Origin of the sequence: Pectobacterium artocarpous (genome assembly GCF_046159765.1) — a bacterium.
Taxonomy (GTDB): Bacteria; Pseudomonadota; Gammaproteobacteria; order Enterobacterales; family Enterobacteriaceae; genus Pectobacterium.
This window is the reverse complement of the sequence record NZ_JBJXVK010000018.1, coordinates 57672-108454: the sequence shown is the minus strand read 5'-3', so window position 1 is coordinate 108454 and position 50783 is coordinate 57672. Positions and strand designations below refer to the sequence as shown.

Here is a 50783-nt window from a genome sequence, read left to right as displayed (position 1 = left end):
TGCGTGATCTGATCCTGAGATTGAGCAAAAGTTCGATTTATTCAACAAAGCCCTTGTCTTCCTCAAAGAACGGAAAATCTGATAGCTTTTCGCATCAAGAATTACCACATTAATGGTTGTTAATATAATGTAGACTGCGGTTAATACGTGAAGGTGCTATCCATCTGAGGCTGGATAGTCTATAGATATTGGTCATCAAACATTAGCGGTACTGTGTAACTGCGCTTTCAATTGGTCATATTCCTGAACAACGTAATTCTCAGCCCATTGCTGATCGCTGATCTGTTCAAGCTTAACAGCACAGTGCTTGTACTCGGGTGTCCCCGCAATGGGATCCAAATGATCCAGCGTCAGCTCATTGCAGGCACCAACCCACCACTGGTAGGTCATGTATACTGCCCCACGGTTGATTCTGCTACTGAGCTGTGCACGGCTGATAATTCTACCACGACGCGAACTGATCCATACCAGTTGCCCCTCTTCAATTCCCAAAGCTAAAGCATCATCATTATTTATTTGTACACGTCCCGGCTCATCAGCTAATGTCTGTAATGCACTACAGTTACCGGTCATAGATCGACAGCTATAATGCCCGACTTCACGTACGGTACAGAGCCTCATAGGATAATGTTCGTCCGTCTGCTCCTGCGGTGGTCGCCAGTCACAGGCAAACAACAAGCCTTTCCCGCCTGGACGGGAAAAAACACTATCTTTATAGAGATAGGGAGTACCCAGATGAGATTCATCGGGACAAGGCCACTGGACATATCCTAATCCCGCCATCTTGTCATAAGTCACCCCTTTATAGAGCGGGCACAGGCCACGCAGTTCATCCCAAATTTCCTGCGTGTTGTTATAGTGCATGGGGTAGCCCATTGATGCCGAAATACGGCTGATAATCTGCCAATCAGGCAAAACATCCCCTTGTGGCTCAACGGCTTTTGCAAAGCGCTGAAAACCGCGATCTGCGCTGGTATACACACCTTCATGCTCCCCCCAGGACGTAGCCGGTAGGATAACATCTGCCATCGCAGCCGTTTTGGTCATGAAGATATCCTGAACAATTATCAGTTCTAGCTTTTCAAACGCCTGCCGTATCAGGGACAGATCCGGTTCCGTCTGTAACGGATCCTCACCCATAATGTAGAATGCTTTCAATTTGCCTTCCAGCACACGATGGGGTACTTCGGTAATGGCATAGCCTGGTTTACCGGACAGTTTTTTAACTCCCCATGCCTGGGCAAACTTGTTCCGTGTTAAACGATCAGTGACGGATTGATAGCCAGGAAAAACGTTAGGCAATGCTCCCATATCGCAGGCGCCCTGGACATTATTCTGCCCGCGCACCGGTCCAACCCCAACAGCGGGGCGACCCAAATTTCCCGTCAGCAAAGCCAGACCAGAAAGGCCTTTAACAACGTCCACGCCTTGTCCCCACTGGGTAACCCCCATCCCCCACAGAATGGTCGCGTTCCCCGCGTCGGCAAACAGTCGCATGGCATCGCGAACCAACTGGGGCCTGAGGCCGGTTATGACTTCAACAGATTCAGGGGTATATTTGCTGACAACCTGCCGGTATTCTTCGAACCCCTCCGTATGTCGCGCCACATATTGCTGGTCATAAAGTCCTTCTTCAATCAATACGTTGGCAAAGGCGTTTACCAGCGCCATATTGCTGCCATTCTTCAATGGGAGCCACAGATCAGCCTGTCGTGCGCTTTCTATAAAGCGAGGGTCACAGACGATTATTTTAGCCCCGTTCTCACGGGCTTTCAGGATCCGACGCGCGACGATAGGATGAGAGTCTGCGGCGTTGTAGCCAAAAATAAGAAGGCAATCGCTATGTTCAATATCGCCTATCGAATTACTCATCGCACCATTGCCCAGAGTAACCTGCAGTCCTGCAACAGATGGTCCATGGCACACGCGCGCGCAGCAGTCGATATTGTTGCTGCCAAGAACCGCGCGAACAAATTTTTGCATCACATAGTTAGTCTCATTACCCGGACCACGGGAAGAGCCCGTGACCATTATCGATTCGGAGCCGTGCTGCTCTTTAATCTCGCCAAGACGGGTGCTAACAAACTGAATAACGTCTTCCCATTTCACAGCCTTAAAAGGGCCGCTACGCTGGAGCCTTATCATCGGTTGGGTAAGACGGGGCGTTAACAGACGGGTGTCATTGAGAAAGTCCCAGCCATAATGCCCTTTCAGGCACAGTTTTCCTTGGTTGGTCACGCCGTTGGCTCCCTCGGCGCCGATGACCTTCCCGTGTTCCACCAACAAATTCAGTTTGCATCCTGAACCACAGTAGGGACAAACAGTCAGTACTTTTTCCATATTAAGGCTCCTGTAGCCAGCATGGATTAAAATAAATGAATATCTGCGTTATTACAGGCGGTATCCTGCTGTTTTTGGATTATTTGCTGGCTGATAGCATCCATACTGATCAGCTTGAGTGCATGAGTTGGACAGACCTCCACACATGCTGGACCATTGGCTCGACGAATACAGAGATCGCATTTATGCGCCTCGCTGTAATAGGTATTTTCCAGGGTCTTTCCGCTAGTCTGTGGGATAACCATCACTTCGATAGCACCAAAAGGGCAGGCGACAGAACAACTTTTACAACCGATGCACAATGCCTGATTGACCTGTACGCCATTGCCGCTGTTCACAACGGCGTGGGTAGGGCATGCGCTGGCACAGGGCGCATTTTCACACTGACGACAGATAACCGGTACAGTGACCTGAGAAGTTTTGATCACGTTCAACCGCGGGAAAAAATGCTGTGCACATAGCGTTCTGGTATTCTCTGCGTTATGCGCAATCGCGCAGGCAATTTCGCAGGTACGGCAACCAATACAGCGGTCAGCATCAGCAAGTATGAATGGATTCATCGCCCCCTCCGTTTCTGCTCTGAACAAACTGCTGGTTCTGCACACTGATGCCCAACGAGTCGATAATACCCAGAGCGGCTTTACGCCCATCAGCCATTGCCGTTACAACTAAGTCCGCACCGCGTACAACATCACCTCCGGCAAAAATTTTTGAATGGCTGGTTTGATACGGATAGCGGCTTCTGGCTGAAGCTTTAATTAACCCCCAGTCGTTGAGTTGAATATCCGCCTCATCAAGCCATGGCATAGCATGCGCACTAAAACCAAAAGCCATAATGACTGCATCCGCTTCCAGCAAAAATTCTGACCCAGGAACAGGGCGGGGTCTGCGGCGGCCACTGCCGTCGGGTTCCCCCAGCACGGTACGGATCAGGCTGATCCCGGTAACATATCCCTGAGGGTTAAGCTGGATATGCTGTGGCTGAACGTTAAACATAAAATCTGCGCCTTCTTCCCGAGAATTTTTCACTTCCTTTTTAGAGCCCGGCATGTTTTCCTCATCGCGCCGATAGGCGCAGGTGACTTTGGCTGCCCCCTGGCGTAATGAAGTGCGCAGACAGTCCATTGCGGTATCCCCACCGCCAAGCACCACTACGCGCTTACCTTTCATATTGATGTATGGTTCGTCTGGCAGTTCTGGCAGTCCCATCTCATGTTTGGTATTGGCAATAAGGAAAGGCAGGGCATCAAAAACACCGGGCGCATCTTCATTCTTCAGACCGGCTTTCATGGATGTGTAAGTACCGACACCGATAAAAATGGCATCAAATTCATCAAGCAGCTGATGTAGTGCGATATCCTTACCTACTTCGGTATTCAGGCGAAATTCAATGCCCATCAGGGTAAACAGTCTGCGACGCGTAATGAGAACATCTTTATCCAGTTTAAAAGCAGGAATACCAAAGGTCAGCAGTCCACCGATTTCAGGATGGCGATCGAATACCACAGTCTGGACGCCATGGCGTGCCAGAATATCTGCGCAACCTAATCCCGCAGGACCGGCACCGATCACCGCCACCCGTTTTCCGCTGGAAATCACATGGGATAGATCCGGCACCCAGCCCATTTCAATCGCCGTATCCGTAATATAGCGTTCGATATTACCTACAGTGACCGAACCATATTTACCGTTCAGTGTACAGGAACCTTCGCACAATCGGTCCTGTGGACAAACGCGTCCACACACTTCAGGCAACGAACTGGTGCGATGGGAAAGCTCTACCGCCTCCAGGATCCGTCCTGTTTTCGCCAATCGCAATAACTCTGGAATATTGTTATGTAGCGGACAGGTCCATTCACAGACGGCATGCTTGCTACAGGACAGGCAGCGATCGGCCTGCATCGTCATCTGCTCGGTTGAAACTGGTCGATAGGTTTCCATAAAGGTGGTTTTGCGTAATTCAAGCGCCGTTTTCTCAGCGTCAACACGCGGCCGTCGAGGGAGCGTCTCCAGTAAGGACGTGACGCGGTTTACCGCACTCGGGGATGGCGCAACCGGTTCAGTCCCCCGTGATGCAGTAGTACGCCGCTTGTCATCGATGCTTGTGGTGAGCGTCTTTGAATTGAACAGATGCAGCGCCTGAGTTGGACAAGCGTTGACGCAGGCCTGACCCTCGTCATGGCCTGAACAGAGATCGCATTTACTGGCAAAAACTCGCGTAAATGCGTTATACGGCACACTTTCGCTAACGATGTCCATGGCACCGAACGGACAGGCTAGAGCACAGCTCTTGCATCCTATGCAACGTTCTTTGATCAATTGAATACTGTCATCTCGCCTGATCAGAGCATGAGTCGGGCACACCCTCGCACAAGGCGCATCTTCACACTGACGACAGAGCACTGCTGTGGTATGCTCTATTCCTTTGACAACTTTTATTCTTGGATGAAAATCTTCTGCTTTGTCCGGATAACTACTCATATTATGGGACATAACACAGGCGACCTCACATGCACGACATCCAATACAATCACGGGCATTGGCGATAATAAACCGGTTCATAATGTTTTCCTGTGGTTTATACGCTTATCTTCCAATTTGACACCAATCAGCCTCTACCTTTCGTCATTAATCTTAACAGCATAATCAATAACGCTTGTTGACAATTCTGTCAGGCGATCAGGTATAAAGGAAATAAATGTCAAAATTAATAGATTATTATCATGAATAAAAATTAAGATAACCGTGCTGATATTCAAGAACATCGCATTAAAGACCAGCACGAATTTTATTATTTTTAGATAAAAACCGTCTTATAATAATTTCAGAATACTATCAACGCTTTCTTTGGCATCACCAAATAGAAGCTGGGTATTCTCTTTAAAGAACAGCGGATTTTGCACGCCAGCATAGCCGGTATTCATTGACCGTTTAAATACGATAACATTTTGCGATTTCCACACTTCCAGCACTGGCATTCCGGCGATAGGACTATGAGGATCATCTTGCGCAGCAGGGTTTACCGTATCGTTTGCGCCAATAACTAACACAACATCCGTACCCTCAAAATCATCATTGATTTCATCCATTTCCAGTACAATATCATAAGGAACTTTTGCTTCAGCCAATAATACATTCATATGTCCAGGCAGTCTTCCCGCAACAGGGTGTATACCAAAACGCACCTTTATTCCCCGTTTTTTCAACGTTTCCGTGATTTCCGCTACCGGATACTGCGCTTGAGCCACTGCCATGCCATAACCTGGCGTAATAATGACGGAACTGGCATTTTTCAGTAATTCAGCGGTGTCTTCTGCAGTGACTTCATGATATTCACCCAGAGTTTCTTCTTTATTGACCGGACCACCGTTGGTGCCAAATCCTCCAGCGATCACGCTAATAAACGAACGATTCATCGCCTTACACATAATATAAGACAGAATAGCACCTGACGATCCCACCAGTGCACCGGTAATAATCAACAGATCGTTACTTAACATGAAACCCGCCGCCGCCGCCGCCCAACCGGAATAAGAGTTCAGCATTGAAACAACCACCGGCATATCGGCACCGCCAATAGATGCAACGAGATGCCAGCCAAATGCTAACGCAATGATCGTCATCAGTGCCAGAGCAATAACCTGCTGCATGGCATTTTCTGTCTGGACGAAAACGACCAGTAGAACAAATGTGATCACCAGCGCGAGCAGGTTTAACTTATGCCGGTGCGGTAACATTAGCGGTCTTGATGACATTTTACCGTGTAGTTTAGCGAATGCGACAACAGACCCGGTAAAGGTTACTGCGCCAATAAATATACCGAGAAAGACTTCCGTTAAATGAATATTATTCAGAACGGGAGTGATTTCATCCGGCGAATGATGCAAATAACTATTAAAACCAACTAATACAGCCGCAAGTCCAACAAAACTATGTAACACAGCCACCAGTTCCGGCATTTCCGTCATCTCGACTTTAATTGCCAGATAGATCCCGATGGCCCCCCCGAACACCATTGCGCCAATAATCCAACTTATCTGCCCAGAATATGGCCCCAAAATTGTCGCAATAAGTGCAAGGGCCATCCCCACGATACCAAATAGATTGCCCTGTTTGGATGTCTCATGTTTAGATAAACCGGCCAAACTAAAAATAAATAGCAACGCGGCAGCAATATAGGCTGCAATAACTACGCCTGCAGACATAGGTTATTCCTCAGTTTTTTCTAAACATTTTCAGCATTCGCTGAGTGACGGTAAAACCACCGAAGATATTGATGCTGGCAATAAGAATAGCGATCGTACTTAATATACTTATCCAACCTCCATCGTAAATTTGCAGCAGCGCGCCAACAACGATAATCCCAGAAATAGCATTGGTGACCGACATTAACGGTGTATGCAACGCATGGCTGACATTCCAAACGACGTAGTACCCTACAACACAGGCAAGCGAAAAAACCGTAAAATGTCCGAGAAACTCTTTTGGCGCCACATCAGCCAGCAACCCGAATAACAAAACGGCCAGTAGCATAAAGACATATTTACGCCACGGTGCGACAACAGGGACCACTTTTTTGTCAGCCACAGTGGTTGATTTCTCTGCCACAGGCTGAGATTGTGCAGAAACTTTAATCGGTGGAGCAGGCCAGGTAATTTCACCGTCACGAACAACAGTAACTCCTCGCACGACGACATCATCAAAATCAATCGTGATAGCGCCATTTTTTTCTTTGCACAACAGTTTCAGCAAATTGACGATATTAGTTGCATACAACTGAGATGACTGCGTCGGCAGGCGCCCAGGCAAATCGGTATAGCCGATAATTTTTACGCCATGCGGTGTTGCAATGATTTCATTCGCCACTGTGTATTCACAGTTACCGCCGTTCTGAGCGGCCAGATCAACAATAACACTGCCGGGTTTCATACTGTCGACCATATCTCTGGTGATCAATTTAGGTGCCGGTTTTCCCGGAATGAGTGCAGTGGTAATGATAATATCCACATCCTTCGCCTGCTCCGCGAACAGCGCCATTTCCGCCTTAATGAAGGCCTCGGACATCACTTTTGCATAGCCATCGCCTCTGCCGCTTTCTTCCTGAACATCAAGTTCCAGAAATTCGGCGCCCATGCTTTGCACCTGTTCTTTCACTTCTGGCCGGGTATCAAACGCACGTACGATTGCCCCAAGGCTATTCGCCGCGCCGATAGCGGCCAGCCCGGCCACGCCTGCACCAATGACCATCACCTTGGCTGGCGGTATTTTTCCCGCAGCCGTTATTTGCCCGGTGAAAAAACGGCCGAATTGGTGCGCGGCTTCAACCACCGCACGATAACCAGCAATATTAGCCATTGAACTCAACGCATCCAACGATTGCGCACGAGAAATCCTCGGAACTGTATCCATAGCCATGACAGTAATATCGCGTTCAGCGAGCTTCTCTATCAGTTCAGGGTGCTGCATCGGCCAAATAAAGCTGATCAATAATGTCTGTGGTCTTAATAGAATGATTTCATCATGCGACGGCGCATTCACTTTAAAAATAATATCAGATAGCCAAACTTCATCAGTGTCAACGATACTTGCGCCGACAGAAATAAATGCCTGATCATCAAAACTGGAACGTTTTCCCGCATCGTATTCAACCGCGACATCAAACCCCATTTTTAATAACTGCTCTACGGTTTTTGGCGTAGCGGCGATACGGTTTTCATTCATTAATCGTTCTTTAGGTATACCGATTCGCATAGCTTTTCCTTCTACTTATATGCAGAATTATAATTTATAGAAAATTAAAATATAATCATGATTCTAGATGGAATACTTTCCCCGTTAGATAATCCGGCCAGTTCTTTTCAAAGAAAATAGCATTCAAATTATCTATTAATCGCAGCTCCCTTTCCTCTATAATGAACTCTTCGTTCAGCCAGCGAACCTGTAACTGCATTTTTCTATCTTGCTGCTGTTCAGCAATAAAACGGAAATCTGTCAGTTCGCCTTCACGGCCATAGGGTACATACTCTCCTTGGGCAGAGCATAGTACTCTGGCACCTCTACTTCCACCGCCACGTTTAATATAGGTATCCAACGCAAATAATAATGCTTCAGATGCTAACGCCATATGCCGCCATTGAAAACTCTGCGCCGTTTTATTGGGATGGGGAATAAATATACCGGTTTTCTTTATTTGTTGATTCAATGCATGTGCGGCCTGCAATGCCCCTTCAACTTGCTGTACATTACAAATAAAACCAGCATTATCGCTCATTCTTTGCTGAATTTCGGCCTTAATGCTCTCAATCGACCGCGATTGGGTTATTTCACTATTGCGCTGAATCTGAGCAATAATATCCAGAAGTTCAGATTGAAAATATCCGGTAATAGCGTTTCTGTCTGTTGCAGCAATATGCTTGGCACAGCGAATGCCAAATACCTGACCTGCATTTAATGCCGCGCCACCGGGACGGGTAACGCCGTGTGTTCCTGCTGCTTCGCCGATAGCATAACAGCCAGAAAGGGATGAATGGCCCCACGTATCAACGGCAATTCCACCGTTCATATGCTGATGATTGACGTTAAATGACAATGGGGCTTTAGTAATGTCATAACCATGCGACTTATAAAGCTCAATGGCCAGGGGATTCATTTTGCGTAACCGCTCGATCGGCTGCGCTAAACAAGCATCATTATTTTGTAAATAACGCTGAACGTCCTCATCAAGATCTTGTAGTGAGAACGGCGCATCACCCGTTACAGGCAAAGGGTTACGATTAAAATCCATATAAATTTTTCGTCCGGCCTGCGACTCGACGAAAATAGCGAGATCAACCAGACTGGAGCCAAAATCCAGCAGTCGGGAGGCATGAACCGGCCACTGGTAGCCCTTACGGAAAATGTTAGAAGCCAACTCGCGAGTGGTCCGGTAATACTGCGCAAGAAAGTTGTGCTCTTTCCCCGACGCGTCAACGGAATAAATATACGGCATACTCTGAACATAGGTTCCGGATAGATTCCAAGGAAAATCATCCCGACGCGTGCCTATACCAAACTGGTGTTCTGTCAGATTGACGGTGGCGATCCCTGCTTCAAGTGCTAATCCTAACGCACCAAAACAACGTTTCGGATAAACGCTATCACGAAATAATTCACCGGGGCCGCCAGCCGCCAGAACAACAGACGGACTCAGCATCAGACATAATCCCCAAGGATTATCGGTGCTCACGGCACCTTTTACCACCGCGACTACGCCAGCGACTCGTTTCTGTTCCCCTTCACCGTCCATCAGTAAACGGATCGCCGTAGCATGATCGACAAAAGGTACGCCCAAGAGAGCGGCTTCTTCGGCAAGAACTTTGACCATTAAGCGAGATGTACGTGGCCCACAGCTCGTGGCACGACCAGCTTCATCATGATCGGTTTGATAACGTAATACCGCACCGTAGCGATCCTCAGGTAACGGCAACCCGATGGTTTTCAGACCGATAAACGCCTCGATAGACCCTACAGCTTCAACATAGGCAGTATCGGCATCCATTGAACCGCCCGCGCCAATTGCCGATGCTAGCCGGGTAAAGTCATCCCCCCGGTTGCTCGTCGAGGCGGTATGCAATGTTTGCTTATCAGAACCAGAACACGCCGATGTTCCCCAGAATAATGTCTGGGTTGCAACCATCACGTCGACATGTTGTCGACGCAGTTCCACCGCAGCTCGTAAACCAGCTGCACCACTGCCTATCACCAGCGCCTGACTCCGGTACACAGGCAGTTGCCACTGGTCAATGGAAAGCACCTGTTCAGCCTCTGCCACAGGCATGTGACGCGGCATGGTGACATTCGTCAGATTGTCAAGGATAGATTGTGCGATCTCCGTCGTCATTGCGTACCTCTGGAATTTATTGGCAGCACGAATGCTATGCGTGCCGCGATAATCGATAAAGCGTTCTGGGTTATGAATAATGAACACAGAGCCTGTTCCGCACCTGTGTTCATTTATTTTATTCCTGCATGCGCGGCCCTAAGGTATGCCGGGCGTCTGAACGCCGCAGATTCGGATTTAACAGCAATCCAGATGACGCTGTTTGCAAGTCATCAATACGTCGTCAGGATCGCGCTGCCACCAGTCGTGCTGCGAAAAGATTTCAACCTCATGTAATCCTTCGTACCCTAATTTCTCCACTGCAATACGTGCTGCGCGAATATCAATCACGCCATCCCCCATCATGCCGCGATCAAGCAGCAGGTCTCTGGTAGGAACCAGCCAGTCACAGATATGGAAAGCCAGAATCCGTTTCTTCCCGGCTCGTTCCAACTGGGGGAAAAACTCGGGATCCCACCACGTATGGTACAAATCAACGGCCAATCCCAGCCCATCGTTGCCAAGTTCATCGCACAAGTCATTCGCCTGGCGCATCGTGTTGACACACGCCCGATCAGCCGCATACATCGGGTGCAATGGCTCAATCGCGAGCGGCATCGACATACGCCGGGCATAGTCCAGTAGATTTGCCAGACCATCCCTGACCTGATTACGCGCCCCCTGTAAGTCTTTCGAGTCGCCGGGCAAGCCACCTACGACCAGCACCAGACAAGATGAACCTACCTCCAGCGCTTCATCTACCGCACGCCGGTTGTCGTCATCCGCTTTCTTGCGCGCCGCTTCATCTTGTCCAGTAAACATGCCACCACGACAATACCCTGTTACCGTCAGGCCATTATCTCGAATACGGCGGGCCGTTTCTTTCAGGCCTAATTCCTGAACCTGATCTCGCCACGGCGAAATACCCCGAATTTCATGGCGTGCACAGCCATCAATGATTTGGTCCAATTTCCATTGTTGGCGCACAGTTGCCGTATTGATTGACAGCTGTTCACTCTTGGGTTGTTTGTCCATGACGGTTACCCTTACTCTGCCAGCGAGGGGACATCGACCCAGCGGCGTTCACGCCAGCTTTGCAACGCAAGTTCTACCAATTGAACGCCTTTGGCACCGGCCAACAAGTTCCAGCGGAAATCGCCTTCTCCCCAAACATGACGTAGGAAGAGCTCCCACTGAACTTTGAAAGCGTTGTCATAGTGCTCGGTATCCGGTACGGATGCCCAGTCCTGATAAAAATCATGTGTTTGGCGAACATCAGGATTCCAGGTTGGCTTAGGTGTATTAACTCTGGACTGTGTAAGGCAGTCGGTCAGGCCGGCAACAGCTGAACCATTGGTGCCATCAACCTGGAACGTGACCAGATCATCACGGCGTACGCGAACACACCATGAACTGTTAATTTGCACGATTACGCCATTATGTAATTCGAAAGTGGCATAGGCCGCGTCATCCGCCGTTGCCTCGTATGGCTTACCCTGCTCATCAATACGCTCAGGAATATGTGTGGCACCAACACAGCTCAGGCTTTTAATCTCACCAAACAGATTATCGATGACATAACGCCAGTGGCAGATCATATCGAGAATAATGCCGCCGCCATCTTCTTTGCGGTAGTTCCAAGATGGTCTCTGAGCAGGTTGCAGGTCACCTTCAAACACCCAGTAGCCAAATTCACCGCGCACCGATAGGACTTTGCCGAAGAAACCGGAGCGATCGAGCATTTGCAATTTTTGCAGTCCTGGCAGCCACAGCTTGTCCTGCACAACACCATGGCGAACACCTTTTTGTTCTGCAAAATGGTAAAGATCCATTGCTTCCACCAGACTAATAGCAATCGGTTTTTCACAGTAAACATGTTTTCCGGCCGCTATTGCTTTTTTCAATAGTGCAGGCCTTGCCTGTGTGGTTGCGGCATCAAAGAAAATAGTATCTGTCGGATTCGCCAATGCCGCATCAAGATCGGTACCCCAGCGAGTAATATTAAATTGCTTTGCCAGTGCCTCCATTTTTTCCGCATTACGACCAATAATAATCGGATCCGGTAATAGCTTATCGCCATTGGAAAGCTCTACGCCTCCTTGTTCCCGAATCGCAATAATAGATCGAATGAGATGTTGATTTTTTCCCATTCGACCGGTGACGCCATGCATAATAATACCAACAGGAATCGTTGCCATAATCTTCTCCTTAGAAATGAAGTTTGCTTAAACCGCCATCTACATCAATAATTTGACCTACAGTAAAAGGGATATTTCCGAGCGCCAACGTATAAACCGCTTTAGCAATATCCTGTGGGTGCCCCCACCGTTTCATTGGGACCAACCCTTCACCAATTAATTGGTCATATTTAGGTTTTACGGCCTGAGTCATATCAGTTTCAATAATCCCAGGACGAATTTCATAAACGCCGATGCCCTCTTCAGCAAGTCGCATAGCAAACAATTGAGTCACCATGCTGGCTGCCGCTTTGGAAACGCAGTATTCCGCCCGTGAAACAGATAAAATATGAGCGCTGCAAGATGTAATATTAATAATGGAGCGGTGCTGGTTATTTATTTCACCTTGCTGAATCATGAGGCGCGCCGCTTTCTGGCAGAAAAAAAACATGGAACGAGTATTTACAACCTGACAATATTCATAATTATCCGGTGTAATATCCAGCATATCCCCACGTACTTTTGCCGCCGTACCCGCGTTATTGACCAGACAATCTAGTCGTCCCCAACGCGCCTTCACGTTATCCAGCATAATTTGCTGCTGTGCAAGATCGGCAACGTCACCGGGACATGCCAGTGCATCAACACCATAAGATTGCAACTCTTCAACCAATTCTTGCTGTCTGGCGATTCCTTCGGTGGTATCACGTCCATTAATCGCTACATGGAATCCCGCGCGCGCCAGTTGAATCGCGCATTGCCTACCAATACCGCGTGTAGATCCTGTCACCAGGGCAACCGGAGAGTGAGACTGAACCATTTTCCCCTTCCTTCTATTGTTAAAACTCAATATCAACCATTTAGTTGAATGATGATTAAAGTATATATATCTGTGAGGAAGAAAAAATGATCCACATCTCAAATCAACCAAATGGTTAAATTTTGTAGGGAAGAGGTTATTCTCTAGAAATTCTGATAGGATAAATATTATTTTTCATTGGGATAGGAAGATTAATGATTAAGACAACGAAACGCCGCCACGATCCAAGTCTAACGCAGAGCTTGATCTTGCAGGCGGCCCGTAAGGAATTTGCCTCAAAAGGTTATGATGGCGCTCGCGTTGATCAAATTGCAAAAGTAGCAAAAGTAAATAAGCAATTGATTTATTATTACTTTAGTAACAAGGATACACTGTTTACTTTTGTTCTTGAGGCTGCCTATCGGGACATTCGAGAGAAGGAAGCAGCGCTAAAGCTCGATCATCTGCCAGCAATACAAGGTATTCTTACTCTGGTGGATTTCACTTGGCATTATTATCTGGAAAACCCTGAATTTATTCAGCTACTGAATAGTGAAAACCAGCTAAAAGCCAGGCACCTGAAAACATCCGAAAGCATTGTACCCTTGAACCACAGTTGGATTGATATCACGCAAAAACTCATTGAGCGCGGGCAGCAAGAAGGAGAAATTCGTGAGAATATCGATCCAATGCAGCTTAATATCACTATCTCGGCACTAGGTTTTTTTTATCTTATAAATCAAGCCACTCTCTCGATCCTTTATCAAACTGATCTCTTGGCCCCGCAAGCGCTAGAAAAACGGCTTGAGGCGATGAAAGAAACCATTGCCTGTTGGTTAAAACCCAGGTCATAGATGAATGGGCAAACAAGCTCACATCCTGCTTTACGATAATCCGTGATGGTATGCCGCCAAGTACAGGAAGTTTTCAATACTAGAATCAACCAAGATAGTTGGATTGAGTTTGGCAAAAGAAATGGATGAGCACATTATGTTGCATTAACTCCTGGTGTACCTGAATCGTAATCCTTTGAGTGTTTCCATTGCCTTATCAAGTGTACTCAATGTAAGCCCAGTCAGAGCGTCCGATAGCCTGCTTTCAGATATCGCCCTGCAATAAGCACCGGTGTATACGAGCGTTATCAGGTATTGGTTGATTTTATTACGTGCAGAGACAAGATTATGTAGCCATTCATAAGCCTGGACCAGGCGACAGACATTCAGTACCTGATACATCGTCATGACACCCCATATATCATATATATAGTGCAGTGGTCGTTGATCAATCGGTATTTTAATCGAACTCCCTTACAAAACACTACGCGGCTTTTGCTGGCAGACAGAGATAATCCGGTCAGATGCCAGACACAGCATTGAGACAGGTCTGTTACTCGGCACATCAGCACTACGACTTTCCCTCGCTTCTGGCCTGTCGTCAATACTTTCGACCCAGTGCTGCCTAAAGAGCCTCCTTGTCCAGCATAGTTTCAGCAAGTAACTTCTTGAGCCTGCCATTCTCATCTTCAAGAGACTTAAATCGCTTAACGTCCGCAATCTCCATGCTGCCGAACTTCTTACGCTCTGTGTAAACGTGACATCGGAAATCCCTGGCTTGCTCAGACTTCCGGCACAGGAGTACCCAGTTCAGCCGGCTTGAAGGCAAAAACAATCTGCGCTTCGATGAATCGCAACTTTTCATCCGCATAACCTACGTTCAAGGGAGTTGCTATCATGCCGGAATTCAGTTTCTGAATGGCGCAGGATTTTGGGTCGGGGTTTAGGAATAAACTCAGATCTGGCTCTAGGCCTGCAAATTTTAAGTTTCCCCTATAAATAGATATGTCACCTTTACGTCATTTTTCGATGTTATAACATCACAACAAGAACATGTGATGAAGAAAATTACCTATCTGATTGATTTTATTAAATTATATACCGTAACCCCGTCATGCACCGTATTGTATATAGCTTATTCCTTATTCATTGACAGGTAAATTAAGGTGGAACTCCATGAACAGTAAACATAGACTGACAAACGCATTATCCAAGATAACCATTCTTTCATTTGCACTCTTTGGCCTGTACGCTAATAGCACTCTGGCAGCAACCACATCAAGTGATGTGGTAAAAAACACCTAGGTCGAAAACACGTTATTGCATAGAACAGATTCCATTCAGAAATTAGAATCTGATAGTCTAAAAATAAAAAAAATTGACGTAGCGGAGATTGAAAAAAGTAATCAGCCCAATCGAATCACCTCTACGTTAAAAAAAAATACAGATACCAGTAGATCATTTCATTGGTTCACGTCTGATGCAATGCACAATCCAGTAGTATTGATTTCTACAAGTGCTGATATGAGAAACGCATTGGTGTTTCCAGCCCAAAAACGTGAAGTCAATAGTCATTATCTGCAACGAGATGCTGAAGGGTATTTTATTTATAAAAAGGTAAAAAAAGTAAATAATAAAGATGAAGTGATCGGCTATTTTACCGACAAAGATAAAAAAGAGATAAAATGGGAACCGGAAGATGAAGCTAAGAATAACGATGAAAAAATCGGTATTGATGTCACTGTCGTAAAAGAGACTATTTATGATGCGGATGCCGTTGGTTTAAAACCAGGCATGGCCTATTACTATCAGGTCGGTGAAAAGAATGGTGCATTGAGCGAGGTTGGGAAATTTAATACCGCTCAGGGTACTGATAAAACGGTAACGTTCATCCAATACACTGATACACAAAATGCCTATTGGAACGAACACAAAAGAAATGAAGCACAATTCGGTGCCGATACGCTTTATCAGGCGCAAAAGATAGTGCCAAACGCTGATTTTATCTTACATACCGGCGATTTCGTCGAAATAGCCGAGGTTGAAGATGAATGGCGTGACCTGATGAATCAGTCGCAAAAAGGCTTTTTGCAGATGAGTCTGGCTGTTGTTCCTGGCAATCATGATGAATACGGCTTGAATGCGAAAGAATTATTTCCTCAAAAATTCAATGAACATTTCAATTTGGATAATGCCGGTCCCATTGACGGTGGTTCCTATTATTCTTTCGACTACAATAATGCACATTTCATCGTGCTAAATACCAATGACTATAAGAACAAAGATAAAAAGGCATTGGGTGAACAACAGCTAAAATGGTTGAGATCCGACGTACAAACAGCAAGAGAGAAAGGTGCTAAATGGATCATTCTTACTTATCATAAGCCGTTATTTTCAAAATCATACCATTCTCTGGAAGATGCTGACGTTCAAAACGTACGGGATGATTTTATGAAAGCGATCGATGATCTCGATATCGATCTTGCTTTACAAGGGCACGACCATGTTTTTTCCAGAACTAAATCACTATTGTACGCGCCTAAAGCAGAGAGTTTCGTGAACGCTAGAATCGATCATGCGGATTTTAGCTATGACGAGAATAACCATAAAATACTAAAATCGCCCAAGGGTACTACATTCGTCATCCCCAATACGGGGGGAACGAAGGCCTATGATTCGCTCTTTAATGAATCATTGGAGCATATTCATAGCGTGCGTCCCAAGCTCAAATGGCTCACACAACCGCAGGTGGAGCATTATAACAATTTATTTGAAATCGGCTACCAGCCGCAGCGTTCCGAAAGATTTAAGACCAAGCACGAAAATTATCGTGACAGTTCTGAACAGAATTTCGCGGTATACAAAATAAGCGGCGATACGTTAACCGGTGAGATCTATCAGGTTTCCGGCGATTTATCTAAAGGAGAAGATAGACGCGTATTTTTAGTTGATAAATTCAGTATCGAAAAGAATAATCTTTAAAATTAAAATTATCCCCTAGTGAGTCATACTAAAGGTCAAAAGGAGAGCCTCTGCTCTCCTTAGACCTGGTTACTCTTGGCGGCTTAAATTCAGTCGTTACCCATATTCTTGATGTATTTCAATTAGTGATTCACAGCTCCGGTAAAAAGACCATCAAAGCGGCAAGCGGCGACGGAAAGGGGGGAACATTTGTCGGCCAACTTATGCTATCCGGCAAATATCCGCAAGGTGATTTACCCCCCAACACCATCGAATTGGTGCATCATCAGTTCAGGACGTTGACGAAAGCAAAAGGCGTATTCTCTAATGAGAACAATCTGTTGAATCTGCTTTATCTGGGACTGATGAATGCAAGGGAAAAAGGGGCAATGCCAATCCAGAACTGGAACTTGACCTCGTAGAATAGCGTTCCGTCTAATTTAGTAAGAGCCCGAACAATGAAAGCACTGCCGACTGAGAAATGAATCCTGCATAGTCTATTCAAATGGCTTCAAACTTCGTATCGTTGAGCGGGCTCCCAAGTCAACGCTGCAAGAATAGTGCGAGAAAACAGTGTTGCCCATAACTTTATTTTTAAGTGGCTTCGATTTTGGCAAAGTTAAGGATGTGTATCAGGCAGTCTGCTGGCAACTATCTGCCATCCAGCCCGCTATTGTTACCTGTTGAGCTCGTGCGGTAAGCAGCACCATCAGACACAGATATGCGATAGTATCATCATGAAACAACGTAGCAGACGAGAAGCTCTGGTCGATGCCTGCCATAACCTCCCCAAGTCGATGGAAGTAATGGCGGGTTACTGACATCAACAGTGTGAACCTTGTCGTCGTTTCTGTTGTCTTTACCTACGTAGGCATCTGACTTCAATGGATGCCCTCGAGAGCGTGCAGTATACGTCTGCGTCCTGTAGATGCCTTCTCGGTGATAAGGACCGGGATCCAAGAATAACGTTAAATAACAGAGTGTTATTCACATTCACTTAAAATCCCCCCCTCTTTCAGATGAGATTTAAGATGAAAAAACAAAAATTCGGCGATGTGCTGCGATGCCAGCCCCAATTAAAATCGTTTAATCCTTGGCGACCACGCGGCCTCAAAACGTCTTCGCTTATTCTATTGTTTTGCCTGGGTGTTGCAGGCTGTGCACCCGGCCCCGCTCCGGCTCCCGTACCGCCACCAGCACCGATACCAGCCCCAGCCCCAGTACCGCTAGCCCCAGTACCGCTCCCCCGATAAGGATATTTATCATAGCCTGGTGAGCGTAGTACCGCGCCCCAGGCACAAATCAGGCTACAGCTATATGACGGGAATACTCGCCGCTCATGACGTGAATACGATCTCCTCATTCAGCCTCTCCCCTCTTCAAACTTGAGAGATTAGGAAGCGAAAATCATACGTCCTCGGGGTCTTTAAGGCACGACTTGCAAGGCTCGGAATGAGCTAGCTTATGCAGAAAAGCCCTAGCACTAGCAAAAGCTAAACGCTGCTGCCTCCATGTGTTTGCTCTGCTCATTAAGTCAGTCCCAAACGCTGAAAGCCTTAGCAGATGGGGGAATACAATACTTACTGAGGGTTCACAAGAATATATCTGCATTTCGGCAGAAACAGCTTTAATCATATTCATGTCATTTACTCACCTGGTCAGCGCAGTCAATGTAAAAGTATGGTACTGGCTGCTTCAGGAAGATAGGACATCACATCACTACAGGTACGTTCTCTAAACCTTCCCCCCATTGCTTAACTCTCTCGCTGACTTGACCGTGCAAGGCGCTATCGTTCAAGCGCTCCGAGCACCTCGGCCAGCGTATTCAGCGCATCCTCCTGCATCGAAGCATGAGCGATATTGAACCGCATGTGTGAAGCATACGCCCGATCCATTGAGAACACGCCTCCAGGCGCGGTCAGGATGCCGCGCGAGGCCAGTTGCTGAGCGACCTCCTTCGCATCCACGCCATCGCCAAGCGATGCCCATAGGAACATGCCGGATGACGCCGAATTTATCTTACAGCCCATTGATAAAAGTGTCTCCCGAACCCTGTTACGACGAGTATCAAGCTGCGAACGCAACATTTCACAGTGCTGCCGATAGCTGTCTTGGGCCAGAAAGTGATGCATGAACAGATCGGTCAGCACAGGCCCGTGGACGGCGCCCACAGCCCGATACATCAGAATGCGTTCGATCTGTTCGGGACTGGCCGCCAGGAACCCCGAGCGCAAACTGGGGGAAATCGTTTTGGAGAAGCTGCCGATGTGAATGACACGCTCCAACTGGTCCAGCGCGGCCAGTCGCGCCACGTTGCCGGAAGCAGCGGGCGGCAACAGATCTCCGTAGGAGTCATCATCGACGATCAGCATGTCAAAGGCCTCCGCGATCTTGAGAATCTGATGGGCCTTATAGGGCGACATACTGGTCGAACTGGGATTCTGTAACACCGAGCTACAAAATAACGCCCGTGGCCTGTATTTCTCGCAAGCCGCCAGCAACGCCTCAATGTCTGGCCCATCCGACTGTCGGGGAATTCTGACAATCTCGAGTCCGCTGGCCATCATGCGATCGATATGGATGAATGGCCCTGGCGCTTCAGCGATCACATAGTCGCCGGGATAGAAATTGGCCCAGACGGCTAAATGCAGCGCATCGGCCGCCCCAGAGGTGGTAATGATCTGGGAAGCATGTGTCTGGATGCCCTGTTCAAGCAGTTTCAGCCGCAATTGCTGGCGCAACTGTTCATACCCGCGTGGATCGGCCTGACCAGTAAGGGGTACCGACGATACCTCCCGCAAAGCCAGCCCAATGGCTTCATGCGGCAGCCATAGATCGGGCAATGAACCGCCGCCGAGGTCTGCATGACAACCTTCATTGAAGAGCAGTTGTTGCTTGATCTGGCTCACATCCGGGATACCGGATATGGAAGGATGGCGCTTCTTCGCAGCGGGTTGTTTGCTCACGACGAAAAAGCCGGCCCCGCGGCGCGCTTCCAGATACCCCAGCGCCACCAGCTTGTCATAGACACGCAGCACAGTCTCATTGCTGACGCCGCGTTCCTGGGCATAGCGGCGCACGGAGGGCAGACGTGCGCCGACCGCCAGGGTGCCGTCATGAATGCGGCGTACCACATCCCCAGAAAGCTGGCCTACGAGCGTATGGGTGCGCGAGGTACTTTGACTGCGGTCAATCGTCGCCGCTGCGGTGGCGTTTTTTTTCGGAGTGCGAGTCATAATTCTCTATTTAACATGGCAATAAGTTGTCAGGAATGGGTCATGCCGGATTTTCGCACCGTAGCAGACGGGCGGCCATCTGCGCAACGGCAATTCGCCAACTGTCCCAGCCGGGACCGAATGCACCGTTATGATGCAAAGCAAGCACCAATAAAGGGAAAGTCTGCCGAACGCGGTTACTATGACATAGTAATATCATCATATTGCAACAAACACTTTTCCAAAAAAGCTCTGTATCAGATAAATATCCCCCACTTATTTAGTGAGGGTAAAATCCATTTAAATCAACAACAAAATCGAAAGTCCTGTTTTTTTTCATGCTATTAAAGTAGAAATAAATTGCATAAACAAATACTGGAATGGTATTTGCTAATACATACCAGCAGCGGCAAACTGTACCAAACAATTTAAAAAGATGACCGTAAGAACAGCACAACATTAAAAGAGAGGATCATAAGTGTTCAGAACAGAATCTCGCGAAAACAGCGGAGCCGCGCGATCCGCCTCCCCCATTCTGCGTAAGACCGCTTTGTGCGTGGCTCTCGGGCTTATTCTGGCAGAGATTCCATTCGCACAGGCTCAGGAACCGGCCCCCGTTGCGGTGGACGCCGTGATCGACTACGCCATTCCCGCCGGACCGCTGGCCTCCACGCTGCGGGAAATTTCCCGGGTGAGCGGCCAGGGTATCCGTTTTGAGACCCGAGACGTGCAGGATCACCAGGCACCGGCCGTGCAGGGGCATCGTAACGTCGTGGCCGCCGTTCAGGAGGCAATCTCGCTCAGCGGACTGACCATGACGGTACTGGCTAACGGCAACGTGGCCGTATTCATGCCCGAGTTGGATAAAGTAACCGTGACCGCCGAGCGCAGCGAGGCTGAAACGGGTTTCAAAGCCTCACGTTCCGAGACCGCAACACGCAGTGGTGCCGACCTGCTGGACGTGCCTCAGGCCGTCACAGTCGTCACTGCCAAAGTTATTGAAACCCAACAGGCCAAGAGCGTGCAAGAGGTCCTGAAGAACGTCGCGGGCGTGGTGACACGAGAGAGCGCACAGGGTCTACCCAGTTACAGCATTCGTGGCTTTACTCAGACCAGTACCCTCTCTAACGGGATAACCGATCCGTACTCCAGTTTTACCAACATCGCCGGCATCGATCGGGTCGAAGTGCTCAAAGGTCCGCAGGCGATCCTTTCCGGGAGCGATTCACTGGGCGGAGCCGTTAATATTGTCACCAAAAAACCAACCGCCGAGACGGTGCGCGATGTCACCCTGTCATACGGCTCGCATCAGGATCGCAGCGGCACGCTGGATCTGGCCGGGGCGCTGACCGACGACAAAAAGCTCAGCTACCGTCTGATCGGATCGCTGGCGAAGGCCAGTTACAACGAAGGCGGATACAAAGGCCGCGATGATAAATACCTGCTGTCGCAGTTGCGCTGGAAGGACGAGGCGACCGACATCACAGTGGGCGCCTCTTACGGCGAACAGTTCTCGCCCCAAGGGCGCTATACCTTCGCGCTTAACGGTGGCATCCAGCCGACGCCCACTATGCGGTTTGGCAGCAAAGACAGCGGCGTCAACCTGAGGGGCAGAACGTTTTTCTATAGTCTGGAACACGCTTTCTCTCCTCACGTCACTTTTGTCAGCCACTTACAGCGCTCGCTGACCATGCAGGATCTCAACGTTTTCCTGCCGCTATATCCGGTTAATGAGGCTGACACGATCCTGAGATATTCAAACACCAATACTGTCACCAACATTCGGACCACCAGCGGCGACCATTACCTGCGTTTCGATTTTGACACCGGCCCGCTTTCGCACACGCTATCGACCGGTATCAACCACACGAACACCCACACGAGCCTCGACACTTACTCCGGGAACAGTTTCTCGGTATCCGCGTATGATAATGCGCAGTACAATTTCATCCCTCTGACGCGTGACGACAACTCCCTGTTCTCGCGCTATTCCGGTAACGAGCAGCAATACGCCCTGTTTGCTCAGGAACTGCTCCGTTACGGTGACTGGAGCGTTCTGGTCGGATTGCGCAGAACTAAATACGAAAGCGGCCCCTACTCAACTGACTATACACAGAGCAACACTTCCAGCGATACGTCGAAAGACTCCATGAGCAAGACGACGCCTAATCTTGGGCTGGTCTATAACGTCACAGCGAATACCTCGGTGTACACGAGCTACTCCGAAGGTTTCTCGCCACAATTCACTTCAACCGCCCGTTGCGGCGGCGGAACGAATTACGATCCGATGGAGACGGTGAACAAAGAATTAGGATTCAAGCACAATTCCTCAGATGGTGCCTTCGCCCTAAGCTCAGCAGTGTTCCAACTGGATCAGAACAATCGGCTGGAATATGACAATGCCGGCAGTTGCTACTACCAGCGCGGCGCGAAACGCGTGCGGGGTTTTGAATTCGAATCCTCCGGCCGCCTGACTGAAGGCTGGAACCTGATCTTCAACTACACCTATGCCCAGTCCAAGGATCGGGAGAAGGCCACCGAAGTGGCCGGCGCGGAGCCGCGCCATCAGGCTAGCCTGTGGACGACCTATGATTTCCAGTCCGGTGCCTTGAGTGGTTTCGGGCTCTCTGGCGGGATCTCGGCTTACAGCAAATCACGTCTCGGCACGACGGGAAGCTCTCCGATGGTACCTGGAGGCGCACGAGTCGATGTCGGTGCTTCCTATGCGCGCGATGACTGGTCGCTGCGGCTGGGCGTGCAGAACCTGTTCGATAGCGACCTGTACGGCTACTCCGTCACGACGCTCTACGTACCGGTTAAGCAGGGACGTACCGCCACCCTAACCTTCACCAAGAGCTTTTAACGACGATGCGGTCATCTGTGCAAGTAGACGGGGCGTCACAGCCCCTCATCCCTCCTGCGGACGGACGCCCTGGCGTCCTGCAAATCCTATTGCCCTACTGGAAGTCGCGCGAAAGCTGGAAGGGCTGGATCCTCCTTGCTGTATTGCTGGTGCTGATGTTTGGCGGTATCTACGTCATGGTGTGGGCTAACCAGCTTGACGGCCAGGTCGTCGACGCCATGGTCGCCCGCCAGTGGGATGGGCTATGGCAGGTTCTCCTGCTGGCGCTCGGGGCCGGCATACTAACGGTGGTGCTCAAGCTGCTCTCGGGTTATCTCGGACACGAGATGCTCAAATACCAATGGCGTAGCTGGATGACCGAGTGGTATTTGTCGGCCTGGACGCGGCACCGCGCCTATTACGGTATCGAGCGCGACGGCAGTCTGGATAACGCCGACCAGCGCATCGCGCAGGATATCGAGGAGTTTATCCAGCTCTCCCTGACGCTGTCACTCAGCACTATAAATGCCGTGGTGACGAGCGTGACCTTCACCGTTGTGTTGTGGAAACTGTCGGGCACGCTGGAGTTCAGCCTGGGCGGGCATGAGTTCGCTATCCCGGGCTACATGGTCTATCTGGCTTATGCCTACGTGCTGGGCAGCCTGCTCGTTTCGCACTACGTCGGTCGTCCTCTCATCGGGCTGTTCAACCGCAAACAGACGGTCGAGGCCGATTTCCGCTACCGCGGCATGCAACTGCGCGAGAATGCCGAGCAAATCGCGTTCTACGATGGCGGCGAACGCGAGCGTCAGCGTCTGCTCGCTGCTTTTGGAAACGTCAAGGATAACTGGCGCGACATCATGATCTGCACCTGCAAAATGATGTTTGCGCGCGATGTGTACGTACAGATCGGCTCGATCGTACCCACCCTCGGCGCGCTACCACGCTACCTGTCGGGCGCGATTACCTTAGGCGACGTAACCCGGCTTACTGGCGCGTTCAACACGCTCAATGCCAACCTGTCGTTTTTCACCCAGGCCTACGTCGGTTTCGCGCAGTGGCGCGCGGTGTCCAATCGCCTGCGCGACTTGTCGGCCGCCATCCACCGAATCGAGCGGATGCCCGAGAACATCACGGTGGAGCGCCATGACGAATCGTTCATTTGCAGCACCGGGCTGACGCTAACGCGGCCCGACGGCGAGACTATCTCCACCATTCCCGCATTGCGGATCGGTACTGGCGAACGCTGGCTGATTCGAGGCGTGTCCGGCGCGGGCAAGAGCACCCTGCTGCGCGCAATCGCTGGCATGTGGCCCTACGGTAGCGGCCGCGTCGCAATGCCGGGAAACGCGCATCTCATGTTTCTGCCTCAGCGTAGCTACATCCCCTACGGCACGCTGAAGGCGGCGTTGTGCTACCCCGGCGAAGTCTGTCAATTCGACGATCAGGCCTGCCGCAACGTGCTGACCGCAGTCAGACTGGGAGCGATCGTTGAACGGCTCGGCGATGAAGACCGCTGGCAGCACAAACTGTCCGGTGGTGAGCAGCAGCGCCTGGCAATCGCGCGCGCGCTGCTGCACTCCCCGGATTTCCTGTTCCTGGACGAGGCGACCAGCGCGCTTGATCCCGAAACAGAAAGCTTGCTTTACAACATGTTGCTGGAGCGGCTGCCACTCGCCACGCTAGTCAGCGTGGCACACCGGGAATCGCTGCGGGATTTTCACGACCATGTATTTGACATCGGGGCATCAGGTCAGGATGTCGCGGGCGGCGAATCTCACGCCGGCCAGAACCCGACGTTATCCACCTAACAAAAATAAGGAATTAACCATGTCATCCTCTTCCATCGCGCATCTCACGACCGAGTCATTTGATGACACCATTCAGGCCGGCGGCGCAATACTGCTCGACTGCTGGGCCGATTGGTGCGCGCCGTGTCGGGCGCTGTCGCCGCTCCTGGAGAAGCTGGCCGACGAATACGCCGACACCTTGCGCGTGGCCAAACTTAACGTCGAAGAGCACAAGGAACCATCCCGCCGTCTGGCGGTACGCAATCTGCCTACGTTGTTGCTATTCCGAGATGGCCAGGAACTGGCCCGCCGTAGCGGCCTGCTGACGCTGCCGCAATTGCGCGAATGGCTGGCCCGCTTCGACATAACCCCCTCCGCCGTCGTCAGTACCAGCGACAATGCGGCGGGGCCGCTGTCGCCGGGAGGCGCCTTCTACGGCGACACCGAGCTGAAGGAATTTCTGGTACAGCGCCTACAGCGCCATGCCGCCGCAGGTGAAGTGACCATTTCGCGGTTTCCCTACTGGCACGAAGGCAAGGGCACGGTGACGGGCGCATTGGTGCACCATCAGAATGGCCGGATATTTGAACGCATAACCGGCCTGCCGTTTTCGCTAGGCTGCGCGCTGCACTTCACCGATGTGACCACCAGGGAAGGGATCGAGCAGGTGTTTGGCGCAATCCGTCCCGGCAGTAACCTGGACGGCGTTGCGCCGGCGCTGCTCGAGTCCTGGCTGAACGACGAGACTGTTGACTGGCCGAAGCTGCTGGAACACGATCCGACGCTGGTGAACCTACGCGAACAGTGGCTGCGCCTGCTGCGCGCCGAACGCGCTGGCGAGAACGTGTCACCGTCGCAGTGGCACGCGCTGCGTCAGACAGCGACGGAGCAGGACTATAAGCAGGAGCCACGCAAAACGATCCAGCACACCTTTGCCAGTCTGATCGCGCAGATGAGTCCGCTGCCTGCCCCAGACGACGAGGCCGCATGGAGCAGCGTGTTCATGATGCAGGGGGGACAACTGACGTTCGCCATCCTGCAGAGCGCCCAAGGCTGGAGCAGCGAGGATATCGCCATGGACGCGATGCGTTTCCATTGGCTCAGAGAACGCGCCAAGCCCGATGCCGAAGGCAATCTGGACGAGGAGCAACTGCGGCAACTCCGCGCCGAGTGGGAAGGCGAACACGCCGACTGGATGCGCTTGAACGAGACGTTTTTCAGCCAGTACGAAGCGCTACTTGCGCCGTACAAAGCGCGTCTACGTGTCAAGCTGGCTATCTTGCTGCAAGCTGCGCCGACGGCATAACGCCGGCCTCATAGAGAATGGAGGGCGGGGTTCCGCCCTACGTAACAACCAGAAACTGCAATATGAAACATCAGGAGAATTACGTGCCCAATTCCGTTTCCCCCGCCGCGGGCTCATCAGCCTGGCAAACCAGCGGTCCGACGCCGACTGAAGGAAAGGTGCCGCCGTTGATACCGCGCGCACATCTGTTCGCCAATCCGGCGCGCGCTGGCATCAGCATCAGCCCTGACGGGCACTGGCTGGCCTGGCTGGCCGACGACTGTGGGGTGATGAATATTTGGGCCGCGCCACGCGACAACCCTGACGCCGCGCGCCAACTCACCTTCGACCACCACCGCGGCATCAGTGGGTTCAGTTGGAGTTATGTGCCGAACCTGCTGCTGTTTTCTCAGGATCGAGACGGCGACGAGAACTGGCGTCTGTTCGGCGTGGACATCGCCAACGCGCAGGTGAGTGAACTGGTTCCGGTCAAGCCCGGCGCTCGCATAGGCGTGTTCGCGCTCAGTCGGATCCACCGCAACGAGATACTGGTTAACGTCAACGAGCGCGATCCGCGCTACGCAGACCTGTATCGGCTGGATCTGCGCAGCGGAAAACTGACCTTGGTGGAGGAGAATCCAGGCTTCGCCGCCTATCTGGCCGACGACGATTATCGGGTACGCCTGGCGATGCGCAACACCGCCGACGGCGGCAGAGAACTGCTACGGCGCGACGCTGACGGTCGGTGGCAACCGTGGCTCCACTTCCCTGCCGAGGATGCGAACAGTTCCGGGCCTACCCATTTCAGCGCTGACGGCCGCACGCTGTATTTCCGCGACAGCCGTGGCCGCGACACCGCCGCGCTGGTCGCATTCGACCTGGCAAGCGAAACGTGGACGGTACTCGCTGAGGATCCGCGCGCCGACATCGGCGGCACCATCGGCGATCGCCGCGACTACCGTCCGCTGGCCTACGGCGTGACCTACGAGCGTTACCGCCTGCATGTGCTGGACGAGTCGATCCGCGCCGATGTCGAATTTCTCAACGCGCAGAGCATTGGCGAATGGGGCCTGGCCGGTCGCACTGAGAACGATAATCTGTGGTTGATCGCCGCGTCTTCCGATGTGCACCCCAGCGCGTCGTACCTGTATGACCGTCGGGCACGCTCGTTGACCAAACTGCTGGATGTGCGCCCGCAACTGGTCGACGCGCAGTTAGCGCGCATGCAGTCTACCGTAATCACGGCGCGAGACGGACTGAAGCTGGTTTCCTATCTGACCGTGCCGGCGGAGGCCGACATCGGCGAATTGCACGCAAGCCGACCGCTGCCGCTAGTGCTGCTGGTGCACGGCGGTCCCTGGTCGCGCGACAGCTTCGGCTATAACGCGATGCACCAGTGGCTGGCCAACCGCGGCTATGCGGTACTGTCGGTCAACTTCCGCGCCTCCACCGGTTTCGGCAAGGCCTTCCTCGACGCAGGCAACGGCGAATGGGGACGCAGGATGGACGAGGATCTGGAGGACGCAGTGGAGTGGGCCATCGGCCGTGGCATCGCCGATCCTGCGCGGCTGGCGATCTTCGGCGGCAGCTATGGCGGTTACGCCGTGCTCTCGGCACTGACGCGTTATCCGGGGCGCTACGCCTGCGGCATTGATGTAGTCGGTCCGTCCAATCTGGAAACACTGCTGGCCGCCATCCCGCCATACTGGGAGGCAATGCGGGCAATGCAATACCGCGCCATCGGCAATCCGGAAACTGCGGAAGGCCGTGCACTGCTGCATGAACGTTCGCCGCTGCATCGGGCGGCGGCGATCCGAGCGCCGCTGCTGATCGCCCAGGGAGCCAATGACCCGCGCGTGCGTCAGGCCGAATCCGAGCAGATGGTTGCGGCGCTGAAAGACAACGGCATCCCCGTGACCTATGCGCTGTACCCGGACGAGGGACACGGTTTCGTGCGCGAGGCCAACCGGATGTCATTCAACGCATTGGTGGAGGGCTTCCTCGCCCGTCATCTTGGCGGCCGCGCCGAACCCTGGACGATAGAAGATTTTCCCGGTACTTCGCTGCGCATCGTCGAGAACGATGTGCCGCCGGGCGGCCACGCTAACCGTAAGAGCTCAGATTTACCATGATCCGTCAATTACCCCGTAAAAACCTCCGGCAGCGTCTGCCTGGCATTATTGTCGTGGTGTTGCTGCATATTGTCGTCGGATACCTGCTGCTCAACGGTCTGGCGCGCAAGGTGGTCGAGAAGGTGATCGAACAGCCGCTGGTCGTCAGTCTGATCGAAACGCCCAAATCCGTTCCCACATCTCCGCCAGCGCCACAGCCGGAGCCGCCGAGACCCGATCCAAAACCGGAACCGGAACCGGAACCGCCGAAGCCTGAACCGCCGAAGCCTGAACCAAAACCGGAACCGCCGAAACCAAAACCGAAACCGCGCCCGCAGCAACCCGCTCCGACGCCTGTCTCTCCGACACCACCGGTGGAGACGACACAGCCCGTATCCGCTCCCGCGCCAGTTACCGCGCCGAGCGCCCCCGCAGCGCTGCCGGTTACCTCTATCGCCGTGGTTTGTTCCAATCACGCCAGCGTCCGGAACAGCGTGCCTTACCCGAGCATGGCGAAACGCCGCAACGTGCAGGGAACGGTGGTGGCCGAGTTCACGGTGTCCTCGCGTGGACAGGTGGAAAACGTGCGTATCGTCAGCTCAAGCAACGCCGTTTTTGACGACGCCGTCCTCGAAGCGGTACAGCGTTTCAGATGCAGCGGTCAGAGCGCGCCAGTGCGCATCCGAGTGCCTTTCGAGTTCAGTCTACGATGACCGAACGATGCTTATAAACTTGTTGTTTCGTTATTTATCAGGAGAAACCATGTTCCACGCCTATTCTGCTCCGCGCACCCCGCGCCGTTTCTTATTCGGCATCCTGCTCGCAGGGCTGTCGCTGCTCGCCATTGTGCCGGGCGGTCGTGCCATCGCGCAACCGTCTGTTAACACGCCGGATGTCAGTGCCACGATGGCCGCCACGCCAATTCAGAACGAGACCGTTGCCTCTCAGGGAACTGATGCCATGGCGCAGCCCGTAGTTGATGGTGCGACGCACCATAATGCGGTTCCCGTCGCACCGGGCGGCAGTACCGTAGCGCAGAGCGCGGTCAGTGCGCCCGCGGTTACGGCGACTGACGCGCAGAAGCCGGTCGTCGAGATTGAAAATCCTTATGGCGTCAAAGCCATGTGGGAACAGGGCGATTTTGTCTCCAAAAGCACGCTCATCATTCTGATTATCATGTCCGGCGCGAGCTGGTACATCCTGCTGAACAAACTGGTGGAACAACGCAACATGCGCCGTCAGGTTCTGTTGGTGCAGCGCGATTTTTGGCGTCAAGCGGATCAGTCGAACCTGGACGTGGCCAGCCGGGATCTGCCCGAAACCAGCGTATTCCGCTATGTCGCCCGTTCCGGTATGGTGGCGCAACGCCAATACGAAGGCGCGCTGGCGCAGCAGATCGATCTTAATACCTGGTTGAGCCAGTCCATCAGTCAGGCGATCGATATTGTGGGCGACCGTCTACAAGGCGGTCTGTCGGTGCTGGCCACTGTGGGGTCGACGGCGCCGTTCATCGGGTTGTTCGGAACCGTCTGGGGGATCTATCACGCCCTCACCGCCATCGGCATCGCTGGACAGGCCAGTATCGACAAAGTCGCTGGCCCGGTGGGGGAATCCTTGATTATGACGGCTTTCGGTCTCGCGGTAGCGGTACCTGCTGTGCTGGGCTACAACTGGCTGATCCGCCTCAACAAGGGCGTGCTTGATGAAGTCCGCACTTTTGGCGGCGAACTGCATACGGTACTACTAGGTGGCAAAGCCACCTCCGTTTTGGGAGATTGACGCATGGCGATGAATGTCGGCCACGACAGCGGCGATGAACTGCTTTCCGCCATCAATACCACGCCGCTGGTGGATGTGATGCTGGTGCTGCTGATCATTTTTCTGATCACTATCCCCGTCGCAACGCATACGGTCCCGGTGTCGCTGCCCAAGCAGAATAACCACCCCCGAGAGTCTCTGGCGCAAGATATCAACATCTCCGTCACGAGCAATGGCACAGTGTTCTGGGATGCACAGCCACTGACCGAGACGGCGCTGGCCGATCGTCTCGCCAGCGTCGCGCAAAAGCAGCCTCAGCCGGTCATCCATATCCACGGCGATGCGCGGGCCGCCTATGAGCCGATCGGTAGGGTGGTGCTGGCGGCGCAGCGGGCTGGCATCGAAAAACTGGGTTTCGTCACCGAGCCTCGTCCCCGCCACTGACGGGAGGATTCATCATGGCCCTGAAAACAATCAAAAAACGGCAGGAACCGCAAGTGATGATAGAGATCAACACCACGCCACTGATCGACGTGATGCTGGTGCTGCTGATCATGCTCATCATCACCATTCCGGTGCAACTGCACTCGGTCAAGTTAGATCTGCCGATAGCAACGGACACACCGCCGCCGCAGGAAAAACCCCAGGTAGTCAGCATCCGTATCGAACCAGACAGCACCATCCTTTGGGACAGACAACCTGTCGCACTGGAGCAGTTGGAAACCCGACTGGAGGCCATTGCGCGCCTTGCCGATACGCCCGAATTGCATATCCGGCCCGATCGCGCCGCCAACTATGGCACGGTGGTGGCGGTGATGGCGGCGATCCAACGCCATGGACTCGAGAAGATCGGTCTGGAGGGGGCAGAGCAGTTCGAACCCTGATCGCGCTTAGGCTTCCCGCACTTTATTGAGCTATTTATCCAGGAGCAAACATGAGAAAGACAAGACACTGCCGGTTGCTGATTTTCGGCTCCGGCCCCTCGGGCTAGGCGGCCGCCATTTATGCTGTGCGCGCCAATCTTCAGCCCGTGGTTATCGCTGTTTTGCAACATGGTGGCCAGTTGACCACCACCACCGAAGTCGACAACTGGCCCGGCGCTCCCGCAGGGTGTAATAGGTCAGGAACTGATGTCGCGCATGCGCAGCGCTTCAACACGGAAGTGGTGGACAACCATATCCAGAAGACCGAGCTGTCGCGGTGCCCGTTTTGCCTGAACGGCAACGAACGGGAATACACCTGCGACGTGCTGCTCATCGCCATCGGTGCCACCGCAAGGTACCTCGGACGTCCTTCGGAAGTGGATTTCATTGGACGCCGCATATCGCCCTGCGCCATGTGTGACGGCGCTTTCTACGAAGATCAGGGTGTCGTGGTGTTCGGCACCGGCAATACGGCGGTGGAAGAGGCGCTGTACCTGACCAATATCGCCCGCAAGGTTTATCTGGTGCACCACCGCGATACCCTGCGTACGGAGAAAATTATGCAGGACAAGCTGTTCGCGAAGATCGCGTCCAGGACGACCAGAGCGGGGGACGGGCGTGCGGCTGCTCTCGATACTTTGGGATCTCGCTTTTGGCTTCGAGTAAATCCCACGCATGCTGCTCGTTGTTATCGGGGTTTCTGGTACGTGGCCACTGATACAAGCTGTGTGCGGCCCCCTAGCCGGTCGGAAATTCCGGTAAAGAAATAACCCCGTTCCGTGATCTGACTGACAGCTTCTTCTTCAAATTCAGGTGTAAATAGTGGTGTGTCCACGCGCTCCTCCTATGCCTAAATTTTAGGGCTGGATCGTCTACCGGCACAGGGGCATCCATGTCTCCTTTACACGGTCATGATAATCCTCTTCAGTCGTCGGCAATAAATATCAAAACCAACGATAATCGTTTAATTCATCGCTGAAAACCGGAGAATGGCACAAAATAACAACAATTTATAAACCCAGACTCAAGGTACCTTCTACTGCTTTCTGGAAAACTGAATAGTTCAAGGTCACAACCTCTTCTTCTGACAACCCCGAGCCTCGGAAGATGAATACGGTTAACGTCCAGAATGAAATTCTGAAACCCAGCAGGCCTTCCGTTATAGTGAAATTTCAGATAACCGCCCGCAGGGATTGTAATTTCCATCTCATTTTTACAGCGGCAAGCATCTTTTTCCTCTTCCATAGATGTAATATAACGAATATCCACGATTCTGGGGGTGTTTGGGCTTGAATGAAATTCAGTTACTCCCCAGGCCTGTTGAGGGAGGAAATAATTGTCACGTAAATGCCGGCGAAAAAAACGGTATCTGACGTCCATGTTGAAAAGCTCGAATTTGTCCAGATCACAGGAAAATTTGTTAAGCGTCCCAGAGAGGACGCGACAAGGCATGAATACGACTTCCGGTTTTCTAACTGGGTATACGGTCTTATGGTAAGGCGGGAAAAGTTGCGAACAGTCCCACTCACTTATCCTGCGATAACGTCCCGGAGGCTGCCCGAAATGCCCCCTGAATGCACGGGTGAACGTCTGTTGTGATGAAAAACCATATTTTATCGCAACATCAATGATATCTGACCCGGTGAATCTGAGTTCTGCCGCTGCGCAGGATAACTGCCGACGGCGTATATATTCACCCAGCGTCATTCCGGTTGACTTCAGATAAGTCCGTTGCAGATGCCATTTGGAATACCCTGACTTTGACGCAACCTCATCGATGGTGAGCCTGGTACTAAGCTGCGTCTCAATCCACGCAACAAGTTCCGATATCACGTCATGATTCATCACTCATCCCCCTTTCTTTCAAGGACCATATCAAACACAAGATTCAGTGCATCCGTGCCTTTGCGTAACGGAAGGATATTTTCCGGCATCAGCGTCCCGGTTCTGAGTGCACCAATAAAAACATAGAAAATCAGCGGTGTCAGTGTTTCTGCCTCGGTATCAGCTTTCACTTCTCCGCAGGCCTTCCCCCTCAGAACAGCAACGTGGATCAGGCCCAGTAGTCTGCCCGCACTGTTTTCACCCAGCAGATCTTCGGGACATTCGCTGCCAAAAACAGCCAGCTCGATTGCATTTCTCAGATGTCTGTTCTTCTGAACTTCCTTCAGCCCTCTGAGCATGCAATACCGCAGGTTGGAGACAGGCTTCGTGCTACGGCTGACGGCCTCCGCTTCTGTAAAAAAGACAAAAGGTACCCGTTCAATAACTTCTCTGAGCAGATCGTGTTTTTCACTGAAATGCCAGTAAATAGCGCCTCGGGTGCATCCGGCTCTCGCAGCAATCATCTGTAAGGTTGTACGCGTTATCCCTTTTTCCCGGAAGCACTCCTCTGCCGCATCAAGTATCTGCCGCCGGGTTTGTTCTGCTTCCAGTCTGGTTCTTCGCATATCGGGTTCCCCACTGTTAACCTGGTGTCAGCAATGTAAGGCGCTTTAACAACCAGAGACATTGCAACGGCCCACCAGCATCCAGGGCTGTGGGCCGTCTTGTATCAGTGCTCCGCATCTTCCCTGACATTAAGAGAATCAGCTTTTTGTTTTTTACTGAAAAAACCGGCAACAAGAACGTAGAAAAGCGGGATATAGAATATCGCCAGTGCCGTTGCCGTCAGCATGCCGCCAACGACGCCAGTCCCAATAGCATGCTTACTGCCTGAGCTGGCGCCGGATGCAATGGCAAGAGGAATAACACCGACGATAAATGCCAGTGACGTCATGATAATCGGGCGCAGACGCACGCGTGCCGCCTCAATCGCCGCTTCGCCAAGGGGCATCCCATGCTTTTCGTGAAGCTCTCTGGCGAACTCGACTATCAGTATGGCGTTCTTGGCCGACAGTCCGATGGTGGTCAGTAAACCGACCTGGAAAAATACATCGTTGCCCAGCCCCCTCAGAAGCGTCGCCCCCACAGCCCCAATAACGCCCAAAGGAATGACCAGCATCACGGAGAACGGAATGCTCCAGCTCTCATAAAGCCCCGCCAGACAGAGAAAAACAATGATCAAGGAAAGGGCGTACAGGGCTGGTGCCTGCGAGCCGGATAGACGTTCTTCAAAGGAGAGCCCTGTCCAGGCGACATTCACGCCAGAAGGCAGCTTGGCCGCGATCTCTTCAACCGCCTTCATCGCATCACCTGAACTGTATCCCGTCGCGGGCTGCCCAAGGATCTCAACCGCAGGTATGCCGTTATAACGCTCCAGTTTGGGGGAGCCGTAAATCCACTTTCCGGTTGCAAAGGAGGCAAATGAGACCATTTCACCGTCACTGTTACGCACGTACCATTTGTTAAAGTCCTCCGGAGAAATACGCGAGCCGGCATCCCCTTGTATGTAGACTTTCTTCACGCGGCCGCGATCATTGAAGTCGTTAACATAGGTTGAACCCCATGCCGCTGACAGGGTGTCGTTAACGTCACTCAGACTCAATTTCAGTGCCTGAACCTTTTCATCATCAATCAGAATCTGGTACTGGGGTTCATCGTTCATCCCGTTGGGACGCACCATTTGCAGCGCAGGGTTTTGCGCCGCCATTCCCAGAAACATATTGCGGGCTTCCATGAGTTTGGCATGTCCTCCCCCACTGTTATCCTGAAGGAAGAGGTTAAACCCGGTGGCGTTACCCAGTTCCATTACCGCCGGTGGGGCAAAAGAAATCACCGTCCCTTCTTTAATGGTGGAGAAATACCCCATCGACCGGCCGGCCAGTTCAAACACACTGCCCTTACGTTCACCCCAGGGCTTGAGTCCAACAAACACCATCGCTGACCCCTGGCCCCGGCCGGCAAAGTTAAACCCGTTAATCAGCATGGTGGTGGAAACCATGTCTTTTTCCTGCTCCAGAAAATAATCTGAAATTTTCGTCAGGACTTTCTGAGTCTGCTCAGCACTGCTGTTGGGCGGCATCTGTACTTGCACAAACAGATTTCCCTGGTCCTCATCAGGCAGGAAGGAGGTCGGTATCTGCGGGAACAAAGCAACCAGCAGCGCAATGATGGCCAGAAAGAAGAGCATGGCTCTTTTCCTAGCCCTGAGGGTGCGCTCAACGCCATTACGGTAGAGTGCCGTTCCACTTTCGAACTTGCGGTTAAACCAGCCAAAAAAACCTTTCTTGGTTTGCCCGTGCCCGGACGGTTTAAGAATGGTTGCACACAGGGCAGGCGTGAAAATCAGTGCAACAATCACCGACAGCGCCATTGCAGAAACTATCGTGATGGAAAACTGACGGTAAATAACGCCGGTAGACCCGCCAAAGAAGGCCATTGGCAGGAAGACGGCTGACAGAACCAGGCCGATACCTACCAGCGCACCGGAGATTTGCTCCATGGATTTGCGGGTGGCGTCCAGCGGGGAAAGCTTCTCCTCCTCCATAAGCCGTTCCACGTTCTCAACAACAACAATGGCATCATCCACGAGAAGACCAATCGCCAGCACCAGGCCAAACATGGTCAGGATGTTTATGGTAAAGCCAAAAGCCGCCATCATGCCAAAAGTGCCCAGCAGGACAACCGGGATTGCCAGGGTGGGGATAAGCGTTGCCCGCCAGTTTTGCAGGAACAGCAGCATGACGATAAAGACCAGTACGATGGCCTCGATAAGCGTATGGACAACCCCCTCAATCGAGGCGCTGATAACCGGCGACGTGTCGTACGGGTAGATAATCTCCACGCCTTCCGGCAGCCCTGGCTCCAGTTCTTTCAGTTTTGCCTTCACGGCATTAATGGTATCAAGTGCATTCGCTCCCGTTGCCAGACGTAATGCGATGGCGGTACTGGGAAGGTCTTTGCCGTATTTAGACTGTATGGAAAAACTCTCAGAACCCAGGCTGACTCTCGCGACATCCTTCAGTAAAACACGTGAGCCGTCAGGCTGGACTTTCAGCAGGATATTCTCGAACTGTTCGGGTTTCGTGAACCTTGTTTTTCCAATGACGGTTGCACTCAGCTCAAGATTATTCTTCGCTGGCAGACCACCCAGCTGGCCCGCGGAGACCTGTACGTTCTGTGCCTGTATGGCTGAGCTGATATCTGTCGGCGTCAGTTTATAGCCGTTGAGTTTGTCAGGATCCATCCAGATACGCATGGCATACTGGGAACCCATCATGGTGAAGTCCCCCACCCCAGACACACGGGTCAGCGGATCCTGCATATTTGAAACCAGGTAGTCACCCAGGTCGAAACTGCTCATGCGCCCGTCAGTAGAAACCAGGCCTGCAAGCATCAGGAAATTGACCTGATATTTCGCCACACGGATACCCTGCTGCTGCACTTCATCAGGGATCAACGGCGTCGCCAGAGATAGCTTATTCTGCACCTGAACCTGTGCGATATCGGAGTCTGTTCCCTGATTAAAGGTCACGGTGATCGTGAATGACCCGTCAGAATTACTTTCTGATTTGAGGTAACGTAAGTTATCCAGCCCGTTGAGCTGCTGTTCGATTACCTGGACAACGGTATCCTGAACAGTATCAGCAGACGCGCCGGGATAAGAGCCTGACACCGCAATCGCGGGTGCGGCAATGTTCGGATACTGGTTGATGGGCAGATTGATAATGGATAATGCCCCCGCGAGCATGATCACGATGGCGACAACCCATGCAAGCACCGGCCGGTCAATAAAAAAGCGTGACATCGGAGCTCCTTAATGAGGCTGAGAAATTTCTTGCTTCTGCATTTCCGGGGATGCTATCCGGACTTCACTGCCGGGGCGGGCATTCTGCGTACCGTCAACAATGACGCGGTCGCCACTCTCCAGCCCCTCACTGATTAACCACTGGTTACCTACCACGCGTTCAGTTATGACCAGCTTACGAATGACTTTATTATCCTCTCCGACTGTCAGAGCTGACGCCTGTCCGGTCGGGTCTCGCGTGATTCCCCTTTGTGGAACAAGCAATGCATTTTCCCGTATCCCTTCCTGTAACGTCGCCCGAACGAACATACCTGGCAGTAATCTTCCCTCCGGGTTTGGAAACTCAGCCCGGATAATGACCGAGTCGGTGCTCTCATCGACGGTAACTTCCGACAGTCTAATACGGCCTGGGTACGGATATTCCCTGCCATTGTCCAGCATCAGCCTGACCTCTGCCTGCTGCTGGTCATCTTTCTTCAGATGGCCTGCTGCAAATTCATCCTGAAGTTTTAAGAGCGATGTGGATGACTGCGGGATATCAACGTAAATGGGATCAAGCTGCTGTATCGTTGCCAGTGCATCAGTCTGATTAGCGGTCAGCAAAGCCCCCTGGGTGACCGACGAACGACCAATACGGCCTGAAATCGGTGCAGTAATGTTTGTATAGCCAAGGTCGATCCGCGCTGAATCCACCTCCGCTTTAGCCTGTAACCAGCTCGAGCGGGCGTCATCCCGATCCTGCTGGCTGATGGCACTGGTTTTCACCAGTCTTTCATATCGCTGCGCCAGCAGTCTGGCAGACTCGAGGCTCGCTTCAGCTTTGGCCAATGTGGCACGGTAGGGCGCCGGATCAATCTGGTACAATACCTGCCCGGCCTGAACCATACTCCCCTCCTCAAACAGACGTTTCTGGAGGATGCCACCCACCTGTGGCCTCACTTCTGCCACTCGGTAAGAAGTGGTACGGCCTGGAAGTTCGCTAGTCAGCGGGACGTTTGTCGTGGCGAGTGTTACGATCCCGACCTCTGGAGTTGAAGGTTGTGGTGGAGCCGGTGGCTGGTCACAACTGGCGAGCGTGACCACAGTTAACATTGCCAGCAGAGGCCTGGCGGGACGGAAATGCACTGACATGATGAAAGTTCCCTTGATGGGTTGAATATTCATTCTAGTATATTCATACTAAAATAAAACTTGCAATAGCGTTGAGATAGGAAAAGAAGATGAGTGATTTGCCTGACCTGGAAACGGGCGTTAAAAATAAAGAACGAAGAAAGCAGGTGCTTGATGCAGCAGCAAAATGTTTCCGTGAACTCGGCTTTCATGGATGTAGCATTGCAAAAATTTCCAAAGCCGCCGGCATGAGCCCCGGACATATCTACTATCACTTCGCCAATAAGGAAGCGATTGTTGAAGCCCTGGTGGCACTTCAGGAAAGTACGCTGAACGAGCTCATTAATGAAATCGCGGCATCTCCACCAGATGAAAGAATTGCCGTCAGTTTAAAACGACATACAGAGAGAATGGTGGAAGTCCATACCTCACCGGATTTTAATGGGCTATGGCTTGAAATTGCGGCGGAAGCGGCCCGGAATCCGGGCGTGGCGGAGGTCCTCCAGATCTCCCACGATGCGATTAACGCCAGATTTCACGAAGAACTGTTTAAAAGATCCCGGACGGATTCTGACGCGGATATACAGAAAATCCGGACAGGAATGGACATCATAGCCTCGGTATTCAGCGGGTTATCACAGCATACTGCGACAAGGGCTCTTGGTCAGGAATGGGATAAACAGTTACTGATAAATATGGTCAATGAGATTATTGAATGCTTTTTTGGAGAATACTGAGGCCAGCTATGTCGCCATTCATCTGACTATAAACCAGCAAAGTCATGGGGTTGACTCAGTCTGTAAATAATGTACGCCGTTCCCGGGCATGGCCCTTGCATTTTCCAGAATGGCTGGGGTCAGAGCACTGACTCATCAAAACCTGCCATCACACCCTGCGGCAGGACAAATCGTCTAAGAGTTCGCTTCGACTGACAGACCACGACATCCGGGTTTCCCGGAACCTCTTAACGGATATCGATCAACGTTTTGGTTAAGGAAAGGACTTAAGAAATGGCTAAAGCATCCACGGCATCAGAATTAAACGGGAAGATGATTATTTCAATACTGGCATTGCTGTCAGTCTTTGCCCCCCTATCGACTGACATGTATCTGTCGGCTTTTTCTGATATTCAGTCCTATCTCCGTGCGGAAGACGGCACGCTGGAGTTGTCTCTGTCCGTTTTTTTTCTCGGGCTGTGTACTGGTCAGTTGTTGTTTGGTCCGCTGATTGATCGCTATGGCCGGCGGGTTCCGCTTTTAACGGGCATCGTCATTTTCTGCGGGGCCACGGTGATGCTGCTGCTGACATCATCGGCCGCCCTCTTTATCGTTCTGCGATTTATTCAGGCAATCGGGGCCTGTGGAGGTATGGTGGTTGGCCGGGCAGTCGTGTCCGATCTGTACAGGGGTGTACGGGCCGCCAGAACGATGACAATACTGGTCATGCTCATGGCACTGGGTCCCGTACTTTCCCCCCTGCTTGGCGGCATCCTGATCTCATATTTAGGCTGGAAGTCGATTTTTATGACGATGCTGGTCATCGGAATGCTGGCGTTTTTACTGTCGGCGTTATTTTTGCCAGAAACGCTGCCGGTACATGCCCGTTCAACGCAATCTTTAATAAAATCGTTTGCCTCATACAGAAAGCTGCTTATTTCCCGTAACTTTATTATGTTGTCTCTTGTCAGTGCTTTCGTGCAGGCGGCGATGTTTACCTTTATTACAGCATCCTCCAGCGTCTTTCAGGGTGTCTTTGGACTCAGCAATATCGAATACGGTCTAGCCTTTGCACTGGTCTCTTTAAGTCTGGTTCTGTCCTCCTGGATTAATAACAGGCTTCTGATGCTCTTTTCTGTTGAGAAAATCATCAGCACTGCGCTGACGGTATTTTTACTGACCGGCCTGATTTTAATCTCTGTCTCAGATACAGAAAAACTCTGGATATTCATTACTCCACTTTGCGTGGCAATCGCAATGGTCGGTTTGCTGGGTGCAAATACGACTTCTCTTGCAATGGAAGCGGCTCGCGGCCAGTCCGGTGTCGGATCGGCATTTATAGGGTCCCTGCAGTTTGGTGTTGCCTTTGCCTGCTCAGCAGCTATCGCAGTGTTTATATCGGAAAGCGCCTTTCCACTTGCGATGGGAATTACAATCCCGGCTGTAATAGCACTCTTACTGTGGTTGTTTTATTCCTTCTCAGCTAAACATGAGGTGCACTGGCAATAGCGCACAGCATTGCAGTAAACAATTAAGACGTATACCGTGAGCAGAGATGCAACTCATAATAATAAAAGAGGCGCTATAAAAATTTCATCTGCTCTACGGCTACTGCGAAAAACGTGGCTGAACGCATTCATTCGCTCCATGATGTTTGTGACCGCGCAGACAATCCTCCTTTGTGCGCTATTGCATTGCCCCAGGCCACTTCCCCCGCTTTTCGTATTTGCCCAGCGCCACGCTCCACATATCCTGCTGCTGCCAAGTGACTAAGACAGCGTCAAGCAGCGACGTCTGGCGCGACATGCCCTGTGCTAGCACACCGCCAGCATTTCACGGGTGCCGCCCCACTCATAGCGGGCCAGAGTTGACCGGCAGAACAGACATTTCGTGGCACGAACAGAAGAATGTCGCTCACACATTTTGCACGACCTCTCAGGAATAAAAAAGAGCAACGTAAGGCCGTCCATACAAGGAACTAGCGATGTTAAAGCAGTCGGATATCTGGCTTTAAAAATTCACTGGGACCATCCTCCCCCCAGGACTTTATAAAGGGTGATCATGCCAGACTGCTGGGCTTGCCCGGCCTGAATCAGAGACTGTTGCGCCGCATAGAGTGTACGCTGGGCATCCAGTACCTCAAGATAACTGGCGGTGTCATTTTCATACTGTAGTCGTACCAGCGTATAGGCTGCCTGCGCCGCATCAGTACGCCTGCGCTGTGCCGCCAGTTGTTCCCCGACCACATGATGGTCGGCCAGCGCATCCGCCACTTCTTTGAATGCCGTCTGAATCGATTTTTCGTATTCTGCAACCGCAATCTCCCGCTCAACTTTCGAACTCTCAAGTTGCGCAAGCAGGCGACCGCCGCTAAACAGAGGAAGGGTAATCTGCGGCGAGAAGTTCCAACTGCGCCCTCCCGAGTCAAACAGGCCGGATAATTCGTTGCTGGCTCGTCCAAGAGAAGCAGTCAAACTGATCGTCGGGAAAAAAGCTGCCCGCGCGGCGCCGATATCGGCGTTCGCGCCGAGCAGATCATGTTCGGCCGCCTGGATATCTGGGCGGTTGCGCAGCAGGTCCGAGGGCAAACCGGGCGGGAGGTCATTGACCCCCAGCAGGCCACCGACGGCACCGGGGGACGGTAGCAATGCCTCAGGCAAGGGCGTCCCCGCCAGCAATTCCAGCGCATTACGGTCAATCTCGACCTGTTTATCGGCGCTCAGGGCCTGGTCCCGTGCATTTTCCAGCTCGCCTTCCGACTGACGGAGTTCGAGTTGAGAGGATTTACCGACCGCATGCAGATTACGCTGTAAATCATATGCTTTCTGCCGACTGCGCAGAGTTTCATGCGCCAGATGTTGCAGATCCTGATCCGCCGCCAGCGCCAGATAACTGCCAGCAACCTCGGAAATCAGGCTGATATGCGTGGCACGCCGGGTCGCATCGGCAGATAGATAGGATTGCAGCGCCTCCTCTTTCAGGCTTCTTATCCGGCCAAACAGATCCAGTTCGTATGAACTGATGCCAACATCTAGGTTGTAGGACCGTGTGACGCCGCCAACCCCGGTATAGGATACCGAAGCCGGGGTACGCTGCGCAGACGACGAACCGTTCACATTGACGCTAGGAAGCAGGTCAGCCCGCTGGATACGGTACTGCGCCTGAGCTTTTTCGATGTTCAGCGCGGCGATACGGAGATCCCGATTATGACTCAGCGCCAGTTGTATCACCTGACGCAGTTTCGGGTCTGCAAACATTTCCTGCCAGCCGATGTCGACCGCCGCCTTACCGGCTTGCGCACCGTTCGTACTTGACTGTGTCGGCCATTGTTTACTGACAGGCGCCTCCGGTCGCTGGTAGTCAGGCGCCATCGTACACCCTGTCAGTAAGGCTACCAGGCACAGCGTAAGGAGCGACTGCCCACCGCCTCCGAACGGCGGGACGGAAAAATAGCGGGCATGACGATTCATAAACGTAAGATCCGGACGTGTAATGTGAGGTCGGCGGATGGGTTCGCCGACAGATAAAGTCAGTCTGCTCATTCTTGCTCCGCCTCATGCGGTATCCTGAACCAGGCGACATAGAGCGCCGGAAGGAACAACAGCGTCAGCATTGTCCCGACAATAATGCCGCCCATCATGGCGTAGGCCATCGGTCCCCAGAATATTTCCCGGGAAATGGGTATCAGCGCCAGGGTCGCGGCGGCGGCAGTCAGCATAATCGGCCGCATACGGTGTTCCGTTGCTTCCACCACGGCTTTCCAGGGAGAGACACCCTGTTCCCGCAAGGTTTCAATATGCACAATGAGAATGACAGAGTTACGTATCAGAATCCCGATCAAGGCCAGCACCCCCAGTACGGCGACAAATCCCAGTGGCGCATTGCTCAGGAGTAACGCGGCCACCACGCCGATCAGGGCAAGCGGGGCGACGGAAAAGACGAGGAACAGGCGATGGAAACTCTGCAACTGAATCATCAGAACCGTCGCCATAATGAACAGCATCACCGGAACGACACTGATAATGGGCCCCTGTGAAGTATTGCTTTCTTCCACGGAACCGCCAATCTGTACAGAGTACCCGACCGGCAGCGTTTTCATGAACGCATCCACCTGCGGGGCAAGCGCCTTAACAATCGTGGCGGCCTGGGTGTCATCGCTGATCCCGGCCTTAAGCGTAATGGTCGGCGTGCGGTCCCGCCGCCATATCATGGGCTGTTCCAGTTCATAGCTGAACGTGGCCACCGACGACAAGGGCACGGACTGGCCGCTACTGCTGGTCAGTTGCAAATCAGACAGTGCATCGACAGAGCCGCGATCCTGCGCCGCGCCACGCCAGAGGACATCCACCAGATAAATATCGTCCCTGACCTGGGTCACGCTATCCCCTTCGACGACCCCATTTAGCGCCTGCGCAATTGCCTGCGATGAGACCCCCAACTGACGGGCTTTATCCTGCAACACATTGACTTTCACCACCCGAGCCGGTTCGTTCCAGTCGAAAGAGATATTACGCAGCGAAGGATGGCCGCCGACGATAGCCGCCAGCTTATGTGCCTGCTCACGCACGACCTGAATATTCGGGCCAGCCACCCGATATTGCACCGGCTTGCCGACCGGCGGACCAATGTCGAGCAGTTTGACGTAAGCATCCGTCCCTGGGAATGTCTTCGCAAGATAGCTGTGGAAATCTTCCAGCAGCCGGTTTCGTTCTTCAATGCCTTTGGTCACGATGACCATTTGACCAAACGAAACCGATGATGGCTGAACATCGAAAGCGAGTATGAAACGGGGCGCGCCGGAACCGACGTATGTCGACCAGTGCGCCACATCCGGGTTATTTTTCAGCTTCTCGCGTTCAAACTTCGCCATTTGCTCACTGGTCTCCTGGATCGAGCTGTTTTGCGGCAGATTCCAGTCGATTATCAACTCCGGGCGATCGGAACTGGGGAAAAATTGCTGTTGTACCAGTGACATACCTCCAATCGACAGTGCAAAAGCGACGCCCGTCGCAAGCAGAGTCAGCCAGCGATGATACAGACACCATTGCAGCATGCGCGAAAAAAGTTTGCTGAAGCGGCTTTTTTGGTCAGCGTGCTTCTTCATGGTCGCCGGAAGAATGGTGACGCCGAGTAACGGCGTCACCAGCACCGCCACAATCCATGACACGATCAGTGAGACACCGATCACTACAAACAGCGTAAAGGTAAATTCACCCGCGCTGCTGGCGTTGAACCCCACGGGAATAAAGCTTGCTACCGTAACCAGCGTCCCTGTCAGCATGGGGAACGCGGTCGAGGTGTACACATGCGTGGCCGCTTTCGACAGACTGTCGCCTTCCTCCAGACGAGCGACCATCATTTCGGTCGCGATCATGGCGTCATCGACCAGCAGTCCCAGCGCAATAATTAATGCCCCCAGCGAGATACGCTGCAGGGAAATGCCGGAGTAGTACATCACCACAAAGGTAATGGCCAGCACTAGCGGAATCGTGATCGCCACCACCAGCCCGGCACGTATCCCCAAGCTGATAAAGCTGATAATTAACACAATGGCGACGGCTTCGACCAGCGCACGGATAAAACCGGAAACGGCGTCATCCACGACAGACGGTTGATCGGATACGCGATCCACCGAGACACCGACCGGCAGATTATTCAGAATGCTGCCCATCTTAATATCGAGCGCCTTCCCAAATTCGAGCAGGTTGCTGCCCGGTTTAATTCCCACGGCCAGGGCGATTGCCGGTTTACCATTGTAGCGAAACAGCGAGGTCGGCGGGTCGACATAACCCCGGGTGATGGTCACCACATCGCTCAGGGGAAGGAAACGGTCGTTTACCCGCAGGTTAATATTGCGCAAGCTCTCTTCTGAAATAAAATCACCGCCCACGCGTAGCGCAATACGTTCCGAACCTGTCTCAATAAATCCGGACGCGGTCACAGCGTTTTGTGCCTGTAATGCGTTCATAATGGCGGAACGGTCAATACCGAGCGCCGCACTCCGGCGCGTCGAAAGTTCAAGGTATATCACCTCATCCTGTGCGCCGAGAATGTCGACTTTCCCGACGTTCGGGATTGTCAGCACCTGTTTACGCGCATCTTCGACCATATCGCGTAGCTGCCGATGTCCGATGCCATCGCCGCTGAAGGCATAAATATTGCCAAACACATCATCAAAGCGGTCATTAAAAAAGGGACCGACAATGCCGGAAGGAAAATCGCCCTGGATATCCGCGATCATGTTACGCACGCGCTGCCAGATCTGCCGTACATTTTTTGATGGCGTATCATCCTTGAGGTCGACAAAAATGATAGTCTGACCCGCTGTCGTCTGGCTACGGGTATGTTTAAGAGTATCAAGTTCCTGTAGCTTTTTTTCGATACGGTCAGTCACCTGTTTCGTGACCTCTTCTGCAGAAGCCCCCGGCCACTGCGCCTGAATGATCATGGTCTTGATGGTGAAGGAGGGGTCTTCCTCGCGGCCCAGCTCAAGATAGGAAAACAGCCCCGTCAAGGCAGAAACGATAACGAAATACCAGACCAGAGAACGATGGCTCAGCGCCCAGTCAGACAGATTAAATTTTTTCACAGATTCGTCGTCCTCTCGATTCGCACTTTTTGTCCTGGCATCAGCACGTTAACACCGGCAATCGCCACCTCTTCGCCTTCATGAAGCCCGTCCACCACGCGTACCTGTGAAGCCCCGCCCGATACCGTTTCGGTCTTAACGGCTCTCAGCGAAACCGTATGATCTGACGGGGCGATCACCCAAACAAAATGTTGCTTATTCCGCACATGGATAGCGGTAGCGGGCAGCAGTACCGTGTTCGCCGAAGACGGCGCTTCCATCGGCATAACGGTCACCACCGTCCCCAGTCGAAACACATCGGGTGCACCGTTGATACTGATTTTCAGCCTGCGGGTACGGGTGCTAGCATCCGCCTGCGGCGAGATTTCACGCAGTTCGCCCGAGGTTTTCATGGTTTCGTCTATCTGCAGCAGAACAGAGAAACGGCTACCAGGCCGTAATGTCGTCGCCTGCTCTCCCGGCATGTCGACAATCACATCGCGCGCTTCCGGACGCGCCAGCCGTATTGCCGTCTGTCCGGCAGGGACAATCTGCCCTTTTTCCACGGACACGCCAGTGATGATGCCATCGAAACGCGCCGTCAGTTTCGCATACCCTGACTGCTCCCGCACCTTCACCAGTCTGGCCTCGGCCTGTGCAACGGCTGCCCGCGCAGAGCTGGCCGCTTCTTCCGCGATGTCCAGATTCTCCTGACTCATGGCATCCACCGCTGCGAGGGCGCGTCTTCGCTTTTCAGTCAGCAACGCATTGTCCAGTCGGGCGCGGGCATTGCGCAGGTCGGCCTCAGCACTGGCCACCGCCAGTTGCAGGGTGAGCGGATCCAATTCAGCCAGCACCTCCCCTTTATGGACACTGTCCCCGACCTCCACCTTGCGTGAAATCACTCTGCCGAGTGTCTGAAAAGACAACCCGGACTCCACTCTTGCCTCAACAGTTCCGGCCAGCCGTGGCGGTTCTGTCCGCTCCTCTTTGACCGTCATGGACAACACGGGACGAACCGACTCGTTTGTGTGCGAGGGTTCATCGCAACCAATCAGCAGGAAAAGTGCGGACATCGCCCCCAAAAGAATACGTCGATTATCAGGCATCTCAGTTAACCTCCCAACGTACGGCCTGCCCTTCACTCAGAAACTTACCGCCCTCTGAGACGATCAATTCCTGCGGTTTAACGCCCTGGGTCACAATAAAATCATCTGTCCGGTAGCGTGAGACGCTGACCTGACGCAGTGAAACGGTCTTTTTTTGGGCGTCTACCACCCAAACGGCGGGGTGCCCCCTGCGCGACGTTATGGCGCTGGCGGGGAGGATACTGCCCTCGCGTGACGGTGAACGGAAGTTACCGACGACGGGCGTGCCAAGCGGCCAGGACAGATTTTCCGGCAGGGTCGCCTTAACCCGTACGGTCCCGGCGCCCTCCGTCAGTACAGGAGCAATCTCCCGCAACGTCGCCTGTATGTTGTGCGTACGGTCGGCCACCCGGCTCACGTCAATATTTTTCAGCGGTTGTCCGTTGAGAAAATAGGCTTCAAACACCTGGAACACCGCATCGCGGTGACCGTCCTGAGCTAGCGTAAATGCCGTCTGGGCTGAAGAAACCACCTGTCCCACCTCAATACTGCGCGAGGTGATAACACCGTCAGCATCTGCACGCAGCTCAGTAAAGGAGAGTGAATCCAGCGCGGTATCCAGAGACGCCCGAGCCACCGCTACGGAAGATTCAGCGGAGGTCAGTTCCTCGCGTGAGTTGTCCCAGTCAGCTTGCGAAATCGCGCCGGAAGAACGTAATTTCTGATTACGCGCAAAGATGTTTTTCTTCAGTTTCAGCGTGCTCTGAGCAGCGCGCAGCTCCGCGCGGGCAATGCTCACATCAGCGCGTTTTTCTGTGGCATCCAACCGAGCCAGCAGCTCACCTTTGTGCACAACTGAACCGACATCAGCCAGACGTTCAATGACTCTTCCGTCGGTACGGAACGCCAAATCAGCCTGAAACCGTGCACGAACCTCACCAGTAATTTCCGCGGCGGGCTGAATCTCTGTGACGGGAACTGAGACAACTTTCACAAACGTCCTGGATATAGCCGGTTTCTGCTCAGAATAGTCACATCCGGTAGACAACACGCAGGCCAGAGCAAGGGATACCCTTAAAAACGATCGCATTACATTTCCGCCATTGCAGTCTGGAAAAAGATAGCGCATATTAGTCACTGACTTGTCAGTCAGTCAACAAAATACACTAGTTTGTCGATTGAGAAACACACTAAACGGAAATTCCTGTAGCGGTAAACGAGTTAAATGGAGACGTAAATAAAAATGCGCGGCGTTGCTCATCTGACATTCGGTGAAGTGTCGCGGTAACACAATGAGTTATATTAACTTTCAGAGAACGAGAGTGATGCACTTTGTGTTATTTTGCCTCCAGTTTTACGCGCATTCCTACATAATCGGGAGCAATGATTAATGCCAAACAGAAAGTCCAGGGCTGAGCAAAAAGCGCTGCGCCCAAACGAAATCCTTGATGCGGCTTTTGAGGAGTTCAGTGAAAAAGGCTACAGCGCGACGCGCCTTGAGGATATCGGCAAACGGGTAGGTATCACGAAAGGCACTATCTATCTGTACTTTCCGACAAAAGAGGCGCTGTTTGAAGCCGTCGCACAACACACATCCAAACCCTTTGCGGAGGTGCTGTCATCACTTACCGAACTTGAAGGGAATTACTCCGAAAAGTTAAGAACATTACTGCTGATGGCTTATCAAAAAATATCTGAAGACAAAAGGATTCAGAAAATGTTACGCCTGTCGCTGACAGAAGGTATGCGCTTTCCTGAGATAGTTGACCGTCACTATGATGAGTATATCGCACCGCTCTCACATGCTGTAGGGACTCTATTGTATCAAGGCGTTCAGGCAGGAGAGTTCCGGGAGGGAGCGGCGGCAGCTATGCCTGATGTGGTAATGAGTTCTGTCCTGCATATCACAGTATGGCGCCTGCTTGCATCCGAGAAACTTCAGATTGACGAATATTCATTTATTGAAGCTCACATAGATTTGACAATGAATGGCCTGTTGAACAGGAATTAGACTGAGGAATGAACTTATCGTGAGATATCTGCATCAGATAGCTTTTAAAAATTAGGGCTATATCAAAAATTATTTTTATTAATATAATAGTGAGCATCCCATGAATCCCTGATTCGTCTGACACTGAAGAATGCTGTTTTATGGCTTAACGACGAAATTTCTCAAAGAGATCGTGGAACTAAAAACTTAATCACTATTATTTTTAATAATTTTTCAGCGCTAGCCATAATAATCATCCTGAAAAAATTCGTTCAATCCGTATTGCCCCTCAGCCAAGCGATATAAATACATTGGCCGACCCGATGTACCATAGTGAATAGTGGTATGGAGAGTGTTATTTTGCTCCAGCCACATAATATATTTTCGGCATGAGACTCGGGAAAGATTTATTTCTTTAGCTAAGTCGCTAGTTGAAAACTCTGTATCTTTATGTTCATTTATCCATTTACAAATGGTTTGAAGTGTTTGTGACGTTAACCCTTTGGGCAATTTATTAAAGCTAGTGATTCTAATAGGATTACCATGTAATAATCTATCTACATCTGACTGTTCATATGAAGACTGTGTATTCATGAATTTTCGCTTTTCTCTCCAGGTAATTAGTGCCTCCTCGAAGCGTGGAAATTGAAATGGTTTAATTAGATAATCGACTACACCATAGTGTAGTGATTGTTTCACGGTTATTGCATCTGTTGCTGAGGTAATTACTATCACATCAATGGATTGTTTAGTCCTTCTAATGTCTGGCAACAATTCCAGGCCATTTTCTTTTTGCATATAAATATCAAGTAGAACCAAGTCGATGCTAAATAAGTTGTTACTGAGCATATCTCTGGCTTGTTGAAGAGTAGATGCAATACCACAGCAATAGAATCCTGATATTTTTCCTACATATATTCTATTCAACTCTGCAACCATTGCATCATCATCAACAATTAAAACATTCATCATATATGGCTCCAATATCAGGAAACACGCATAGCAAATAATGTTATATATTTATAAGCGTTTTTATTAGGGTTATGCTAGCTTATTTAATATAAACCAATGATCTTCCACCATATTAGTCCGGCTGTCATAAAAATAGTCTGATTAACCAGGCTGATAATAAATCCTGAACGCCACCAAACTGAGGTGGGTACATAACCAGCTCCGAATAGTATAGGGCCGCGGGCATGCGTGTATTGAGTCAATGAACAGTAGAGACTACTAGTGAATGCCAGCATAAATGCCATAGGTACTGGAGGGATTCCCAAATTGATGCCAACGCCCAAGAACACAGCATATAATGCCGCGATTTGTGCATTCCCACTGGCAAAGAAGTAGTGAGTATAGAAATAGGCTGCGTTTAACAGCAACAATACTAATACCCAACTTGTACCTGCCATCAAATGGCCGACACTCCCACCAATCAAATCACCAAACCATGTGGTAAATCCTAGCTTTTTAAGCTGATTAGCCATCATTAACAGTGCGGCAAACCAGATCAGAGTGTCCCACGCTCCTTTCTCGCTTTTAATATCTTCCCATCGTAGAACACCACTTAACAGTAGGAAAGATAGGCCAACGAACGATGCGGTCGTTGCATCCACACCTAATTTATCCCCAAAGATCCACAGCACTAGCAATAATACTACTGTTAATGCCATCAACCACTCGCCACGCGCCATTGATCCCATTTTCTCAAGATCAGCAATGGCCATTTTGGGAGCGTCAGGAGTACGACGAATTTCAGGTTTTGTAAGCCAGAGAACCAATGGTGGAATAATAACTAATGAGATAAGACATGGTACTACTGCAGCGAGAAACCAACTGGCCCAAGATATATGGATGCCTGCGTTAGCTGCCAACTTCACTGCCAGTAAGTTACCTGTATAGCCTGTCATGAACATAGCCGCGGTAACATCATTGACGTTACCGATGCATGTAACCAAAAATGTCCCAATTTTGCTGCGTGAAGCATCTTCTGGTTTAGAACCAAAACTACGAGACAAAGAATCAGCAATCGGATAAATCACTCCACCACAGCGTGCTGTATTACTTGGCATCGCTGGTGAAAGCATTAAATCAGCGAAGGCAAGCCCATAAGCTAATCCGAGAGTGCGTTTCCCTAATAGGCGAATCATGTGTAAAGCAATACGCCTACCTAGCCCTGTGTTGATAAAACCTCGGGCAATCATAAAAGCAACCACAATTAACCAGATTAGAGAGCTATTCAGATCACTTAATGCTGTTTGTATCGCACCGCTAGGTGTTTTATCTCCTGCAGCATAAGTTAGAGCAAAAAGGGTAATGCTAATAATTCCTATAGCCCCGATAGGTAATACATTTGCGACAATACAAATGATAGTTCCGACAAACAGCAAAGCGGAATGCCAAGCTGCTAAACTTAATCCTGTTGGTGGCGTTATATTCCAAAGGAATGCAACAATACAACCAATTACTATCAATGGGAACCAATTCAACCCATATGATGTACGAAGCCTCATTCTTCTCTTCCTTATAAAGATAAATGAAATAAAGCACGGCTTGTAATTCATTGTGTCATGCTATTAATTGATATACATTGAGAATTTCCTGTTCTTATTAATTTTTTAATCAGGTTATATTCTCCTCCTTCTTTTTTGAAGTTAGGTTATCTTTTTCAGGAGTAAGATACTTACTTGCTATGTCTTGATCAAAAGTACCTGACCATTTTGCTACTACTAC

Annotated in this window: 36 protein-coding genes and 3 pseudogenes (1 of these 39 only partly in view); 15 read left to right on the top strand and 24 right to left on the bottom strand. The window is 51.5% G+C overall.

The window, feature by feature from the left end; genetic code table 11:
- Positions 1-195: 195 nt before the first annotated feature.
- The 9 genes from fdhF to ACKQAD_RS13080 form a co-directional block, all read right to left on the bottom strand.
- Positions 196-2340 (bottom strand): formate dehydrogenase subunit alpha, encoded by a 2145-nt coding sequence (gene fdhF, locus ACKQAD_RS13120; protein WP_409160565.1) that lies wholly within the window; start codon positions 2338-2340, stop codon positions 196-198.
- A gap of 26 nt (positions 2341-2366) precedes the next feature.
- Positions 2367-2900, bottom strand: a complete 534-nt coding sequence (locus tag ACKQAD_RS13115) for a 4Fe-4S binding protein (protein ID WP_409160564.1) — start codon at positions 2898-2900, stop codon at positions 2367-2369.
- A complete protein-coding gene (aegA, locus tag ACKQAD_RS13110) occupies positions 2878-4902 on the bottom strand; it encodes a formate-dependent uric acid utilization protein AegA (protein ID WP_409160563.1) in 2025 nt (674 codons plus the stop codon). The genes ACKQAD_RS13115 and aegA overlap by 23 nt, the downstream gene beginning before the upstream one ends.
- A 251-nt stretch (positions 4903-5153) precedes the next feature.
- Positions 5154-6545 carry a Re/Si-specific NAD(P)(+) transhydrogenase subunit beta gene (gene pntB, locus ACKQAD_RS13105; RefSeq protein ID WP_409160562.1) on the bottom strand — a complete coding sequence of 464 codons (1392 nt, stop codon included), beginning with the start codon at positions 6543-6545 and terminating at the stop codon, positions 5154-5156.
- A gap of 10 nt (positions 6546-6555) precedes the next feature.
- On the bottom strand, positions 6556-8091 hold the full coding sequence (pntA, locus tag ACKQAD_RS13100; RefSeq protein ID WP_409160561.1) for a Re/Si-specific NAD(P)(+) transhydrogenase subunit alpha: 1536 nt from the start codon (positions 8089-8091) through the stop codon (positions 6556-6558).
- A 55-nt stretch (positions 8092-8146) separates the two neighbouring features.
- On the bottom strand, positions 8147-10219 hold the full coding sequence (locus ACKQAD_RS13095; RefSeq protein WP_409160568.1) for an FAD-binding protein: 2073 nt from the start codon (positions 10217-10219) through the stop codon (positions 8147-8149).
- Positions 10220-10396: 177 nt separating this feature from the next.
- Positions 10397-11233: a sugar phosphate isomerase/epimerase family protein gene (locus tag ACKQAD_RS13090; RefSeq protein WP_409160560.1), complete on the bottom strand. Its 837-nt coding sequence runs from the start codon at positions 11231-11233 to the stop codon at positions 10397-10399.
- 11 nt (positions 11234-11244) lie between these two features.
- Entirely contained in the window at positions 11245-12396 is a 1152-nt protein-coding gene (locus ACKQAD_RS13085) for a Gfo/Idh/MocA family protein (RefSeq protein WP_409160559.1), read from the bottom strand.
- A gap of 10 nt (positions 12397-12406) precedes the next feature.
- Positions 12407-13195 carry a 3-ketoacyl-ACP reductase gene (locus tag ACKQAD_RS13080; protein ID WP_409160558.1) on the bottom strand — a complete coding sequence of 263 codons (789 nt, stop codon included), beginning with the start codon at positions 13193-13195 and terminating at the stop codon, positions 12407-12409.
- Between the two features lie 194 nt (positions 13196-13389).
- Between ACKQAD_RS13080 and ACKQAD_RS13075 the strand changes: the two genes are divergently transcribed.
- A complete protein-coding gene (locus tag ACKQAD_RS13075) occupies positions 13390-14028 on the top strand; it encodes a TetR/AcrR family transcriptional regulator (protein WP_409160557.1) in 639 nt (212 codons plus the stop codon).
- A 276-nt stretch (positions 14029-14304) separates the two neighbouring features.
- Here the strand turns inward: ACKQAD_RS13075 and ACKQAD_RS13070 are convergent.
- Positions 14305-14504: pseudogene (locus ACKQAD_RS13070) on the bottom strand (IS3 family transposase); the annotation flags it as partial.
- 823 nt (positions 14505-15327) lie between these two features.
- Between ACKQAD_RS13070 and ACKQAD_RS13065 the strand changes: the two are divergent.
- Positions 15328-16989 (top strand): purple acid phosphatase family protein, encoded by a 1662-nt coding sequence (locus ACKQAD_RS13065; RefSeq protein WP_409160556.1) that lies wholly within the window; start codon positions 15328-15330, stop codon positions 16987-16989.
- A gap of 125 nt (positions 16990-17114) precedes the next feature.
- Positions 17115-17390, top strand: coding sequence for a hypothetical protein (locus ACKQAD_RS13060; protein ID WP_409160555.1), 276 nt, complete (start codon positions 17115-17117; stop codon positions 17388-17390).
- A gap of 703 nt (positions 17391-18093) precedes the next feature.
- Here ACKQAD_RS13060 and ACKQAD_RS13055 read toward each other — a convergent pair.
- Both ACKQAD_RS13055 and ACKQAD_RS13050 read right to left on the bottom strand, forming a co-directional pair.
- The gene (locus ACKQAD_RS13055; RefSeq protein WP_409160554.1) at positions 18094-18234 is read right to left on the bottom strand and encodes a hypothetical protein; all 141 of its coding nucleotides are present in this window, start codon (positions 18232-18234) and stop codon (positions 18094-18096) included.
- A 521-nt stretch (positions 18235-18755) separates the two neighbouring features.
- A complete protein-coding gene (locus tag ACKQAD_RS13050; RefSeq protein WP_409160553.1) occupies positions 18756-20204 on the bottom strand; it encodes an aminotransferase-like domain-containing protein in 1449 nt (482 codons plus the stop codon).
- Between the two features lie 457 nt (positions 20205-20661).
- Here ACKQAD_RS13050 and ACKQAD_RS13045 point away from each other — a divergent pair, with 457 nt between their 5' ends.
- The 9 genes and pseudogenes from ACKQAD_RS13045 to ACKQAD_RS13005 form a co-directional block, all read left to right on the top strand.
- Entirely contained in the window at positions 20662-23046 is a 2385-nt protein-coding gene (locus ACKQAD_RS13045; protein ID WP_409160552.1) for a TonB-dependent siderophore receptor, read from the top strand.
- A gap of 89 nt (positions 23047-23135) precedes the next feature.
- Entirely contained in the window at positions 23136-24836 is a 1701-nt protein-coding gene (locus ACKQAD_RS13040) for an ABC transporter ATP-binding protein/permease (protein WP_409160551.1), read from the top strand.
- A 19-nt stretch (positions 24837-24855) separates the two neighbouring features.
- A complete protein-coding gene (locus ACKQAD_RS13035) occupies positions 24856-26121 on the top strand; it encodes a thioredoxin family protein (RefSeq protein ID WP_409160550.1) in 1266 nt (421 codons plus the stop codon).
- Between the two features lie 62 nt (positions 26122-26183).
- Complete coding sequence (locus ACKQAD_RS13030) at positions 26184-28232, top strand: S9 family peptidase (RefSeq protein WP_409160549.1); 2049 nt, start codon at positions 26184-26186, stop codon at positions 28230-28232.
- A complete protein-coding gene (locus ACKQAD_RS13025; RefSeq protein ID WP_409160548.1) occupies positions 28229-28924 on the top strand; it encodes an energy transducer TonB in 696 nt (231 codons plus the stop codon). Before ACKQAD_RS13030 ends, ACKQAD_RS13025 begins: the two co-directional genes overlap by 4 nt.
- A gap of 49 nt (positions 28925-28973) precedes the next feature.
- Positions 28974-29990, top strand: coding sequence for a MotA/TolQ/ExbB proton channel family protein (locus tag ACKQAD_RS13020; protein ID WP_409160547.1), 1017 nt, complete (start codon positions 28974-28976; stop codon positions 29988-29990).
- A 3-nt stretch (positions 29991-29993) separates the two neighbouring features.
- The gene (locus ACKQAD_RS13015) at positions 29994-30413 is read left to right on the top strand and encodes an ExbD/TolR family protein (protein WP_409160546.1); all 420 of its coding nucleotides are present in this window, start codon (positions 29994-29996) and stop codon (positions 30411-30413) included.
- A gap of 14 nt (positions 30414-30427) precedes the next feature.
- Complete coding sequence (locus tag ACKQAD_RS13010) at positions 30428-30853, top strand: ExbD/TolR family protein (protein ID WP_409160545.1); 426 nt, start codon at positions 30428-30430, stop codon at positions 30851-30853.
- Positions 30854-30978: 125 nt separating this feature from the next.
- Positions 30979-31413 (top strand): annotated as a pseudogene (locus ACKQAD_RS13005) (FAD-dependent oxidoreductase); the annotation flags it as partial.
- A gap of 103 nt (positions 31414-31516) precedes the next feature.
- Here the strand turns inward: ACKQAD_RS13005 and ACKQAD_RS13000 are convergent.
- From ACKQAD_RS13000 to ACKQAD_RS12980, 5 genes and pseudogenes are all read right to left on the bottom strand, one after another.
- Positions 31517-31727: pseudogene (locus ACKQAD_RS13000) on the bottom strand (transposase); the annotation flags it as partial.
- 134 nt (positions 31728-31861) lie between these two features.
- Positions 31862-32737: a helix-turn-helix domain-containing protein gene (locus tag ACKQAD_RS12995; protein ID WP_409160544.1), complete on the bottom strand. Its 876-nt coding sequence runs from the start codon at positions 32735-32737 to the stop codon at positions 31862-31864.
- Complete coding sequence (locus tag ACKQAD_RS12990) at positions 32737-33342, bottom strand: TetR family transcriptional regulator (RefSeq protein ID WP_409160543.1); 606 nt, start codon at positions 33340-33342, stop codon at positions 32737-32739. The genes ACKQAD_RS12995 and ACKQAD_RS12990 overlap by 1 nt, the downstream gene beginning before the upstream one ends.
- A gap of 104 nt (positions 33343-33446) precedes the next feature.
- Positions 33447-36581 carry an efflux RND transporter permease subunit gene (locus tag ACKQAD_RS12985; protein WP_409160542.1) on the bottom strand — a complete coding sequence of 1045 codons (3135 nt, stop codon included), beginning with the start codon at positions 36579-36581 and terminating at the stop codon, positions 33447-33449.
- A 9-nt stretch (positions 36582-36590) separates the two neighbouring features.
- Positions 36591-37712, bottom strand: a complete 1122-nt coding sequence (locus tag ACKQAD_RS12980; RefSeq protein ID WP_409160541.1) for an efflux RND transporter periplasmic adaptor subunit — start codon at positions 37710-37712, stop codon at positions 36591-36593.
- Positions 37713-37801: 89 nt separating this feature from the next.
- Between ACKQAD_RS12980 and ACKQAD_RS12975 the strand changes: the two genes are divergently transcribed.
- Together ACKQAD_RS12975 and ACKQAD_RS12970 are read left to right on the top strand one after the other, a co-directional pair.
- Positions 37802-38428 (top strand): TetR/AcrR family transcriptional regulator, encoded by a 627-nt coding sequence (locus ACKQAD_RS12975; RefSeq protein WP_409160540.1) that lies wholly within the window; start codon positions 37802-37804, stop codon positions 38426-38428.
- Between the two features lie 273 nt (positions 38429-38701).
- A complete protein-coding gene (locus ACKQAD_RS12970) occupies positions 38702-39916 on the top strand; it encodes a multidrug effflux MFS transporter (RefSeq protein WP_409160539.1) in 1215 nt (404 codons plus the stop codon).
- 509 nt (positions 39917-40425) lie between these two features.
- Here the strand turns inward: ACKQAD_RS12970 and ACKQAD_RS12965 are convergent.
- Genes ACKQAD_RS12965 through ACKQAD_RS12950 form a run of 4 tightly spaced genes read right to left on the bottom strand, consistent with a single transcriptional unit; the run spans position 40426 to position 47057 of the window.
- Positions 40426-41949 (bottom strand): efflux transporter outer membrane subunit, encoded by a 1524-nt coding sequence (locus ACKQAD_RS12965; RefSeq protein ID WP_409160538.1) that lies wholly within the window; start codon positions 41947-41949, stop codon positions 40426-40428.
- Positions 41946-44996: an efflux RND transporter permease subunit gene (locus ACKQAD_RS12960; protein ID WP_409160537.1), complete on the bottom strand. Its 3051-nt coding sequence runs from the start codon at positions 44994-44996 to the stop codon at positions 41946-41948. Before ACKQAD_RS12960 ends, ACKQAD_RS12965 begins: the two co-directional genes overlap by 4 nt.
- Positions 44993-46084 carry an efflux RND transporter periplasmic adaptor subunit gene (locus tag ACKQAD_RS12955; protein ID WP_409160536.1) on the bottom strand — a complete coding sequence of 364 codons (1092 nt, stop codon included), beginning with the start codon at positions 46082-46084 and terminating at the stop codon, positions 44993-44995. Before ACKQAD_RS12955 ends, ACKQAD_RS12960 begins: the two co-directional genes overlap by 4 nt.
- Before the next feature lies 1 nt (position 46085).
- The gene (locus ACKQAD_RS12950; RefSeq protein WP_409160535.1) at positions 46086-47057 is read right to left on the bottom strand and encodes an efflux RND transporter periplasmic adaptor subunit; all 972 of its coding nucleotides are present in this window, start codon (positions 47055-47057) and stop codon (positions 46086-46088) included.
- Between the two features lie 396 nt (positions 47058-47453).
- Between ACKQAD_RS12950 and ACKQAD_RS12945 the strand changes: the two genes are divergently transcribed.
- Entirely contained in the window at positions 47454-48074 is a 621-nt protein-coding gene (locus ACKQAD_RS12945) for a TetR/AcrR family transcriptional regulator (protein WP_409160534.1), read from the top strand.
- 219 nt (positions 48075-48293) lie between these two features.
- Here ACKQAD_RS12945 and dcuR read toward each other — a convergent pair whose 3' ends face one another.
- The 3 genes from dcuR to ACKQAD_RS12930 form a co-directional block, all read right to left on the bottom strand.
- A complete protein-coding gene (gene dcuR, locus ACKQAD_RS12940) occupies positions 48294-49025 on the bottom strand; it encodes a two-component system response regulator DcuR (RefSeq protein ID WP_409160533.1) in 732 nt (243 codons plus the stop codon).
- A gap of 83 nt (positions 49026-49108) precedes the next feature.
- Positions 49109-50563 carry a DASS family sodium-coupled anion symporter gene (locus tag ACKQAD_RS12935; RefSeq protein ID WP_409160532.1) on the bottom strand — a complete coding sequence of 485 codons (1455 nt, stop codon included), beginning with the start codon at positions 50561-50563 and terminating at the stop codon, positions 49109-49111.
- Between the two features lie 109 nt (positions 50564-50672).
- A protein-coding gene (locus tag ACKQAD_RS12930; RefSeq protein ID WP_409160531.1) for a cation:dicarboxylate symporter family transporter crosses the window boundary here: on the bottom strand, positions 50673-50783 show its 3' portion. It continues 1212 nt past the right edge of the window; 111 of the gene's 1323 nt are visible here — the last part of the coding sequence; its start codon lies off the right edge, out of view; its stop codon occupies positions 50673-50675.

Coding starts and splice junctions, on each gene's coding strand:
- ACKQAD_RS13075 (WP_409160557.1), top strand. CDS start 13,390: ATGATTAAGACAACGAAACGCCGCCACGATCCAAGTCTAACGCAGAGC.
- ACKQAD_RS12965 (WP_409160538.1), bottom strand. CDS start 41,949: ATGAGCAGACTGACTTTATCTGTCGGCGAACCCATCCGCCGACCTCAC.
- ACKQAD_RS13020 (WP_409160547.1), top strand. CDS start 28,974: ATGTTCCACGCCTATTCTGCTCCGCGCACCCCGCGCCGTTTCTTATTC.
- aegA (WP_409160563.1), bottom strand. CDS start 4,902: ATGAACCGGTTTATTATCGCCAATGCCCGTGATTGTATTGGATGTCGT.
- ACKQAD_RS13025 (WP_409160548.1), top strand. CDS start 28,229: ATGATCCGTCAATTACCCCGTAAAAACCTCCGGCAGCGTCTGCCTGGC.
- ACKQAD_RS12990 (WP_409160543.1), bottom strand. CDS start 33,342: ATGCGAAGAACCAGACTGGAAGCAGAACAAACCCGGCGGCAGATACTT.
- ACKQAD_RS12955 (WP_409160536.1), bottom strand. CDS start 46,084: ATGCCTGATAATCGACGTATTCTTTTGGGGGCGATGTCCGCACTTTTC.
- ACKQAD_RS13030 (WP_409160549.1), top strand. CDS start 26,184: ATGAAACATCAGGAGAATTACGTGCCCAATTCCGTTTCCCCCGCCGCG.
- ACKQAD_RS12995 (WP_409160544.1), bottom strand. CDS start 32,737: ATGAATCATGACGTGATATCGGAACTTGTTGCGTGGATTGAGACGCAG.
- ACKQAD_RS13080 (WP_409160558.1), bottom strand. CDS start 13,195: ATGGTTCAGTCTCACTCTCCGGTTGCCCTGGTGACAGGATCTACACGC.
- ACKQAD_RS12935 (WP_409160532.1), bottom strand. CDS start 50,563: ATGAGGCTTCGTACATCATATGGGTTGAATTGGTTCCCATTGATAGTA.
- ACKQAD_RS13015 (WP_409160546.1), top strand. CDS start 29,994: ATGGCGATGAATGTCGGCCACGACAGCGGCGATGAACTGCTTTCCGCC.
- ACKQAD_RS12975 (WP_409160540.1), top strand. CDS start 37,802: ATGAGTGATTTGCCTGACCTGGAAACGGGCGTTAAAAATAAAGAACGA.
- ACKQAD_RS12945 (WP_409160534.1), top strand. CDS start 47,454: ATGCCAAACAGAAAGTCCAGGGCTGAGCAAAAAGCGCTGCGCCCAAAC.
- ACKQAD_RS13115 (WP_409160564.1), bottom strand. CDS start 2,900: ATGAATCCATTCATACTTGCTGATGCTGACCGCTGTATTGGTTGCCGT.
- ACKQAD_RS13050 (WP_409160553.1), bottom strand. CDS start 20,204: ATGACTCGCACTCCGAAAAAAAACGCCACCGCAGCGGCGACGATTGAC.
- ACKQAD_RS13010 (WP_409160545.1), top strand. CDS start 30,428: ATGGCCCTGAAAACAATCAAAAAACGGCAGGAACCGCAAGTGATGATA.
- pntA (WP_409160561.1), bottom strand. CDS start 8,091: ATGCGAATCGGTATACCTAAAGAACGATTAATGAATGAAAACCGTATC.
- ACKQAD_RS12980 (WP_409160541.1), bottom strand. CDS start 37,712: ATGTCAGTGCATTTCCGTCCCGCCAGGCCTCTGCTGGCAATGTTAACT.
- ACKQAD_RS13095 (WP_409160568.1), bottom strand. CDS start 10,219: ATGACGACGGAGATCGCACAATCTATCCTTGACAATCTGACGAATGTC.
- ACKQAD_RS13090 (WP_409160560.1), bottom strand. CDS start 11,233: ATGGACAAACAACCCAAGAGTGAACAGCTGTCAATCAATACGGCAACT.
- dcuR (WP_409160533.1), bottom strand. CDS start 49,025: ATGATGAATGTTTTAATTGTTGATGATGATGCAATGGTTGCAGAGTTG.
- ACKQAD_RS13085 (WP_409160559.1), bottom strand. CDS start 12,396: ATGGCAACGATTCCTGTTGGTATTATTATGCATGGCGTCACCGGTCGA.
- ACKQAD_RS13055 (WP_409160554.1), bottom strand. CDS start 18,234: ATGATAAATATCCTTATCGGGGGAGCGGTACTGGGGCTAGCGGTACTG.
- ACKQAD_RS12970 (WP_409160539.1), top strand. CDS start 38,702: ATGGCTAAAGCATCCACGGCATCAGAATTAAACGGGAAGATGATTATT.
- ACKQAD_RS13035 (WP_409160550.1), top strand. CDS start 24,856: ATGTCATCCTCTTCCATCGCGCATCTCACGACCGAGTCATTTGATGAC.
- pntB (WP_409160562.1), bottom strand. CDS start 6,545: ATGTCTGCAGGCGTAGTTATTGCAGCCTATATTGCTGCCGCGTTGCTA.
- fdhF (WP_409160565.1), bottom strand. CDS start 2,340: ATGGAAAAAGTACTGACTGTTTGTCCCTACTGTGGTTCAGGATGCAAA.
- ACKQAD_RS12985 (WP_409160542.1), bottom strand. CDS start 36,581: ATGTCACGCTTTTTTATTGACCGGCCGGTGCTTGCATGGGTTGTCGCC.